Origin of the sequence: Desulfosarcina sp. BuS5 (assembly GCF_028752835.1) — a bacterium.
Classification (GTDB): Bacteria; Desulfobacterota; Desulfobacteria; order Desulfobacterales; family BuS5; genus BuS5.
In genome coordinates this window covers 979,286-1,036,956 of record NZ_CP087952.1, presented here as the reverse complement: position 1 = coordinate 1,036,956, position 57,671 = coordinate 979,286, and the positions used below count along the sequence as shown (strand labels likewise).

Annotated in this window: 54 protein-coding genes and 4 pseudogenes (2 of these 58 running past the window's edge); 28 read left to right on the top strand and 30 right to left on the bottom strand. The window is 42.9% G+C overall.

The genetic code is table 11. The features are described 5' to 3' along the window. Window positions 1–864 carry the 5' portion of a diguanylate cyclase gene (locus BuS5_RS05100; protein WP_051375277.1) on the bottom strand. Its footprint begins 90 nt before the window's first position, so only the first 864 of its 954 coding nucleotides appear in the window; it begins with the start codon at window positions 862–864; its stop codon lies off the left edge, out of view. A 78-nt stretch (window positions 865–942) separates the two neighbouring features. Here BuS5_RS05100 and BuS5_RS05095 point away from each other — a divergent pair, with 78 nt between their 5' ends. Continuing rightward, a complete protein-coding gene (locus BuS5_RS05095) occupies window positions 943–2,097 on the top strand; it encodes an IS4 family transposase (RefSeq protein ID WP_036019371.1) in 1,155 nt (384 codons plus the stop codon). Here the strand turns inward: BuS5_RS05095 and BuS5_RS05090 are convergent. The 4 genes from BuS5_RS05090 to BuS5_RS05075 form a co-directional block, all read right to left on the bottom strand. Then, window positions 2,080–2,445 carry a hypothetical protein gene (locus BuS5_RS05090; RefSeq protein ID WP_274428071.1) on the bottom strand — a complete coding sequence of 122 codons (366 nt, stop codon included), beginning with the start codon at window positions 2,443–2,445 and terminating at the stop codon, window positions 2,080–2,082. The genes BuS5_RS05095 and BuS5_RS05090 overlap by 18 nt on opposite strands. A gap of 414 nt (window positions 2,446–2,859) precedes the next feature. Next, the gene (locus BuS5_RS05085) at window positions 2,860–3,429 is read right to left on the bottom strand and encodes a reverse transcriptase domain-containing protein (RefSeq protein WP_274428070.1); all 570 of its coding nucleotides are present in this window, start codon (window positions 3,427–3,429) and stop codon (window positions 2,860–2,862) included. Between the two features lie 42 nt (window positions 3,430–3,471). After that, window positions 3,472–4,626 (bottom strand): IS4 family transposase, encoded by a 1,155-nt coding sequence (locus BuS5_RS05080; protein WP_036019371.1) that lies wholly within the window; start codon window positions 4,624–4,626, stop codon window positions 3,472–3,474. 124 nt (window positions 4,627–4,750) lie between these two features. Continuing rightward, window positions 4,751–5,551 (bottom strand): reverse transcriptase domain-containing protein, encoded by an 801-nt coding sequence (locus tag BuS5_RS05075; protein WP_274428069.1) that lies wholly within the window; start codon window positions 5,549–5,551, stop codon window positions 4,751–4,753. A gap of 1,073 nt (window positions 5,552–6,624) precedes the next feature. Between BuS5_RS05075 and BuS5_RS05070 the strand changes: the two genes are divergently transcribed. The 7 genes from BuS5_RS05070 (at window position 6,625) to BuS5_RS05040 (ending at window position 15,626) form a co-directional block, all read left to right on the top strand. Continuing rightward, complete coding sequence (locus BuS5_RS05070; protein WP_274428062.1) at window positions 6,625–6,765, top strand: hypothetical protein; 141 nt, start codon at window positions 6,625–6,627, stop codon at window positions 6,763–6,765. A 265-nt stretch (window positions 6,766–7,030) separates the two neighbouring features. Continuing rightward, window positions 7,031–7,291 (top strand): type II toxin-antitoxin system RelB/DinJ family antitoxin, encoded by a 261-nt coding sequence (locus tag BuS5_RS05065; protein ID WP_274428068.1) that lies wholly within the window; start codon window positions 7,031–7,033, stop codon window positions 7,289–7,291. Then, window positions 7,288–7,557, top strand: a complete 270-nt coding sequence (locus BuS5_RS05060) for a type II toxin-antitoxin system YafQ family toxin (protein ID WP_274428067.1) — start codon at window positions 7,288–7,290, stop codon at window positions 7,555–7,557. The genes BuS5_RS05065 and BuS5_RS05060 overlap by 4 nt, the downstream gene beginning before the upstream one ends. A 211-nt stretch (window positions 7,558–7,768) precedes the next feature. After that, window positions 7,769–8,791, top strand: a complete 1,023-nt coding sequence (locus tag BuS5_RS05055) for a transposase (RefSeq protein WP_274428066.1) — start codon at window positions 7,769–7,771, stop codon at window positions 8,789–8,791. A gap of 1,172 nt (window positions 8,792–9,963) precedes the next feature. After that, on the top strand, window positions 9,964–11,049 hold the full coding sequence (locus tag BuS5_RS05050) for an efflux RND transporter periplasmic adaptor subunit (RefSeq protein ID WP_027354909.1): 1,086 nt from the start codon (window positions 9,964–9,966) through the stop codon (window positions 11,047–11,049). Between the two features lie 73 nt (window positions 11,050–11,122). Beyond that, a complete protein-coding gene (locus BuS5_RS05045; RefSeq protein WP_035266414.1) occupies window positions 11,123–14,194 on the top strand; it encodes an efflux RND transporter permease subunit in 3,072 nt (1,023 codons plus the stop codon). Between the two features lie 175 nt (window positions 14,195–14,369). Beyond that, a complete protein-coding gene (locus BuS5_RS05040) occupies window positions 14,370–15,626 on the top strand; it encodes an efflux transporter outer membrane subunit (protein ID WP_051375146.1) in 1,257 nt (418 codons plus the stop codon). Window positions 15,627–15,728: 102 nt separating this feature from the next. Here BuS5_RS05040 and ltrA (BuS5_RS05035) read toward each other — a convergent pair whose 3' ends face one another. After that, on the bottom strand, window positions 15,729–17,102 hold the full coding sequence (gene ltrA / locus BuS5_RS05035; RefSeq protein WP_036019348.1) for a group II intron reverse transcriptase/maturase: 1,374 nt from the start codon (window positions 17,100–17,102) through the stop codon (window positions 15,729–15,731). 640 nt (window positions 17,103–17,742) lie between these two features. On the opposite strand from ltrA (BuS5_RS05035), the gene BuS5_RS05030 reads away from it, so the two are divergent. From BuS5_RS05030 to BuS5_RS04995, 8 genes are all read left to right on the top strand, one after another. Next, entirely contained in the window at window positions 17,743–18,237 is a 495-nt protein-coding gene (locus tag BuS5_RS05030) for a TolC family protein (protein WP_274428065.1), read from the top strand. Between the two features lie 117 nt (window positions 18,238–18,354). Beyond that, on the top strand, window positions 18,355–19,020 hold the full coding sequence (locus tag BuS5_RS05025; RefSeq protein WP_027355096.1) for a potassium channel family protein: 666 nt from the start codon (window positions 18,355–18,357) through the stop codon (window positions 19,018–19,020). Window positions 19,021–19,058: 38 nt separating this feature from the next. Continuing rightward, the gene (locus tag BuS5_RS05020; protein ID WP_084446293.1) at window positions 19,059–20,351 is read left to right on the top strand and encodes an alpha/beta hydrolase; all 1,293 of its coding nucleotides are present in this window, start codon (window positions 19,059–19,061) and stop codon (window positions 20,349–20,351) included. Between the two features lie 392 nt (window positions 20,352–20,743). Continuing rightward, window positions 20,744–21,532: an MlaA family lipoprotein gene (locus BuS5_RS05015; protein WP_084446258.1), complete on the top strand. Its 789-nt coding sequence runs from the start codon at window positions 20,744–20,746 to the stop codon at window positions 21,530–21,532. Window positions 21,533–21,677: 145 nt separating this feature from the next. Continuing rightward, the gene (locus BuS5_RS05010) at window positions 21,678–22,370 is read left to right on the top strand and encodes a DUF3313 domain-containing protein (RefSeq protein ID WP_027354899.1); all 693 of its coding nucleotides are present in this window, start codon (window positions 21,678–21,680) and stop codon (window positions 22,368–22,370) included. Window positions 22,371–22,493: 123 nt separating this feature from the next. Next, entirely contained in the window at window positions 22,494–23,723 is a 1,230-nt protein-coding gene (locus tag BuS5_RS05005) for a paraquat-inducible protein A (RefSeq protein WP_027354898.1), read from the top strand. Continuing rightward, window positions 23,716–25,335, top strand: a complete 1,620-nt coding sequence (locus BuS5_RS05000; RefSeq protein ID WP_027354897.1) for a PqiB family protein — start codon at window positions 23,716–23,718, stop codon at window positions 25,333–25,335. The genes BuS5_RS05005 and BuS5_RS05000 overlap by 8 nt, the downstream gene beginning before the upstream one ends. Continuing rightward, window positions 25,325–25,951: a PqiC family protein gene (locus BuS5_RS04995; RefSeq protein WP_027354896.1), complete on the top strand. Its 627-nt coding sequence runs from the start codon at window positions 25,325–25,327 to the stop codon at window positions 25,949–25,951. The genes BuS5_RS05000 and BuS5_RS04995 overlap by 11 nt, the downstream gene beginning before the upstream one ends. Window positions 25,952–26,466: 515 nt before the next feature. On the opposite strand, the gene vapC is transcribed toward BuS5_RS04995, so the two are convergent. The 5 genes from vapC to ltrA (BuS5_RS04970) form a co-directional block, all read right to left on the bottom strand. Then, on the bottom strand, window positions 26,467–26,901 hold the full coding sequence (gene vapC, locus BuS5_RS04990; RefSeq protein ID WP_274428064.1) for a type II toxin-antitoxin system tRNA(fMet)-specific endonuclease VapC: 435 nt from the start codon (window positions 26,899–26,901) through the stop codon (window positions 26,467–26,469). A gap of 22 nt (window positions 26,902–26,923) precedes the next feature. Next, on the bottom strand, window positions 26,924–27,172 hold the full coding sequence (locus BuS5_RS04985) for an antitoxin (RefSeq protein ID WP_027354895.1): 249 nt from the start codon (window positions 27,170–27,172) through the stop codon (window positions 26,924–26,926). 169 nt (window positions 27,173–27,341) lie between these two features. Continuing rightward, window positions 27,342–27,686, bottom strand: a complete 345-nt coding sequence (locus BuS5_RS04980) for a type II toxin-antitoxin system prevent-host-death family antitoxin (protein WP_027354894.1) — start codon at window positions 27,684–27,686, stop codon at window positions 27,342–27,344. Continuing rightward, a complete protein-coding gene (locus BuS5_RS04975) occupies window positions 27,670–27,930 on the bottom strand; it encodes a type II toxin-antitoxin system RelE family toxin (protein ID WP_084446254.1) in 261 nt (86 codons plus the stop codon). The genes BuS5_RS04980 and BuS5_RS04975 overlap by 17 nt, the downstream gene beginning before the upstream one ends. A gap of 313 nt (window positions 27,931–28,243) precedes the next feature. Further along, on the bottom strand, window positions 28,244–29,617 hold the full coding sequence (ltrA, locus tag BuS5_RS04970) for a group II intron reverse transcriptase/maturase (RefSeq protein WP_274428063.1): 1,374 nt from the start codon (window positions 29,615–29,617) through the stop codon (window positions 28,244–28,246). Window positions 29,618–30,690: 1,073 nt separating this feature from the next. On the opposite strand from ltrA (BuS5_RS04970), the gene BuS5_RS04965 reads away from it, so the two are divergent. Further along, a complete protein-coding gene (locus tag BuS5_RS04965) occupies window positions 30,691–30,831 on the top strand; it encodes a hypothetical protein (RefSeq protein ID WP_274428062.1) in 141 nt (46 codons plus the stop codon). A 94-nt stretch (window positions 30,832–30,925) separates the two neighbouring features. Here the strand turns inward: BuS5_RS04965 and BuS5_RS04960 are convergent, their stop codons facing one another. From BuS5_RS04960 to ltrA (BuS5_RS04945), 4 genes are all read right to left on the bottom strand, one after another. After that, on the bottom strand, window positions 30,926–31,639 hold the full coding sequence (locus tag BuS5_RS04960; RefSeq protein WP_274428061.1) for a Cthe_2314 family HEPN domain-containing protein: 714 nt from the start codon (window positions 31,637–31,639) through the stop codon (window positions 30,926–30,928). 185 nt (window positions 31,640–31,824) lie between these two features. Next, window positions 31,825–32,025, bottom strand: coding sequence for a hypothetical protein (locus BuS5_RS04955; protein WP_027355147.1), 201 nt, complete (start codon window positions 32,023–32,025; stop codon window positions 31,825–31,827). A 3-nt stretch (window positions 32,026–32,028) separates the two neighbouring features. After that, window positions 32,029–32,319, bottom strand: a complete 291-nt coding sequence (locus BuS5_RS04950) for a BrnT family toxin (RefSeq protein ID WP_027355146.1) — start codon at window positions 32,317–32,319, stop codon at window positions 32,029–32,031. A 302-nt stretch (window positions 32,320–32,621) separates the two neighbouring features. Next, on the bottom strand, window positions 32,622–33,995 hold the full coding sequence (gene ltrA / locus BuS5_RS04945) for a group II intron reverse transcriptase/maturase (protein WP_036019348.1): 1,374 nt from the start codon (window positions 33,993–33,995) through the stop codon (window positions 32,622–32,624). Between the two features lie 966 nt (window positions 33,996–34,961). On the opposite strand from ltrA (BuS5_RS04945), the pseudogene BuS5_RS04940 reads away from it, so the two are divergent. From BuS5_RS04940 to BuS5_RS04930, 3 genes and pseudogenes are all read left to right on the top strand, one after another. Continuing rightward, a pseudogene (locus BuS5_RS04940) lies at window positions 34,962–35,105 on the top strand (recombinase); the annotation flags it as partial. A 42-nt stretch (window positions 35,106–35,147) separates the two neighbouring features. Continuing rightward, entirely contained in the window at window positions 35,148–35,798 is a 651-nt protein-coding gene (locus BuS5_RS04935; RefSeq protein ID WP_198012345.1) for a tyrosine-type recombinase/integrase, read from the top strand. Then, the gene (locus BuS5_RS04930) at window positions 35,795–36,877 is read left to right on the top strand and encodes an IS91 family transposase (protein WP_035266684.1); all 1,083 of its coding nucleotides are present in this window, start codon (window positions 35,795–35,797) and stop codon (window positions 36,875–36,877) included. The genes BuS5_RS04935 and BuS5_RS04930 overlap by 4 nt, the downstream gene beginning before the upstream one ends. Before the next feature lie 465 nt (window positions 36,878–37,342). On the opposite strand, the gene BuS5_RS04925 is transcribed toward BuS5_RS04930, so the two are convergent. From BuS5_RS04925 to BuS5_RS04905, 5 genes are all read right to left on the bottom strand, one after another. After that, a complete protein-coding gene (locus tag BuS5_RS04925) occupies window positions 37,343–37,963 on the bottom strand; it encodes an IS66 family transposase (RefSeq protein ID WP_274427861.1) in 621 nt (206 codons plus the stop codon). Between the two features lie 111 nt (window positions 37,964–38,074). After that, a complete protein-coding gene (gene tnpC / locus BuS5_RS04920; RefSeq protein ID WP_274427632.1) occupies window positions 38,075–39,634 on the bottom strand; it encodes an IS66 family transposase in 1,560 nt (519 codons plus the stop codon). Then, window positions 39,631–40,503: a DUF4338 domain-containing protein gene (locus BuS5_RS04915; RefSeq protein ID WP_274427862.1), complete on the bottom strand. Its 873-nt coding sequence runs from the start codon at window positions 40,501–40,503 to the stop codon at window positions 39,631–39,633. Before BuS5_RS04915 ends, tnpC (BuS5_RS04920) begins: the two co-directional genes overlap by 4 nt. 53 nt (window positions 40,504–40,556) lie before the next feature. Beyond that, on the bottom strand, window positions 40,557–40,919 hold the full coding sequence (gene tnpB / locus BuS5_RS04910) for an IS66 family insertion sequence element accessory protein TnpB (protein ID WP_274427634.1): 363 nt from the start codon (window positions 40,917–40,919) through the stop codon (window positions 40,557–40,559). Then, complete coding sequence (locus tag BuS5_RS04905; RefSeq protein ID WP_274427635.1) at window positions 40,916–41,302, bottom strand: hypothetical protein; 387 nt, start codon at window positions 41,300–41,302, stop codon at window positions 40,916–40,918. Before BuS5_RS04905 ends, tnpB (BuS5_RS04910) begins: the two co-directional genes overlap by 4 nt. A gap of 100 nt (window positions 41,303–41,402) precedes the next feature. Here BuS5_RS04905 and BuS5_RS04900 point away from each other — a divergent pair, with 100 nt between their 5' ends. Then, window positions 41,403–42,140, top strand: a complete 738-nt coding sequence (locus BuS5_RS04900) for a hypothetical protein (protein ID WP_027355176.1) — start codon at window positions 41,403–41,405, stop codon at window positions 42,138–42,140. Window positions 42,141–43,409: 1,269 nt separating this feature from the next. Next, entirely contained in the window at window positions 43,410–44,783 is a 1,374-nt protein-coding gene (gene ltrA, locus BuS5_RS04895; RefSeq protein ID WP_036019348.1) for a group II intron reverse transcriptase/maturase, read from the top strand. Here the strand turns inward: ltrA (BuS5_RS04895) and BuS5_RS04890 are convergent. Continuing rightward, on the bottom strand, window positions 44,705–45,403 hold the full coding sequence (locus BuS5_RS04890; protein WP_274428060.1) for a hypothetical protein: 699 nt from the start codon (window positions 45,401–45,403) through the stop codon (window positions 44,705–44,707). The two genes, ltrA (BuS5_RS04895) and BuS5_RS04890, sit on opposite strands and share 79 nt — an antisense overlap. A 757-nt stretch (window positions 45,404–46,160) precedes the next feature. Between BuS5_RS04890 and BuS5_RS04885 the strand changes: the two genes are divergently transcribed. After that, entirely contained in the window at window positions 46,161–47,522 is a 1,362-nt protein-coding gene (locus tag BuS5_RS04885; protein WP_274427698.1) for a transposase, read from the top strand. A gap of 345 nt (window positions 47,523–47,867) precedes the next feature. Here BuS5_RS04885 and BuS5_RS04880 read toward each other — a convergent pair whose 3' ends face one another. The 8 genes and pseudogenes from BuS5_RS04880 to BuS5_RS04840 all read right to left on the bottom strand — a co-directional run bounded on the left by BuS5_RS04880 (window position 47,868) and on the right by BuS5_RS04840 (window position 53,388). After that, window positions 47,868–48,065, bottom strand: coding sequence for a hypothetical protein (locus BuS5_RS04880; protein WP_274427654.1), 198 nt, complete (start codon window positions 48,063–48,065; stop codon window positions 47,868–47,870). A gap of 234 nt (window positions 48,066–48,299) precedes the next feature. Further along, a protein-coding gene (locus BuS5_RS04875) for an IS3 family transposase (protein ID WP_245266731.1) occupies window positions 48,300–49,419 on the bottom strand; the annotation gives its coding sequence in 2 pieces (ribosomal slippage) (window positions 48,300–49,145 and window positions 49,147–49,419; 1,119 coding nt in all). A 94-nt stretch (window positions 49,420–49,513) separates the two neighbouring features. Then, window positions 49,514–49,732: a type II toxin-antitoxin system HicB family antitoxin gene (locus tag BuS5_RS04870; protein WP_274428059.1), complete on the bottom strand. Its 219-nt coding sequence runs from the start codon at window positions 49,730–49,732 to the stop codon at window positions 49,514–49,516. A 174-nt stretch (window positions 49,733–49,906) separates the two neighbouring features. Continuing rightward, window positions 49,907–50,134, bottom strand: coding sequence for a DUF2283 domain-containing protein (locus BuS5_RS04865; RefSeq protein ID WP_274428058.1), 228 nt, complete (start codon window positions 50,132–50,134; stop codon window positions 49,907–49,909). Beyond that, entirely contained in the window at window positions 50,122–50,427 is a 306-nt protein-coding gene (locus tag BuS5_RS04860) for a hypothetical protein (RefSeq protein ID WP_274428057.1), read from the bottom strand. The genes BuS5_RS04865 and BuS5_RS04860 overlap by 13 nt, the downstream gene beginning before the upstream one ends. A 310-nt stretch (window positions 50,428–50,737) precedes the next feature. Next, window positions 50,738–51,634: pseudogene (locus BuS5_RS20220) on the bottom strand (reverse transcriptase domain-containing protein); the annotation flags it as partial. Between the two features lie 33 nt (window positions 51,635–51,667). Further along, window positions 51,668–51,862 (bottom strand): annotated as a pseudogene (locus BuS5_RS04845) (IS4 family transposase); the annotation flags it as partial. A 155-nt stretch (window positions 51,863–52,017) separates the two neighbouring features. Beyond that, on the bottom strand, window positions 52,018–53,388 hold the full coding sequence (locus BuS5_RS04840; protein WP_274427705.1) for a hypothetical protein: 1,371 nt from the start codon (window positions 53,386–53,388) through the stop codon (window positions 52,018–52,020). A 405-nt stretch (window positions 53,389–53,793) separates the two neighbouring features. On the opposite strand from BuS5_RS04840, the gene BuS5_RS04835 reads away from it, so the two are divergent. Next, on the top strand, window positions 53,794–54,099 hold the full coding sequence (locus tag BuS5_RS04835; RefSeq protein WP_274427721.1) for a hypothetical protein: 306 nt from the start codon (window positions 53,794–53,796) through the stop codon (window positions 54,097–54,099). Between the two features lie 63 nt (window positions 54,100–54,162). Here BuS5_RS04835 and BuS5_RS04830 read toward each other — a convergent pair. Beyond that, window positions 54,163–54,765, bottom strand: a pseudogene (locus tag BuS5_RS04830) (IS4 family transposase); the annotation flags it as partial. Window positions 54,766–54,861: 96 nt separating this feature from the next. On the opposite strand from BuS5_RS04830, the gene BuS5_RS04825 reads away from it, so the two are divergent. The 4 genes in view from BuS5_RS04825 to tnpC (BuS5_RS04810) are tightly spaced (at most 53 nt apart) and all read left to right on the top strand, a layout consistent with a single transcriptional unit that may run on beyond the window. After that, window positions 54,862–55,248: a hypothetical protein gene (locus tag BuS5_RS04825; RefSeq protein WP_274427635.1), complete on the top strand. Its 387-nt coding sequence runs from the start codon at window positions 54,862–54,864 to the stop codon at window positions 55,246–55,248. Next, entirely contained in the window at window positions 55,245–55,607 is a 363-nt protein-coding gene (gene tnpB / locus BuS5_RS04820; RefSeq protein WP_274427634.1) for an IS66 family insertion sequence element accessory protein TnpB, read from the top strand. The genes BuS5_RS04825 and tnpB (BuS5_RS04820) overlap by 4 nt, the downstream gene beginning before the upstream one ends. Window positions 55,608–55,660: 53 nt before the next feature. Next, on the top strand, window positions 55,661–56,533 hold the full coding sequence (locus tag BuS5_RS04815; protein WP_274427862.1) for a DUF4338 domain-containing protein: 873 nt from the start codon (window positions 55,661–55,663) through the stop codon (window positions 56,531–56,533). Further along, a protein-coding gene (gene tnpC / locus BuS5_RS04810; RefSeq protein WP_274428007.1) for an IS66 family transposase crosses the window boundary here: on the top strand, window positions 56,530–57,671 show its 5' portion. It continues 418 nt past the right edge of the window; only the first 1,142 of its 1,560 coding nucleotides appear in the window; the start codon lies at window positions 56,530–56,532; its stop codon lies off the right edge, out of view. The genes BuS5_RS04815 and tnpC (BuS5_RS04810) overlap by 4 nt, the downstream gene beginning before the upstream one ends.

The window sequence follows — 57,671 nt, the reverse complement described above, 5'->3', positions numbered from 1 at the left end:
AGGCTCAAACACGGTGTTCCCTTCCGTGCTTGATACACCCAGGCTCAAGGTTACAATTCCTGCCGGCAAGGAATTCTTGCTCAAAATTTTCATTTTTTCAATATCTGACCGTATCATCTCCGCAACAAAAATTGCGTCATCAAGAGGTGTGTTGGGCAGTAAAACAACAAATTCTTCACCGCCATAGCGAGCACAGAAATCACTGGATCTTTTGATACATGCTTTTATCGCTTGAGCTACTTTTTGTAAACACATGTCTCCTTTGATATGACCATAAGTATCATTATAAATTTTAAAATTATCTATATCGCACATTATAACGGATAAGGGGTTCTGATTTCTATGGCTGCGCCCAATTTCTTTTAATAAAGTTTCAGAAAAACTTCTACGATTCGGAATCCCTGTCAAAGCATCAATTACAGCCTGTTTTTGTATTGTTTCATAAGCTTGAGTTATTTTTTTTTCCGCAATGATGATGCCCAGTATACCTATAAAAGCTATGGAAATATGCCCAATCAACAGAGGTAAGAGTGGGATGTTCATAACGAAAGGTACTGTTACACTGATACCACCTCTGATATCCCCTTCCTTGTATCCCTGCCCGGCATGACATTTCAAACAAGCCTTTTTAGTTATTAAAGGACCCATATAAAAATAGTATATTTTCCCTCCTTTTTGGATAAACACTCCTTTTTCTTTTACACCTTGTTCAAATTTTCTTAAAAATTGTTTTTCTCTTGCAATCGGCTTGTTTTGCGGACGAATAGGCTTGAGACTGGTAATATGAAATTGTACGCCATCACAGTAGTGTCCGGTTAGGTTTTTGCATGTTATATGGGATAAAAAAATTAGAAAAATGTTCATTTTTTACTTGACAAACCAAATAAAAATTTTTTATCGTTTTGTTATAAAATATAATTATAACAAGGAGTTAAGACAAAAATGGACATATTCAATATCCCAAAAAAGAATTTTAATCCCCAATCTCATGCTCGATTTCTCAAACCTTTGCAAAAGATTTTTCCTGACACGCCACAGCTTAAATCCCGAGGTCACAGGCCATTGAAAATGACTTTTGAAGATCAGCTTCACGCACTGATATTTTTCCATCTACAAGAACATGAATCAGCTCGTGATCTTATTCAACACCTTAAAGAAGACGATTTTGCCAAAGAATGTGTCGCTCCAGATGGAGGGATCAGTCGTAGCAGTTTTTCCGAAATTATCAATTCTCGAGGGCTTGAACAGCTTGAATATGTTTTTCAAGCTCTTTGCAGCCAGGCACAAAATGCTTTACCATCAAATTATTCAGATCTCGGTGAACTCGTTTCCATTGATGGATCTTTAATTGATGCAGTTCTGTCCATGTACTGGGCTGATTACAGAAAAGGCGCTAAAAAAGCAAAAGGCCATTTCGGCTTTGATGTCAATCGCAAGATTCCTATAAAAATTCATCTGACAAATGGAAATGGCGCTGAACGCCCCTTTGTCAGGTCTATCCTTACAAAAGGCCAAACAGGAATCATGGATCGGGGGTATCAATCACATAAGGATTTTGATCTTCTTCAGGATGAAAAAAAACATTTTGTTTGCCGCATCAAAGCGAAAACAACAAGAACTATTATCAAAGAGCAGCCTGTTGATCCCGACAGCTATATTTTTTATGATGCTGTGGTTCTTCTTGGCACTCCTGGGGTAAACCAGACCAGAAAGCCGGTTCGACTGGTTGGTTATAAAATTGCCGGTGTCAAATATTTTGTGGCAACTGATCGTTATGATCTTACAGCCGAGCAGGTTGCAACCGTTTATAAGCTTAGATGGGATATCGAAACTTTTTTCAAATGGTGGAAGAAACATTTAAAAGTGTACCACTTGATTGCTCACAGTAGATATGGCCTGATGGTTCAAATCCTTGCGGGGTTAATAACCTACCTGCTTATGGCCATATACTGCCATGAACAGTTTAATGAACCTGTATCAATAAAGAGGATTCGTCAGCTTAGAAATACCATCCAGAACGAATTACGTACTGACGAAAAAAACGTATGGTCTAATAATCTGATTATCAAAGAGCAAATGCTATATGCAAAAACTTAACCGGACACTACTGACGCCATCAAGTTCTTTGGCAATTTCAGAAATCTGTCTGGTCATAAACGCAGGATTTATCTTTGTCAGAGTCAAATTGTCATTTACCGGAATATCCCTCATCGGTACATCAAGGTATGGGTTTGGTAATGTTTTTTCGGTAATCGGGGCATACAAACCACCGTGACGCGCATTCCAGAGGCGGGTTATCACAATGTGCTCAAAAAAACTTCTTGCGGTCTGAAAGGCAATGTTTTTTTGCTCATTCCTTGCGCTTGTGTAACTCCACAAAAAGGATGCTGTAATTAATAGCAACCATGACAGAATAATAAAGATAAGGAGCTTTTTAGATTTCATTTTATATTTGTCCAACGACCAAGCTCACATGCCCCAAGCAGGTAGAGCAATCAGATTTCATAATAGAAGGGTGTTGCAAAGTAAAAAAACTTTGATAATAAAATCAATTAGTTAACCCAGAAAAACCCCATTTTTCCATTATGGCGTAACTATTTGTTTTAACTACCGATAATAGCAATCTTTGCAACACCCTTAATAGGTATGAAGCTGGTTTTAATTAATAATTTTTAATAAAACGCCATCGTGCTTGGGGTCAGCGTTCCAGGTAGGAGCATCGGTTACCCGACGCCCCCCCTACAGACCCGTACGTGAAGATTTCCCTCATACGGTTCCTCGGTTCAAATCCTTTTTACCGGATTATCAACCAAACAGGCGACACCCCGTTTGGCGTATAACTTTGCAGCCCTTACGGCATCAAATATTATGGACTATTCTGGGTAATGGCAGTGGGTATGTTGTGCGCAAGTCCTCGAACATTACTTCGCCCTTGTGACTTCTTCGGCTTAACCATCGACGCCATGCTTTCTCAGTATATTCAAACACAACTTCCAGCACTTTGTAGTTACTTATTACTCCAAAGTACTGGTAAAAACCTCGCAGTTTACTGCAAAGAATCTCATACTGCTCGGCCATTGGCTTATGACGGTTATCCTTGCACCATATCCATATTCTCTTCATAAAACGGCTTGAACGCTTTCTTGCCGTCTTTTTCTTTATTACCATGTACCCTTTTAATGATTTTGACCAGTAAAATGTAAACCCTAAAAAATCAAACGTCCCGTTTCCCTTTCCGCTAATGCGTTTGGAAAATCGAATCAGTTTTGTCTTTTCCGGGTGAAGTGACAGCTCGAACTGTTCGAACCGCCTGGGTAATACATCCATGACACGCAATGCGTCTTTTTCATACTCGAACCCGAGGATGAAATCATCCGCCCAGCGTATGATGGAGCATCTCCCTTTCATCCGGGGGATCACTTCTTTCACGTACCAGTCATCTAAAACATAATGAAGAACAGTAGTGTCCGGTTAAGTTTTTGCATATAGCATTTGCTCTTTGATAATCAGATTATTAGACCATACGTTTTTTTCGTCAGTACGTAATTCGTTCTGGATGGTATTTCTAAGCTGACGAATCCTCTTTATTGATACAGGTTCATTAAACTGTTCATGGCAGTATATGGCCATAAGCAGGTAGGTTATTAACCCCGCAAGGATTTGAACCATCAGGCCATATCTACTGTGAGCAATCAAGTGGTACACTTTTAAATGTTTCTTCCACCATTTGAAAAAAGTTTCGATATCCCATCTAAGCTTATAAACGGTTGCAACCTGCTCGGCTGTAAGGTCATAACGATCAGTTGCCACAAAATATTTGACACCGGCAATTTTATAACCAACCAGTCGAACCGGCTTTCTGGTCTGGTTTACCCCAGGAGTGCCAAGAAGAACCACAGCATCATAAAAAATATAGCTGTCGGGATCAACAGGCTGCTCTTTGATAATAGTTCTTGTTGTTTTCGCTTTGATGCGGCAAACAAAATGTTTTTTTTCATCCTGAAGAAGATCAAAATCCTTATGTGATTGATACCCCCGATCCATGATTCCTGTTTGGCCTTTTGTAAGGATAGACCTGACAAAGGGGCGTTCAGCGCCATTTCCATTTGTCAGATGAATTTTTATAGGAATCTTGCGATTGACATCAAAGCCGAAATGGCCTTTTGCTTTTTTAGCGCCTTTTCTGTAATCAGCCCAGTACATGGACAGAACTGCATCAATTAAAGATCCATCAATGGAAACGAGTTCACCGAGATCTGAATAATTTGATGGTAAAGCATTTTGTGCCTGGCTGCAAAGAGCTTGAAAAACATATTCAAGCTGTTCAAGCCCTCGAGAATTGATAATTTCGGAAAAACTGCTACGACTGATCCCTCCATCTGGAGCGACACATTCTTTGGCAAAATCGTCTTCTTTAAGGTGTTGAATAAGATCACGAGCTGATTCATGTTCTTGTAGATGGAAAAATATCAGTGCGTGAAGCTGATCTTCAAAAGTCATTTTCAATGGCCTGTGACCTCGGGATTTAAGCTGTGGCGTGTCAGGAAAAATCTTTTGCAAAGGTTTGAGAAATCGAGCATGAGATTGGGGATTAAAATTCTTTTTTGGGATATTGAATATGTCCATTTTTGTCTTAACTCCTTGTTATAATTATAATTTTATAACAAAACGATAAAAAATTTTTATTTGGTTTGTCAAGTAAAAAATGAACATTTTTCTAATTTTTTTATCCCATATAACATGCAAAAACCTAACCGGACACTACTGAATGAAGAAAGATATTACTGAGCACAGGGGAAATTACTCCTCCCTGTGGAGTGCCCGTTTCAGAGTACGTCAGGTTGCCTTCCTCCATTACGCCTGCATTCAACCACTTCCCTATCAGGCGAATCATTCCGCCGTCACTTACTCTCCGACGTATCATGTCTTTAAGTAACTCGTGATTAATATTGTCAAATAGTCCTGTAATATCTGCGCTTACTATCCAGCTGATATTCTGCTTCAAGCATTGCTCACGTAAATCTTTGATTGCCATGTGTTGGCTCCGACCTTTTCTGAATGCATGGGAAAAATTGTAAAAATTCCTGTCAAATATGACATTCAATATGGCTGCTGCTGCTTTCTGGACAATTTTATCCTCAAGTACAGGTATGCCAATTGGACGCTTTTCCCCTCCTTCCTTGTCTATCCAGATACGCTTTACAGGAGACGCAACGTACTGTCCTCTCCGCAGTCGTTCATACAGATTATAGAGGTTTTGATCAAGATTTTCGGCATACTCCTTTGCCGTAACCTTGTCCACTCCTGCAGATTCGCTTTTCCGAATTTTACGAAAGGATTGTTTCAGTAAATCAAAGTCTATCCGATGGACTACTGATGTAAATACCAGTTCATGATTATTTTGAGCAAGTAGCTCGATTTTGATAAGGGATGACCCACCTGTTAACACCGGTGGTTGTCCCCATTCTATCGGTCTGGAATTGCAAGCGACCGTTCTTGCAATTTCTCGGTTTTTTGTTGATATGGTTTGTAACCTCTGTGTATCTCCCATAATTCCTGCCAAAAAAAACGTTATACCCTGCTTCACCTTCCCTGCAGTGGGTCGCTTGGGCATCACTTCCCCACCTTTCCGATCAAGATAGTTCAATTCTTAATCATCGGTACTATGATCTGCTAAGACTTCCGAATGTTTATCTCAGGTTCGTTCGCTCTTCGCTATCCTCCCCTGATACCTTGTATCGCCCGTCTTTTAATGTTTGTGTTTCTGCCAATGGCAGACTCGTTGCAAGGCGGGACATTCCTATGCAACGCCGGGATTTCGCTTGCGCTGGATTTCCTGTTACCGTTCTTTTTACCCAAGGAAACATCCGGGTCTCCCAAGTTCCCGAGCTACCCCTTTGAGTACATGCCCTGGTCTAAGACCCCGGTGGTGTCCTGAATACTTGCCTTAGCATATTCAGGACTGCTGCCTTCCGCTGTCTCCAAAGCGTCGGCTTTTTCCTGCAAGCAGGATTATCACAATGACCACAACCATACATTTTTCGGGGCTCAATACAGAGCCTGCAATCTTGCTCCGTCCAGCTCCAGACTCCCGTTACCGGGTTTACCTGTGGACTTCGCTACTGACCTGCTGGTTAGTCTTTAGTCAGGTGGGACTATCTTAACATCAATGCCAGAGCAAGCCCTGCAGAAATGAAGGAAACAAACCGTTTCCCGAGCACCCACTTGATAACAATATCGAGTTTCAAAGACCTTGTGTCTTATCCCAACGATTCGGATTTATCTTGGCACGAGAAGTGTTTTGTTGTAAACCCCTACCGGATACGACGACCTGCTTTTTGTAAAGCAGCCGGATTTGAGAAAGCGTAATTAAACGCTTGCAAATAATACAAAGTTGGCGAACTCACCGTTGTTTGCCGGCGCTTGCAGCATAACCAGTTAAAACAATAAGCAACGCCTTGAGAAATAGTCACAGAAAGCGAGACGAGATGCAACCGGATGCTGGAATAATGAAAATAAAAAACAACGGTTGCCAAAGCGTAAACCGCTGTTTGCTGCATTCTGCAACAATGATTGTTGATGCGATGCTGACTTTACCAAAAAAGCCGCAAAAAGCAAGGCGAGATGTCGCCAAGTGCTGAAACAGTGAAACTTATAAAATGCTTGCCGAGGCTGACGTTCAAAAAAGCAACAAAAAATGCCGGCAAAAGCAATAACCGGCAAATGCCGGCAACGGCTGTTAACAAAACAGACAGTGAAAAATAAAACTCAAAATTAAGCCTGCGATAAGGTTTACAACGTCGATATAACCCGCCGGGAACTAAAAAGGCAGCCGCTAAAGGCACGTTTAACTCAAACGTAGCTATTGAAATTGGCCGCACCGAGTTCCCGGTCGGAGTTCATGAAATTGTTCGCTTCAAGCTTTTGATATTACAATGCAATAAAAAAGTTCTTGAAATCTTGAAAATAAGATGTATATTTATTGTAATGATAATGTTAACACATATAGTCTCATAAATAGGAAAAAGCTATGGCAAAAACAGCAATAATTCAAACCCGTGTAGATCCCGAGATAAAACAAAATGCCAAAATGATATTGAAAACATTAAATATATCAATGTCAGAGGCTATCTCAATGTACCTTTCACAAATAACGTTACATAAAGGAATTCCTTTTGAAATAAAGATTCCGAATGAGGTTACAGCTAAAACACTTAGAGACGCTGAAAATGGGAATGAACTTCATAAAGTTGACTCTGTTGATGAATTATTTCAGGAGCTTGATAGTTGAACCTACATTACACAACTCAATTTAAAAAAGACTATAAAAGGATCAAAAAACAAAATAAAAATCTTGCTAAATTAAGGACTGTCATCGAAAAATTGGTTACAGGTCAATTGTTGGAACCAAAGTATAAAGATCACCAATTATCTGGAAACTGGAAAGGCCACCGCGATTGCTACATTGAACCAGACTGGATCTTCATCTATCGAATCACAGCCGATGATTTGCATTTAGAAAGAACTGGTTCCCATTCTGAGCTATTCAAAAAGTAATGAATGACGGTAGCGAACGCGGCTGTTGAGCCGCGAGAATCGCAGGCACTGGCTGAAAAAGGCATTTTTTTTTCAGCCAGTGCTGAGAATCGCAGTCGGCTCCAACGTCCTTGATAGGTGGAGCGTGAGCGGGAACCTATCAAGGGGGAGCATAGGGGACGTCTATGATATTATGCTTTACTTGGAAATCATTATATGATACATCTTAAACATGGCACGAAAAGCGAGAATAGATGCACCTGGAGCACTGCATCATATAATTGTCAGGGGGATAGAACGCAAGAAAATTTTCAGATCAGATTATGATCGGAAAAACTTTTTAAATCGGCTCAATAATTTGATTCCTGAAACACAAACCGAGTGCTTTGCATGGGTCTTGATGCCAAACCACGTCCACTTATTATTAAAAACCGGATTGATTCCGGTTTCTGTGTTAATGAGTCGTTTGCTCACCGGATACGCGGTATGGTTCAATAAGAAATACTCTCGCCACGGTCAACTTTTTCAAAACAGGTACAAGTCGATTTTATGCCAGGAAGATATATATCTAAAGGAATTGGTGCGTTATATCCACTTAAACCCGTTGAGGGCGGGTCTTGTGGAAGATATGAAAAGCCTGGATAAATATAAGTGGTGCGGTCACAGTGTTCTGATGAATAAAGCCAGTGAGGAATGGCAGAATATCGATTATGTTTATAAACTGTTTTCCGGCAAAAAAAGATTGGCAATAAAAGGGTATCGAGCGTTTATTGCAAAAGGTATAAGCGCAGGTAAACGGTCGGATCTTACCGGTGGTGGATTATTAAGGAGTATAGGCGGCTGGTCGGTTCTCAAAGATTTTCGCAAAGCAGGCATACGTGTTAAGGGAGATGAACGCATTTTAGGTGACAGTGATTTTGTTGAAAATGTTTTAAAGGCCGCCGAAGAAGAATTTGAGCAGAAATATGAATTAAGAGCCAAAGGTTATGATTTCAATCGGGTAGTACAGCGGGTTGCCGAAGTGATGGGCATGGAGATTGAGCAGGTAACGGCTTTCGGGAAATCACCGCCAACAGTTAAAGCGCGAAGTCTTTTATGTTTTTGGGCTCATCGAAAGCTCGGCATGACAACCATTGAAATTGGAAAAAAGCTGAATATATGCCAATCAGCGGTAAGTCGTTCATCCATAAGAGGTGAAAAAATTGAAAAAGAAAACAGATTTGAGTTGATAGGGTTAAAACGCATAATATCATAGGCGTCCCTATACCGTCCCTATACCGTCCTCCAGAGGTCTGGTGATATGCTGCTTTCTACACGCCAAGCGTCCATTCTGGCAACCAGGTGGCGCTACTTTGTCCCTACTTTTGCCTTGAATTGGTCCTTGGAAATCTCAAGAACCTCTGAGGACTGCAAAGTGACAGTTTCACTAGTATTGACGTCTTTGAATGTGACGCCCCCCCTTTACGTTCCACTGTTTCCGTATAATAGTCCTTTCCAGTGGCTGGATCGGTGATCCTGTAGTAGCTTGCGCAGCCAATGGTCATCATCATTATTATAATAGAAGTCAAGATTGCAAGTCGCTTCATTACATCACCCCCTTTCAAAACTTTTTTTTTAAAGCAAGCCAACAAATACCTTAAAAATTCCCTACCATAGGACAGAGTCGTGTTGTTATTGCTTCAGCTTAATTCAATGCTTGAGAGAACCAATCAAGACGAATTCCTTATTTGACATCAAGCACGAAAGAAATATCTGAAAGATTAATTTTGACCAAAATAATTTTCAAAGCCATTATTACTTTGTCTTTCGGTGTGCTCAAATAAAAAATATTTTACCATAAATTTCAGAAGGTTGTTTCACAATTGTTGCTTGGGAGATCCTCTATCACGGTTAGATTCCGACCTAATACCAACATAGTTTGCAGCATGATGCATATGCAAAAATTTGTCAATCATTTTCGCAGGGCAATTTCAGAAAAATAATCATTTACAATTTGATTATAAGTCTATAAATACTTTCAGTACAATACCTTTGCCAGTACGCCAGTAGACATATAGACATAAATAACTATGAATAGTTTTTCATGGACCTTAAAATTGATGGTCTCGTAAAAAGCTGGTTTATGCGGCTTCGCCGCATAAACCAGCTTTTTACGAGACCTCAAAATTAAACCTTATTGGATATGGCAGAGTGCCTATGTTATAATACCATACTAATTTTCCCAACTTGGAAACCAATTCTGTAATGCCCATAGCATCTTCTTTTTTTGTTCTTGAAACTGTTTCAGGTCAAACATGTCTGGTGGTTCTGCTTGCATGCTTGTGTTATTTATATCGCTCGATCCTATCCGGCAAATATTTTTTTGGCTTCTTTACAATGCAATTTCATTACGCAACGATACAACATATTGTTCTATGGAGGTACAACATGATGAAACAGGGTTTTAAACTATTATGGCCGTTATTCGGTTTGATTTTAATAGCGGCATGCAATGAAAAGCCTGAAATCGTTGAAGAGATTCGAGCAATTAAGACCATCACCGTTACCGAAACGGCCACCGGCCAGATATCCAAGTTGTCCGGAATTGTCAGGGCAACCGATTCTTCCTCGCTGAGTTTTGAGGTCAGCGGAAAGGTTGAGTCTGTAAATGTTGATATTGGAGATTACGTCAGGAAAGGACAATTGCTGGCAGTGCTTGATAAAGAACCCTACCGGCTGGACGTAAACGCTGCCCAGGCTGAACTTGTAAAGGCTAAGGCCAAGGTTGTTAATACAAAGGAGGAATACGACCGCCAGGAGAGAGTTTACCGACAGGGCGCGGGATCCGAGAGCAAGCTGGAGAGAGCAAAGTATAATTACAGCGCCGCTCTAAGTCAGGTGAATTATCAGATTGCAAAGCTGAAGCTTGCCAAACGGAATCTACGTAAGACCATGCTGATATCGCCGTACGATGGTTATATCGCGTGGCGATCCGTGGAGCCGCACGAGGAAAGAAACGTTGGACAGAAAGTATTCGAGATTGATGCCAAAGGGGCATTGGAAGTGCATCTTGCTGTTCCGGAGACCATGATCCAGCAAATACATCTGGATACGCCGACAACGGTTACCTTTCCCACGCTGCCCGGTCAATCTGTAAAAGGCCGGATTTCCTATATCGGTTCCGCCGCTGTAAAAGCCAACGCTTTTCCGGTCAAGGTGGGACTGATCGATCCAATGAATCAAGTTAGGCCCGGCATGACCGCTGAAGCAAATCTTTTCCTAAAGGAGAGGGAGCAGCAGATCGGCTACCTGGTTCCGCTCCAGGCTATTCTTCCTACCCCGGATGTGAGGCGTGGGAATATCTTTGTGTATGACCCCAGGACATCTACGGTCAAAAAAACTCTAATCAGTGTCCGTGGCACACAGCATGGCAAAGCAATCGTGAGCGAGGGCCTTGCGGCCGGAGAGATTATTGCCGTGGCCGGCGTGAGTTTTTTAGCGGACGGATTGAAAGTCAAACTTATGAAACAGTAATGGGAAATTCCGATCCATTCAGGGTGAAATGTTGACATAATCTTCATCATCCATGTAACAAAAGGAACAGAAAATGAAAGGTATTACCGGATTTGCACTGAATAATTCTCGAACCGTCATAATGACCATATTACTGGTAATTGTCGGGGGCATATATGCGTTTATAAACCTTCCGAAACTTGAAGACCCCCTCATTACGATTCGCGAAGCGGTGGTGGCCGCAAAATATCCAGGTATGCCGGTGGAGCAGGTAGAGCGCCTGATTACCCGTCCCATTGAAGAAAAAATCCGGAGCATGGGAGAAGTGGATGATATCAAAAATGCCACATCCAAAGTCGGCGAATGCCTGATCCATGTAAGCATCAAAGATGAAATACCCTCAGAAGACCTTCCGGCTACATGGAAACTGTTGCGCAACAGAATGCATGATGTTGAGTCCGAACTGCCTGACGGAACCATAGGGCCAATGGTTAACGATACTTTCGGCGATACGTCGGTGGCAACCATCGCGCTTTGGAGCGACGGATTCAGCATGGCGGAAATGTATGAAGTCGCCCGTGAAATAAGAGAGCGCCTAAACCTGATGAAGGGTATCATGAAAGTCGATATGACCGGTGTGCAGGATGAACGTATCTATATCGAAGTGTCAAACGCAAAGATTACACAACTGGGAATCAGGGCAGCAGACATCGGCAAAAGCCTGCGGGAACAAAACATTCTTTTGCCCGGTGGCAAAATGGGCATCAACAATGTGGAATTTGTCATTGAGACCCTGGGCAGATTCATGTCCATAAAGGAGATAGGAGACGTTCTCATCCCGGTTTCCGGAACCCAGGCGACGATTCCGCTGCGCAACATCGCAACAATCAGGAAGGCATACGTAGAGCCGATCTACAACCCCGCCTACTATAATGGCCATCAGGCCATTGTTCTAAGTGTCTTTCTCGTCAGAGGTGTCGATGCCGTAGAATTCGGTGACCGGTTGACAAAAAATGTCAAGGAAATAGAACAGTCACTGCCCTGGGGCTACAAGCTTGATTTTGCCACCTACCAGCCCGAACTTATTAAAAAATCCGTCAGTGGCATGGTCATTAATGTGATAGAAAGTGTGATCATTGTCCTGGTGGTGGTTATGCTGCTGCTGGGGTTTAGAACCGGTTTGATTGTCGGATCATTCATTCCCATTGTAATGCTTTTCGGGCTTTTGGTGATGTACATGCTGGGTATCGATATGGAACGGATGTCCCTGGCCACAATGATTATTGCATTGGGCATGTTTGTGGATAACGCCATTGTGGTATCCGATGATATTAAGGTGAATATGGAAAGCGGAATGGCGCGCAAGGATGCGGTTTTAAAGACCGGCAACTCGCTTGCGGTGCCCCTGCTGACCAGCACGCTCACGACTATTTTCGCCTTTGGTCCGATTCTCCTTCAGGTTGGTTCAACGGGTGACTACACTTCCTCGCTGGGGTCGGTGATGATTATTCTGCTGATGGGGTCATGGTTTTTCTCCATGTTTTCTTCCACGAGCATGTGCTACTGGTTTTTGAAGATAAAACCGGCCGGCGGCGGCGATAAACATCAGGCCAGTGATCCGTACCAGGGCAAATTTTATCAGATCTATCGCAAGATCCTGCAATTCTCCCTGCGCCACCGCCTCCTGGTGCTGGCCGTAACAGCCGCTATATTTGCCGTTGCAGTATATGCGTTTACATTTATACCACAGGCCTTTTTTCCGTCCGGGGACAGAAACCAGTATTTGATTTATCTTGACCTTCCCGCCGGAACTCGCATCGAGGAGACCGACAGGACCGTGAGGGAACTTAGCGCCTGGCTGCAGGATAAAAAGGAAAACCCGGAAATCACCGGAACAATCGGCTATGTAGGAAACGGCGGGCCGCGTTTTTTCCTTTCACTGTCGCCGATGGATCCGGATCCGTTCGCCGCATTTTTAATCGTCAATACCGAGACAGACAAGCAGGTGCCTGAACTTGTCAAGCGTACGAACCTATACCTGGAAAATAATTTCCCCAATGTGCGCGGAAGGGTTAAGTCCATGTGGCTGGGAGGCACCGAAACAGGCCTGATGGAAATACGGCTAAACGGTCCCAACATAGAGGTGTTGCAGGAGCAGGCCGAGCAATTGATGGCCGCGCTTAGAAAGATACCCGGCACCCAGGATATTATGCAGGATTGGAACAACCGGGTGTTTACGGCCATAATTGATGTTGATCAGGCACGCGCCCGCCGCGCCGAAGTGACATCGCAGGGTGTGGCCAATACCCTGAAATTTTTTATCGACGGTTCGACGGCCACCGATTACCATCAGGGAAATGTCCAGATCCCCATCGTAGGACGCGGTGTCAAGGCTGAACGGAATTCCCCTGACAGCCTGCGCACCCTTGGCATCTATTCGTCATCCGGCGGTAACGTGCCGCTCAACCAGATTGCCGATCTGTACTTCAAAGGTGAGCTGGACCGTATCAAGCGCTACAATCAGGAGCGCACCATAACCATCAGCGCCAAGAACCAGGTGCTGAAGGCTTCCGAGCTTTTTGCAGCCCTTAAGCCGACCCTGGACAAGATCAAATTTCCGAAAAACCACTACTGGGAAATGGGCGGTGAACTGGAATCCTCCGGCACGGCCATGCAGAACCTGTCGAAATGGATGCTGCCGTGTTTTGGAGGCATTCTGTTTTTGCTGGTATGGCAGTTTAACTCCATCCGGCGGGCAGCAATCATTATTCTGACGATGCCGCTGGTCCTTATAGGATCAGTCGTCGGTCTGCTGCTGATGCAGGCCGACTTTGGATTTATGGTCATCCTCGGGTTTCTGGCCCTGGCCGGATCTATCGTGAACAACGGTATCGTGATGATCGATAAAATTGAAGAAAACCGGCGTAACGGGCAGACACCCTATGATGCGGTGGTCAATTCAGCAGTCAGCCGCTTCAGACCGATTCTGCTTTCGGTTTCAACAACCATGCTGGGTTTCTCGCCGCTGATCATCAATCATGATCCGCTCTTTTACGGCATGGCATGCATCATGTTCTTCGGTCTGGGCATCGGCAGTATGTTTACACTTAACTATGTTCCGGCGCTTTATTCCCTGCTTTTCCGTGTTGAAGCGCCGGCTAAGTAGTGCCTGTCCGAAAAGTATTTTTTTTAATGCCGGCAATAGTTTCAGCTTATTTATCTATGTAAAGATTTGTGAAAAAGCCATTAGCCATTAGCTCTTAGCTGAATATCTTATCTGTTTGATTTTTTAAGCTAAAGGCTAAAAGCTAACTGCTGTTAAGGAAAGAAGGAACGATAAAATGAAAAAATGCTGTCTCATTTTTGGACCAGTTATAAGTTTTGTGCTGCTGCTTACCGGATGCGCGGTTGGGCCGGATTATATCAGGCCCGAAACACCGGAACATCAGAAATGGATTGATGAAAAGGATCCTGCCATCAAGAGTGAGTCGGCGGATTGTGGGCGATGGTGGACGGTCTTTAATGATCCTGTTCTCAATACTCTTGTTGATATGGCTTTTCAGCAGAACCTTCCCCTTAGAATTGCAGGAATAAGGATCCTGGAAGCCCGTGCCCGCTTAGGTATCGCTACCGGGAATCTCTATCCCCAATCGCAGGGGGTTAAGGGGAACTACACCTACACAGACGTGAGCAAAAATACTGCGAATTCCCAGCCTGGCGCCGACTTTCATTATAGTAATATTGATTTAGGTTTTGACGCTGCCTGGGAACTGGACTTCTGGGGTAAATTCCGCCGTGCCGTTGAATCCGACATGGGTAAACTGGAGGCTTCAATCGCAAGCTATGATGACATCCTGGTTACCCTCACTGCTGAAGTGGCCCGTACTTACATCTTTATTCGTACGCAAGAGGTGCGTCTGGCGATTGCAAGAGCGAACGTAAAAATTCAGGAACAGTCCCTTCACATCGCGGAAACGCGTTTCAAAGAAGGAGAGATCACCGGACTGGACGTACAACAGGCCATAGCTCTGCTGAAAGATACTCAGGCTACGATTCCCCGGATACAAGCCGGCCTGCGCCAGGGCAAGAACGGACTCGCTATTCTGCTTGGGATATTTCCCGGTGAACTAAAGGATGTATTGGAAGCGCCAAAGCTGATTCCCGCAGTACCTTCCAAGGTAAGAGTGGGGGTTCCGTCGGAGTTGCTGCGCCGGCGTCCGGATATACGCCTTGCAGAACGTCAGCTCGCCGCCCAGAGCGCCCTGATCGGAGTTGCAAAGGCAGAGCTTTATCCCCATTTTTCTCTTTTTGGCTCCATTGGGTTACGGTCGAGCGATTCAGACATAACGGCAGCAGGCTTTCCCGGAGGCAGCTCATTCGGTGACCTCTGGGATTCCGACAGCATCGAATTCTTCGGCGGCCCTGCTTTTACCTGGAACATTTTCAACTACGGACGCATCAAGAACCGTGTTCGTGTTCAGGATGCCCGATTCCAACAACTGATTGTCAATTATCAGAATACAGTGCTCAGGGCGGCTCAGGAAGTTCCAGGTAGGAGCATCGGTTACCCGACGCCCCCCCTACAGACCCGTACGTGAAGATTTCCCTCATACGGTTCCTCGGTTCAAATCCTTTTTACCGGATTATCAACCAAACAGGCGACACCCCGTTTGGCGTATAACTTTGCAGCCCTTACGGCATCAAATATTATGGACTATTCTGGGTAATGGCAGTGGGTATGTTGTGCGCAAGTCCTCGAACATTACTTCGCCCTTGTGACTTCTTCGGCTTAACCATCGACGCCATGCTTTCTCAGTATATTCAAACACAACTTCCAGCACTTTGTAGTTACTTATTACTCCAAAGTACTGGTAAAAACCTCGCAGTTTACTGCAAAGAATCTCATACTGCTCGGCCATTGGCTTATGACGGTTATCCTTGCACCATATCCATATTCTCTTCATAAAACGGCTTGAACGCTTTCTTGCCGTCTTTTTCTTTATTACCATGTACCCTTTTAATGATTTTGACCAGTAAAATGTAAACCCTAAAAAATCAAACGTCCCGTTTCCCTTTCCGCTAATGCGTTTGGAAAATCGAATCAGTTTTGTCTTTTCCGGGTGAAGTGACAGCTCGAACTGTTCGAACCGCCTGGGTAATACATCCATGACACGCAATGCGTCTTTTTCATACTCGAACCCGAGGATGAAATCATCCGCCCAGCGTATGATGGAGCATCTCCCTTTCATCCGGGGGATCACTTCTTTCACGTACCAGTCATCTAAAACATAATGAAGAAAGATATTACTGAGCACAGGGGAAATTACTCCTCCCTGTGGAGTGCCCGTTTCAGAGTACGTCAGGTTGCCTTCCTCCATTACGCCTGCATTCAACCACTTCCCTATCAGGCGAATCATTCCGCCGTCACTTACTCTCCGACGTATCATGTCTTTAAGTAACTCGTGATTAATATTGTCAAATAGTCCTGTAATATCTGCGCTTACTATCCAGCTGATATTCTGCTTCAAGCATTGCTCACGTAAATCTTTGATTGCCATGTGTTGGCTCCGACCTTTTCTGAATGCATGGGAAAAATTGTAAAAATTCCTGTCAAATATGACATTCAATATGGCTGCTGCTGCTTTCTGGACAATTTTATCCTCAAGTACAGGTATGCCAATTGGACGCTTTTTCCCTCCTTCCTTGTCTATCCAGATACGCTTTACAGGAGACGCAACGTACTGTCCTCTCCGCAGTCGTTCATACAGATTATAGAGGTTTTGATCAAGATTTTCGGCATACTCCTTTGCCGTAACCTTGTCCACTCCTGCAGATTTGCTTTTCCGAATTTTACGAAAGGATTGTTTCAGTAAATCAAAGTCTATCCGATGGACTACTGATGTAAATACCAGTTCAGGATTACTTTGAGCAAGCAGCTCGATTTTGATAAGGGATGACCCACCTGTTAACACCGGTGGTTGTCCCCATTCTATCGGTCTGGAATTGCAAGCGACCGTTCTTGCAATTTCTCGGCTTTTTGTTGATATGGTTTGTGACATCTGTGTATCTCCCATAATTCCTGCCAAAAAAACGTTATACCCTGCTTCACCTTCCCTGCAGTGGGTCGCTTGGGCATCACTTCCCCACCTTTCCGATCAAGATAGTTCAATTCTTAATCATCGGTACTATGATCTGCTAAGACTTCCGAATGTTTATCTCAGGTTCGTTCGCTCTTCGCTATCCTCCCCTGATACCTTGTATCGCCCATCTTTTAATGTTTGTGTTTCTGCCAATGGCAGACTCGTTGCAAGGCGGGACATTCCTATGCAACGCCGGGATTTCGCTTGCGCTGGATTTCCTGTTACCGTTCTTTTTACCCAAGGAAACATCCGGGTCTCCCAAGTTCCCGAGCTACCCCTTTGAGTACATGCCCTGGTCTAAGACCCCGGTGGTGTCCTGAATACTTGCCTTAGCATATTCAGGACTGCTGCCTTCCGCTGTCTCCAAAGCGTCGGCTTTTTCCTGCAAGCAGGATTATCACAATGACCACAACCATACATTTTTCGGGGCTCAATACAGAGCCTGCAATCTTGCTCCGTCCAGCTCCAGACTCCCGTTACCGGGTTTACCTGTGGACTTCGCTACTGACCTGCTGGTTAGTCTTTAGTCAGGTGGGACTATCTTAACATCAATGCCAGAGCAAGCCCTGCAGAGATGAAGGAAACAAACCGTTTCCCGAGCACCCACTTGGTAACAATATCGAGTTTCAAAGACCTTGTGTCTTATCCCAACGATTCGGATTTATCTTGGCACGAGGAAGACGCCATGGTGGCCTTTTTGCGGTCACAGGATGAGGTAAAATTTTTATCAGAAAGCGTAAAAGCAGCTACACGTTCGGTTGATATTTCCATGATTCAGTACCGGGAAGGGCTGGTAGACTATCAGCGGGTATTGGATAGTCTACGATTTCAGACGCATGAGCAAAACCTCCTGACTGAAACCAGGGGATCTGTTGCACTGAATTTTATTGCCATGTTTAAAGCTCTTGGGGGGGGCTGGCAGATTCGTGAAGGAAGGGATTTTGTTCCTGGGGAAACCCTGGAAAAGATGCAAAATCGAACAAACTGGGGAAATTTGCTGACGCCCACAAAGCTGGAAACACCACCGGCCGATGAAAACAAACTGTGGTGGCGATGGCCGGAATGGTAATAAAGGGCTCGCTCAAAAAAATATGTATGGAAGGATGGATAGCCTGTATCAAATTACTTTAACGAAAAACACCAGGGAAAACTTTCGCCGCTTTTTCGGTTTAACCGGGTTAGTTATATGAAGCAAAATCAGCTGACCAGAAACAATATAATTTTATTAATTTGCCTGCTGATTTTCATCCTTTTCTTTCCCGTATTATCTTTATACAGGGTGCTGATGAAACACCTGCTTTTTACGTCCATAGTGTTATTCGGCACTTTTTCTCTGAATTTTGTTAAAAGAGCTCAAAAAATCCTGATCGCCTCCGGAATAGTTACCATATCTTTAAACTGGCTTGATCTTTTTTTCACGAATCAGGTATTGGATTTAGTCTTTTTCTTCTCATTTTTTTGTTTTAACCTGTTTATTGTCGTATTTATGGTCAGGCATATCGCTAAAAGCAAAAATGTCAATCTAACCATTATAATCAATTCAATCAACGGGTATCTGCTTATAGGAATATTAGGAGCGGTGCTCCTGGCCATGACGGAAATACTGCAAAAATTTCTTTATCATACGGATACAGGGGCGATTAATTTTGCCGGGGGGACTGCCCGGGGGTTTCATGATTTTATATACTTAAGCTTTGTTACCCTGACAACGTTAGGATATGGTGATGTCACACCTGTTTCAGCTTTTGCGAAATCCGTCGCGCTTATTATTGCCATTACAGGCCAGCTTTATTTGACCATTCTGATTGCCATACTGGTAGGAAAGTTTCTTAGCAGAACTGAAACAGATTGATCCGAACAAATAACTTAATCGAAAATGAGGTGAGTAAAATGAAAATGATAAAGAAGTTGCAGTATCTTCTGTTGCTGTGCAGTTTGCTTTTCGCAACTCCTTATACCGGACAAGCAGCATCCTATGATTACCCCATAGCAGATCCGATCGAGGCTTCGATTCTGTCAACACCGAAAAAGGACAGGGCGGTGTTGCCTGAAAAGATCAGGGTCAAACAGTATCAAACCCTTGATATTTTTCCGTATCGGGACGTACCTGTGGTGTTCTGGTACAACGAAAAGCTGCGTTACGCCGTTGCCTACCATAAGAAAAAGGCGCCTGTTATATTTATGATTGCCGGGACCGGCGCCGGGTATGATTCCGCTAAGATGAAAATGATGCAAAGGGCTTTTTTTAAGGCCGGTTTTCATGTTGTAGCTCTGAGTTCTCCCACACACCCGAATTTTATTGTCTCTGCCTCCAGCTCCGGAATGCCCGGGGATATACGCTCCGATGCTGCTGATCTGTACAATGTCATGGAAAAAATGTTGCAGCGAAGCAAGAAGAAGGATCTGATTTCAGATTTTTATCTCACCGGTTACAGCCTAGGCGGCTCCCAGGCAGCCTTTGTGGCGAAATTAGACGAGGAGAGAAAAGTCTTTAACTTCAAAAAAGTATTGATGATCAATCCTGCCCTGAACATTTATGATTCCGCTGTTAAACTTGACAAGATGCTGGTGGACAACATTCCCGGCGGGATGGATCATTTTGATGATTTTTATACGAAGTTGATAAACAATATCACTGACTCCTATGCGCAGGGTGATTTTGTCGATCTTTCCTACGATTTTTTTTATAAAGCCTATGATGAGATTCTGCCCAGCCCTGAGGACGGAAAGGCACTGATCGGCTTTGCATTCCGTATATCCCTGACCAATCTGCTCTTTACCTCCGATGTTATGACAAACAGCGGCTACATCGTGCCGAAGAATCTGAAATTATCCCGTACTGATTCCCTGACGGATTATGCCAAAGTCATTTCCCGGGGAAATGGTTTTGCCGACTATGTGCAAAATATTATCTATCCTGCTTTTAAAGCAGGGGAGCCGGGTTTGACCTTGCGTGAGTTTGTTGACAGAAGCAGTCTGCGCGCCATTGAAGGCTATTTGAAAAAAAGCAACAAGATAGGCCTTGTGACAAATATGGATGATTTTATTCTGGCAGATGGTGATGTTGAGTATTTCAAGCAGGTCTTTGGGTCAAGGGCAAAAATTTATCCCCGTGGAGGCCATTGCGGCAACATGGACTATAAAGACAACGTGGCCTACATGATTGATTTTTTTAAAAACTAATAGGGGATTAAGGCTGGGGTGTCCAAATCGACAGACATAGTTGCTCAAAAATGGACCCAAGAAAATTGCTTGCAAGGCTCATTCTCGTAAGGCTTTTAAGCAAAATTTAAGGGGTCCAAAAAGTGAGGAAAAACTGATATTGGTATGTTTCAAAAGGCCTTTATACTGTTTAAAGTAAAATATCATTTAAGCCAATAAAATCAAATGCATACAACATTTTCAATAGTTGACCGAACGTCTATTTTTTTCAACAATAATATAAATATAACTCGTTGTTTTCATTTAATTTTTTTATAAATAGGTACCATATCCCGTTAATTTTTTTGTGAAATTTGTCTAAAAAATATTATCAAATCAACATGTTACCTTTTTAGACACCCCAGATTAAGGCCATGAAAATACAAAAAATAAATTTAATAAAAAATATCTTGATGCCCGGCCTTCTCCTTGCCCTTTTAAGCGGCTGTGCAGTAAAGCAGGTAGCACGTCATGAAGAGGGGTTGGCAATTATTCCGGCAAAAAAACCGGTGAGCGAATTTGTACGGAGCGATATCGTCTACGCCATCGATGCTTATGACCCATGGGAAGGCTTTAACCGGAATATGTATGTTTTCAACTACTACTTTGATAAATATGTATTCCTGCCTGTTGTCGACGCCTATGAGTGGATCATGCCGGATTATGCAGAGGACCGTATCTCCGGTATTTTTAAAAATATAGGAGAGCTGCGGAATTTTACCAACAACCTGCTGCAACTGAAAGGGAAAAAAACCGCCATTACCACAGGACGTTTCCTGGTCAATTCCACTATCGGTCTTGCCGGGATGTATGATCCTGCCGCCAAATGGGCCATGCCGGTGCAGAAAGAAGACTTCGGCCAGACTCTGGGCTACTACAGCGTTGGAGCAGGACCTTATCTTGTCTTGCCGATTATTGGTCCATCCACCCTGCGTGATACCACAGGTTTTGTTGTTGATACGGCAGTACACCGCGCTGTGCTGGATTGTGCGCTTGATGATGTGAACAACAAGTCCAAGGTGCAGGCAGGTATCAGTCTCCTTATGTCTATAGATGCCAGACATCGCACGGCGTTTCGCTACTATCAGTCAGGTTCACCTTTTGAGTATGATCTTGTTCGTATGCTTTATCTTGAAAAGAGAAAGATGGATATTGCAAAATAAAAGTCCGTTCCTAAGTCAATTTAAATTTTACAGTTTCCGGACAAATAACCCAAGGTTTTGCCTTGAGCTTCTAAATCATTACAAATGATACTAATTATCATGGATTTGCACGTTAATCGATTACAAAAAACAAAGGGAGGAAATTATGAAAAGAGTATTTCGTTTTTTCAAGATTGCAGCAATCTTAACTGCGGCTATCGGCCTGGCCGGCTGTATGGCTGGCGGCATGAAAGATGTGGAGCATAGCGGATTTCTCAAAGACTACGGCCAGTTGGAGCCAGGGGAAGACGACCGTGCTGTTCTCACTTATTTCAAACCGGGTGTCGACTTCAAGTCCTATACCAAACTGATGTTCGAGCGGGTCGTGGTTTTCCTGAACCCCACGGCGGAAAGCCGTGAGACCGACCCTACCATTCTCAAGGAGTTGGCCGACTTCTATCAGAATGCCCTGCTCGAAGCGGTCAAGGATGGGTATGAAGTTGTCGATCAACCCGGTCCGGATGTGCTCTGGGTGCGGGTGGCCATTACCGATGTGGATCCGTCCAACCCAATTGGCAATACCTTGAGTTCCATCATTCCTGTGGGGATAGTCGCTGCCGGAGCGGTCAAAATGGTTTCTGGTGAAAACCTGGGAACCGGTGAAGCCGCCACGGAAATAGAAGTCCTCGACTCCATGACCAAGGAGCGCCTGGTCGCAGCAGTGGACCGTCGTCAGGGCGGAAAATTCCTCTTACGTGGCAAATGGACGGACACCAAACAGTCTCTCGAGTACTGGGCGAAGCGCTTCCGCGAGAGGCTTGACGAGCTTCGTGGATTGCAAGAACAAAAGAAACAATAGAAATAAGGGAATGGCTTTTTCTGTTTGGGACAAAGAGTGTAAGGCCCCCAAGATACCATTGATAAATTTGATGGGATTTGCAAAAAAACGAATCAAAAAATCGCTCAATATAGGTTAAAATTCATGTCGTTAATAGCCTGCCACGAGTGTGATTTAATTCATCGGGTTGGCTCTGTGTCCGAAGGAAGCGCAGCCAAGTGTTCCCGTTGCGGTGCGCTGTTGTATCAGCACAAACGCGACAGTTTGGAGCGTACGCTGGCATTGACGGTGACGGGTCTTCTTTTGTTTATAGTAGCGAACGCCTTTCCTTTTTTAGGCTTCAAACTCAACGCCAAGGTCCACGAGACCATATTGATTACCGGTGTCCAGGAGCTTTATCATCAGGGGATCTGGATCTTGGCAACCGTGGTACTGTTGACGACCATTGTCATTCCTGCGGCACAGATGATGGGGTTGCTGTATGTGCTGGTACCGCTCAGGCTGAACCGCCTCCCCTGGAAGCTGAAGGAAGTGTTTCGGTTCACCCAAACCCTGCAGCCCTGGGCCATGATGGAAGTGTTCATGCTGGGTATTCTGGTTTCCATTGTAAAGCTAGGCAAAATGGCCACGATCGTACCGGGCATAGCCGCGTTTGCGTTCATGGCCTTGATCTTTGTTCTGGCCGCGTCCATGGCGGTATTGGATCCGCATGTGGTGTGGGAAAAAATAAAAATTCAAGAGAGTGCACGCGGCATCTCCGGTGGACAGACCAACCTGATCGGCTGTCATACCTGCCACCTCCTGTGCCGTTCACCTTCCCACGGGGTTCATGCTCTGACCTGTCCGCGATGCGGCACGCACCTGCACCGGCGCAAGCCCAACAGCATTACTCGAACCTGGGCACTGATCCTGGCAGCTGCAATATTCTACGTTCCGGCCAACGTGCTGCCGATTACCATTGTCACCTCTTTGGGGAAAAAGCAGGCCGATACCATCCTTAGCGGAGTCATCTATTTTATTTCTACAGGCATGTGGCCCATTGCGCTGGTCATTTTCACGGCCAGTGTCTTTGTGCCGTTGTTAAAGCTTTTAGCGCTCGGTTATTTGTGTTTTTCGGTCCAGCGCAAATCCGGATGGCGACCCGTTGATCGTACGAGAATCTATCGAATGGCAGAGGTTGTGGGCCGCTGGTCGATGGTGGATGTGTATGTGGTGACCATCCTGGTTGCCATGGTGAATTTAGGCGCCCTGGCAAGCATCGAAGCCGGTCCTGCGGCAGTCTATTTTTGCGGCGTGGTGATCAGCACCATGTTCGCAGCCATGAGCTTCGATCCCAGACTCATCTGGGATAATTGTGAGGAAAACCATGAATGAACAGCAAATCGAAAAAACCTGTGCTTCGGGTGTGGCCCAGGCTGTTGTCCAGACCAAAAAAAGCGTTTCCATTGTCTGGATCGTGCCCTTGGTCGCCCTTTTGATCGGTGGCTGGCTGGCATACAAGGCCATAACGGAAAAAGGCCCCACCATCACGATTACTTTCGAAAGCGCCGAGGGGCTGGAAGCTGGTAAAACCAAGATTAAATTCAAAGACGTGGAAGTGGGTGAAGTTGAGGATATCCGTATCAGCCCGGACCTGTCGCAAGTAATTGTAACGGCTCAGTTGACGCGAGATACCAAAGACCATTTATCGGAAAACACCCGTTTCTGGGTAGTTCGAGCCCGGGTGGGCGGCAGTGGAGTTTCCGGTCTTGGCACACTCTTTTCCGGAGCTTACATCGGTATGGATCCGGGGAAACCAGGCAAAAAAGCCCTCTTCTTCAAGGGGCTGGAGACGCAGCACATCGTAACCACGGATCTGCCGGGTCGCCATTTTATACTTAGGGCGAAAAGACTGGCTTCCCTGGATATCGGCAAACCCGTCTATTTTCGGCAGATCAAGGTGGGCCAGGTTGTAGGTTACAAGATGGAAAAAAACGGACAAGCCGTTGATATCAAAATTTTTATTGATGCTCCACATCATGAGCGTGTTTGTAAAAATACACGTTTCTGGAATGCGGGAGGGCTGGACGTATCCGTTGATGCCAACGGACTTAAAATGAACACGGAAGCCTTTGTGACTATGATGATCGGAGGGATTGCCTTCGAAAACCCGAAGGATTCAGAACCCTGCCAGGCCGCTCAAGAAGGTGAGATCTTCAGGATGTATGATAGACGGGAGGATATCTACAAAAAAACTTCTGCAAACAAGACCCGCTGGTTGTTGCGCTTCCAGGGTTCGGTAGGAGGCCTTTCAGTGGGCGCGCCGGTGAAATTCAAAGGCATCAAAATGGGAGAAGTGGTTGATCTAAAACTGGAGTTTGACCAGGAACTCATGGCCTTTCGCATTCCCGTGGTAATTGAAATAGAACCGGATCGGGTCGCGATGACCGGCAATCAAGCCTTTGACATAAAGCGTGGAAACGAGATTCTTGTGGAAAAAGGTCTCAGGGCGCAACTCAGACAGGGTAATCTTCTAACCGGACAGCTCTACATTGATCTGGACATGTATCCGGATGAACCGCCTCAGAAGATCTTATACAACGGGAAATATCCGGAGTTGCCGACAATTCCGACGAATATAGAAAAAATCACAAAAGGGATCACCCGCTTTGTAGATAAGCTGGAAGAACTTCCCTTGGAGCAGATCGGCAACGACCTTCGTGACACCCTGTCGCACTTGAATAAGTCAACCGAACAGTTGACCAGGCTCATGCAAAATCTGGATAAAACGGTTGCACCTGCGGCTACAGCCACGCTGGAGCAATCTCAAACTACCCTGATTAAGCTGGATAGACTGTTGCGTGCCGAGTCTCCCACGGGTCACGAATTGAAACGCGCGCTGAGCGAGCTGGCCGACGCGGCCAGGAGTATCAGTGTACTGGCGGATTACCTGGAGCGACATCCCGAGTCCATAATTTTTGGAAAGGATAAACGCAATGAAAAATAGAACATGCTTTGGAAACATTGGCCGGATATTTATCCTTATGGTAATTTTACTTGCCGGGTGCAGTACCACACCTGCGGTGAAATATTATACCCTGAACCCCTGTCCCGGGATGCAACCGGATATTTCTCAAGCCGTTTCCGGGGATACCCTTGCCATCGGCGTGGGGCCGGTGAAATTTCCAAAATTTCTTGATCGGCCGCAGATCGTAACCCGGAAAAGCCAACACCGTGTAGAGGTATCCGAGTTCCATCGATGGGCCGGCTCGTTTTCTGAAAATTTCTTACGAGTTTTAACCAGGAACATTTCCATGCTTCTGCCCACAGATCGGGTGGCGGCACATCCCTGGACCGATCAGTTTTCCCCGACCTGCCGTATTCAGTTGACTGTGGAGCAGTTTGACGGCCGGTTTGGGGAGGAGGTTGTGTTGAACGTGATTTGGTCCGTATGGAACCAAAAAAACGCGAATGAACTTGTGACAAAGCATACCCTTATAAAAGAGCCCTTAGCCGACGGAAACTACGAATCACTGGTTGCGGCCCAAAGCCGGGCCATAGCCACCCTTAGTCGTGCCATTGTTAATGAAATTGTGAGGTCAGGGGGTCAAGTCTACGTTTGACCCTTATTAATATTGATCTGCTTTTTAAATGTATGTTTTAGTTTTCCAGTTATATTTTTAAGCCTCGAAACTCTCTTTTGATAAGACAAAATCAATGTTTAACTTTTCTCTTTTATCATCAAGGGTCAAGCATAGACTTGATCCCATTTTTTGCACGAGCTACCCCTTTGAGAACATGCCCTGGTCTAAGACCCAGGTGGTGTCCTGAATACTTGCCATAACGCATTCAGGACTGCTGCCTTCCGCTGCATCCAAAGCGTCGGCTTTTTCCTGCAAACAGGATTATCACAATGGCCACAACTATACATTTTTCAGGGCTCAATACAGAGCCTGCAATCTTGCTCTATCCAGCTTCAGACTCCCGTTACCGGTTTTGCCTGTGGACTTCGCTACTGACCTGCTGGTTAGTCTTTAGTCAGATGGGACTATCTTAACATCAATGCCATAGCAAGCCCTGCAGAGATGAAGGAAAGAATACTGTTCCCCGAGCACCCACTTGGTAACAATATCGAATTTCAAAGACCTTGTGTCTTATCCCAACGATTCGGATTTATCTTGGCACGAGAATGCGATTGTTCTGTGCCTTGTTTTTCTATCCAATTTTCAACTTGCAGGGATTTTATTCGCATAAATTCTTTAACATTATTTGTAATCAAGATTAAATTATTACTCAATGCATGAGCAGCTATTAGCATGTCAAGCGGGCCTATAATATTCCCTTGCTTTTCAAGTTGGGAACGAATTTTTCCGTAATATCTTGAAGCATTCTCATCATATGAAAAAATTTCAAATGGGCTTAAAAATTCATCCAATCGGTTGATATTTTTTTTGATATGATTACTCTTGTAAGCACCGTAATGAAGTTCCGATACGGTTATAGACGATATCCCCACCTTACCCACACCTATACTTTTAAACTTTTGGAGAACTTCAGGTGGATGATTATTCATGATGTAGATGCAAATGTTTGTGTCAATCAAAAATTTCATCCAATCCTTCTCTTTCTTGTTGAGATTGTGGTTGATTTCGCTCTGTCATGAATGGCTTGTCATACTTTTTCAAATTTTTTTCCCAAACATCCCAGATTGTATTGTCTTTAGGTAAAAGCAAAACACCTTCAGATACTTTTTTGACATACACCTCTTTTCCCTCAAAACGATAGGACTTTGGTAAGCGTACAGCTTGACTACGTCCGTTTATAAATAGTTTGGCAGTGTCCATAATGATCTCCAAATTAAAGATTAATCTATATTAATTAGTATAGATTATCAAGGGGGCATTGTCAAGATATATATCGGTGGGAATATATTTGTGGTTTTTTAGCACAGAACAGCAGAACTGTGCCGCCCGGCTTTTTGGGTCGGCACAAGTGACTTGATATGCCTGTTTTTCAATCTATTAATTGCTCGACACTAATTTCCATGGCTTTCGCCAGTTTTATTAGAGTGGCTTTTCTTGGGCTGGCGCTATTGCTTTCCAGCCTGGCCAGAGCCGACTGTTTCATTCCTGCTTTGGTTGCCAATTCTGCTTGGGTAAGCTTGAAATATTCCCTCCAAGCTTTGATAAGGTTATCCCCTCGAACATTTGACTTCACAACCTCATTCGGAAACCAGACGTCAGATTCATCTGGTGCAATTTGTTTATGAATCAGTTCTTGGTATTCGTTCCAAGGGATAACAACAAATAAAGGCTTGCCGTTTTGTGTAATTATTTGAGGATCAGTATGTGCGTTCATCTCTTTTTTTCACCTCTTGTATCTCTATGATTTTAACAATGTTGGCATAGTTAAATAGTACTCGATAGCGCCCCACTCTTAAGCGGTACCCATAGCGGTGCTTTTTTAGCTCAGTAATATCAAGCCGTTCGCAAACCGGGAAAGTTGTTAGCTGGTCCACGCTGTCATGAATGGCATCCCGGTAATGGTGAGGAATCCTCTTCATCTGCTTGCGTGCTCGGTTATGCCAAATGATTTCATTCATAGATAAAATATAACATAATATATCTAATGATCAACATAAATATAACATATTATAACATTACGGCTATGGCTCTGTGTATTATTTTGGGGGCATATCACCCAAAATCACCGGCAAATTAAAGTGGAGGGAGGAACGACCGTAGCTTAAATTTGTCCGCGTTCCAGGTAGGAGCATCGGTTACCCGACGCCCCCCCTACAGACCCGTACGTGAAGATTTCCCTCATACGGTTCCTCGGTTCAAATCCTTTTTACCGGATTATCAACCAAACAGGCGACACCCCGTTTGACGTATAACTTTGCAGCCCTTACGGCATCAAATATTATGGACTATTCTGGGTAATGGCAGTGGGTATGTTGTGCGCAAGTCCTCGAACATTACTTCGCCCTTGTGACTTCTTCGGCTTAACCATCGACGCCATGCTTTCTCAGTATATTCAAACACAACTTCCAGCACTTTGTAGTTACTTATTACTCCAAAGTACTGGTAAAAACCTCGCAGTTTACTGCAAAGAATCTCATACTGCTCGGCCATTGGCTTATGACGGTTATCCTTGCACCATATCCATATTCTCTTCATAAAACGGCTTGAACGCTTTCTTGCCGTCTTTTTCTTTATTACCATGTACCCTTTTAATGATTTTGACCAGTAAAATGTAAACCCTAAAAAATCAAACGTCCCGTTTCCCTTTCCGCTAATGCGTTTGGAAAATCGAATCAGTTTTGTCTTTTCCGGGTGAAGTGACAGCTCGAACTGTTCGAACCGCCTGGGTAATACATCCATGACACGCAATGCGTCTTTTTCATACTCGAACCCGAGGATGAAATCATCCGCCCAGCGTATGATGGAGCATCTCCCTTTCATCCGGGGGATCACTTCTTTCACGTACCAGTCATCTAAAACATAATGAAGAAAGATATTACTGAGCACAGGGGAAATTACTCCTCCCTGTGGAGTGCCCGTTTCAGAGTACGTCAGGTTGCCTTCCTCCATTACGCCTGCATTCAACCACTTCCCTATCAGGCGAATCATTCCGCCGTCACTTACTCTCCGACGTATCATGTCTTTAAGTAACTCGTGATTAATATTGTCAAATAGTCCTGTAATATCTGCGCTTACTATCCAGCTGATATTCTGCTTCAAGCATTGCTCACGTAAATCTTTGATTGCCATGTGTTGGCTCCGACCTTTTCTGAATGCATGGGAAAAATTGTAAAAATTCCTGTCAAATATGACATTCAATATGGCTGCTGCTGCTTTCTGGACAATTTTATCCTCAAGTACAGGTATGCCAATTGGACGCTTTTCCCCTCCTTCCTTGTCTATCCAGATACGCTTTACAGGAGACGCAACGTACTGTCCTCTCCGCAGTCGTTCATACAGATTATAGAGGTTTTGATCAAGATTTTCGGCATACTCCTTTGCCGTAACCTTGTCCACTCCTGCAGATTCGCTTTTCCGAATTTTACGAAAGGATTGTTTCAGTAAATCAAAGTCTATCCGATGGACTACTGATGTAAATACCAGTTCATGATTATTTTGAGCAAGTAGCTCGATTTTGATAAGGGATGACCCACCTGTTAACACCGGTGGTTGTCCCCATTCTATCGGTCTGGAATTGCAAGCGACCGTTCTTGCAATTTCTCGGTTTTTTGTTGATATGGTTTGTAACCTCTGTGTATCTCCCATAATTCCTGCCAAAAAAAACGTTATACCCTGCTTCACCTTCCCTGCAGTGGGTCGCTTGGGCATCACTTCCCCACCTTTCCGATCAAGATAGTTCAATTCTTAATCATCGGTACTATGATCTGCTAAGACTTCCGAATGTTTATCTCAGGTTCGTTCGCTCTTCGCTATCCTCCCCTGATACCTTGTATCGCCCGTCTTTTAATGTTTGTGTTTCTGCCAATGGCAGACTCGTTGCAAGGCGGGACATTCCTATGCAACGCCGGGATTTCGCTTGCGCTGGATTTCCTGTTACCGTTCTTTTTACCCAAGGAAACATCCGGGTCTCCCAAGTTCCCGAGCTACCCCTTTGAGTACATGCCCTGGTCTAAGACCCCGGTGGTGTCCTGAATACTTGCCTTAGCATATTCAGGACTGCTGCCTTCCGCTGTCTCCAAAGCGTCGGCTTTTTCCTGCAAGCAGGATTATCACAATGACCACAACCATACATTTTTCGGGGCTCAATACAGAGCCTGCAATCTTGCTCCGTCCAGCTCCAGACTCCCGTTACCGGGTTTACCTGTGGACTTCGCTACTGACCTGCTGGTTAGTCTTTAGTCAGGTGGGACTATCTTAACATCAATGCCAGAGCAAGCCCTGCAGAAATGAAGGAAACAAACCGTTTCCCGAGCACCCACTTGATAACAATATCGAGTTTCAAAGACCTTGTGTCTTATCCCAACGATTCGGATTTATCTTGGCACGAGAAGTGTTTTGTTGTAAACCCCTACCGGATACGACGACCTGCTTTTTGTAAAGCAGCCGGATTTGAGAAAGCGTAATTAAACGCTTGCAAATAATACAAAGTTGGCGAACTCACCGTTGTTTGCCGGCGCTTGCAGCATAACCAGTTAAAACAATAAGCAACGCCTTGAGAAATAGTCACAGAAAGCGAGACGAGATGCAACCGGATGCTGGAATAATGAAAATAAAAAACAACGGTTGCCAAAGCGTAAACCGCTGTTTGCTGCATTCTGCAACAATGATTGTTGATGCGATGCTGACTTTACCAAAAAAGCCGCAAAAAGCAAGGCGAGATGTCGCCAAGTGCTGAAACAGTGAAACTTATAAAATGCTTGCCGAGGCTGACGTTCAAAAAAGCAACAAAAAATGCCGGCAAAAGCAATAACCGGCAAATGCCGGCAACGGCTGTTAACAAAACAGACAGTGAAAAATAAAACTCAAAATTAAGCCTGCGATAAGGTTTACAACGTTGCTTTTCAGCGGGCGCGCGCTTTTTGCGCTCCGCTGCAAAAGCCTTGTTCGGCTATATCATTTGAGAGCTGAATGGTTCCGCCTAAATGGTGGTAATAATGTTTCGAAAAAACGCTCGACTTCACCAATTAGAGCGCTCACTATTGGTCCGAACTCCTTCCGCCTTGCCTCTATGTAAGTATCCGCCTCACGCTTGTAAAAATGACGTGTTCGTTCAAGAACAGAATCATCTGGTGGACCTTCAGCCTTTTGTAGAACAGAATATACTTCAACCCGAGATAGAGCGGGATCATTATATCGGGCTAAATGCGCTATGGTGTTCCGCATTTTGCGGTATGGCTTCACTATTTTTTCGATAGCCCGCAGGCGAGGCCGAACAGGGGTACCCTTCAAATGTTGATTGTTCGTAACAGTTCGCATTCCACACTCACGCGCAGGAAGTCCGAGACGGAAAACCTCATTGGTGAGTCGCAATGATCGATCAGGAATCATCACAAAGCGCAGGTATAGATTCTCTAACTGATAGGCTATATAATCCGCGCGGGTAATCAATTCGCCATCCGAGGTTTTACGAGTTTGATAACCGGAAAGATATGCAAGTGCATAGTTTAGCTGATCGCACGCAACACTTACCTCCCCAGCTAAGATCAGGCATGCTCTGAGGTATTCCTCTTGATTAGTGAAGGGTCGAGTAAAGTGGCCGATACGAGGGTGTGTCGAGTCCACTGTGTCCTTTAATAATGCCGCGGCCATTTCAGCCAGGGCTTTCATGAATGTAGTCTCGCTTAGATTTTTCATTTTCAGTTTTGGTTGCCGAACGTTTGGCATGAGGGGCTGGGAAAAGCTTGCTACAGCCTTGGAAACAATCAAAAAGATAACTTTTAGACGACCTTTGTAAAAGAGAAAAAAGTCGCCGACTTTCCCAGTCCCTCTCCATGCCTTTGTTCGCCAAATTATTATTTAATTGCTTCAGCCAATTGCATATTACTACGAAGCAATTGATTGGCCACAAATGATAAATCAACGTCTTTTTTGTTCGCTATGTTCTCAATAAAAGTAATAACTTCATCGTCAAGATAGATTGGCAAATTCAATTTGACGTCTGGGCGATAAAACTTTCCTCTTTCCCCTTTAGAAAAATCATATTCTTTTCTCATAAATTATCCTCCATATAGCCTGCTTTCCTTCTTTATAGCCTTGCGACTTGAAAATATCCGAATGATCACCGAATTTTTATTTTCTTCTTGAAATGTATGGCATACAATCAACAATCTTCCTTTCTTTGAAATCCCAATTGTTATCCATCTGTCTTCAATTTTACTATGATCAGGATCAAATATTGTTAATGCTTCTGGATCTCTAAAAATTGTTGCGGCCTCTTCGAAACGGATACCATGCTTTTTATGATTAAGCTGTGCTTTATATGGATCCCATTCAAAATTATAATTCATTTTAACCTGCTCATCAAAAGATAATTAGAGCTTTAACTGGCGAATCGCGGTGCTGACTTCGTCAAGCACCGCGATTCCAGGCGGCGCAGCCGCCTGGAACGACTAAGCTCACTGGCTGGCATGGAGCGTAGCGGAATGCCAGTCCAGTTCCAGGTAGGAGCATCGGTTACCCGACGCCCCCCCTACAGACCCGTACGTGAAGATTTCCCTCATACGGTTCCTCGGTTCAAATCCTTTTTACCGGATTATCAACCAAACAGGCGACACCCCGTTTGGCGTATAACTTTGCAGCCCTTACGGCATCAAATATTATGGACTATTCTGGGTAATGGCAGTGGGTATGTTGTGCGCAAGTCCTCGAACATTACTTCGCCCTTGTGACTTCTTCGGCTTAACCATCGACGCCATGCTTTCTCAGTATATTCAAACACAACTTCCAGCACTTTGTAGTTACTTATTACTCCAAAGTACTGGTAAAAACCTCGCAGTTTACTGCAAAGAATCTCATACTGCTCGGCCATTGGCTTATGACGGTTATCCTTGCACCATATCCATATTCTCTTCATAAAACGGCTTGAACGCTTTCTTGCCGTCTTTTTCTTTATTACCATGTACCCTTTTAATGATTTTGACCAGTAAAATGTAAACCCTAAAAAATCAAACGTCCCGTTTCCCTTTCCGCTAATGCGTTTGGAAAATCGAATCAGTTTTGTCTTTTCCGGGTGAAGTGACAGCTCGAACTGTTCGAACCGCCTGGGTAATACATCCATGACACGCAATGCGTCTTTTTCATACTCGAACCCGAGGATGAAATCATCCGCCCAGCGTATGATGGAGCATCTCCCTTTCATCCGGGGGATCACTTCTTTCACGTACCAGTCATCTAAAACATAATGAAGAAAGATATTACTGAGCACAGGGGAAATTACTCCTCCCTGTGGAGTGCCCGTTTCAGAGTACGTCAGGTTGCCTTCCTCCATTACGCCTGCATTCAACCACTTCCCTATCAGGCGAATCATTCCGCCGTCACTTACTCTCCGACGTATCATGTCTTTAAGTAACTCGTGATTAATATTGTCAAATAGTCCTGTAATATCTGCGCTTACTATCCAGCTGATATTCTGCTTCAAGCATTGCTCACGTAAATCTTTGATTGCCATGTGTTGGCTCCGACCTTTTCTGAATGCATGGGAAAAATTGTAAAAATTCCTGTCAAATATGACATTCAATATGGCTGCTGCTGCTTTCTGGACAATTTTATCCTCAAGTACAGGTATGCCAATTGGACGCTTTTTCCCTCCTTCCTTGTCTATCCAGATACGCTTTACAGGAGACGCAACGTACTGTCCTCTCCGCAGTCGTTCATACAGATTATAGAGGTTTTGATCAAGATTTTCGGCATACTCCTTTGCCGTAACCTTGTCCACTCCTGCAGATTTGCTTTTCCGAATTTTACGAAAGGATTGTTTCAGTAAATCAAAGTCTATCCGATGGACTACTGATGTAAATACCAGTTCAGGATTACTTTGAGCAAGCAGCTCGATTTTGATAAGGGATGACCCACCTGTTAACACCGGTGGTTGTCCCCATTCTATCGGTCTGGAATTGCAAGCGACCGTTCTTGCAATTTCTCGGCTTTTTGTTGATATGGTTTGTGACATCTGTGTATCTCCCATAATTCCTGCCAAAAAAACGTTATACCCTGCTTCACCTTCCCTGCAGTGGGTCGCTTGGGCATCACTTCCCCACCTTTCCGATCAAGATAGTTCAATTCTTAATCATCGGTACTATGATCTGCTAAGACTTCCGAATGTTTATCTCAGGTTCGTTCGCTCTTCGCTATCCTCCCCTGATACCTTGTATCGCCCATCTTTTAATGTTTGTGTTTCTGCCAATGGCAGACTCGTTGCAAGGCGGGACATTCCTATGCAACGCCGGGATTTCGCTTGCGCTGGATTTCCTGTTACCGTTCTTTTTACCCAAGGAAACATCCGGGTCTCCCAAGTTCCCGAGCTACCCCTTTGAGTACATGCCCTGGTCTAAGACCCCGGTGGTGTCCTGAATACTTGCCTTAGCATATTCAGGACTGCTGCCTTCCGCTGTCTCCAAAGCGTCGGCTTTTTCCTGCAAGCAGGATTATCACAATGACCACAACCATACATTTTTCGGGGCTCAATACAGAGCCTGCAATCTTGCTCCGTCCAGCTCCAGACTCCCGTTACCGGGTTTACCTGTGGACTTCGCTACTGACCTGCTGGTTAGTCTTTAGTCAGGTGGGACTATCTTAACATCAATGCCAGAGCAAGCCCTGCAGAGATGAAGGAAACAAACCGTTTCCCGAGCACCCACTTGGTAACAATATCGAGTTTCAAAGACCTTGTGTCTTATCCCAACGATTCGGATTTATCTTGGCACGAGAAGCGCCTTGTTGGACGAAGCCGCTACGCGGCAAGCAAGCATCCGAGTCCATAAACTAAAATGTTGCAACCTCTGTATTTATGAGTGATAAAAGATAAATTATAAAGCAATTCTTATTATCAATCCAAAAAACAGGAGGTTACAATGGACACCATTGATTACCAAAGGATCCACAATTTAACAAGTATTATAGAAAGCATTGTAAATATTTAAAGCTTAAAGGCCTGCAGCCAAAGACCATTGACGCATACGCAAGAGCCATAAGACGTATTGGCAACTATTTTGATGGCCAACTGGACAATCTTGCCCAGGATCAATTACTGAATTATTTCCATGAGCTTTTAGACTCTCATTCATGGAGTGCAGTTAAACTTGATTTATATGGTCTGAAATTCTTCTACACCAATATATTGAAAAAAACATGGGAAGATATCCCCTTGATAAAGCCGCCCAAAACAACCAGAATTCCTGATATTGTCACAATTGAACAGGCGAATCAATTATTCGCAGCAACCAGAAAATTAAGCTATAAAGTCTTTTTCTTCACCATCTACAGCCTGGGATTACGGCTTGGAGAAGGCATCAAACTTAAAGTCGGAGATATTGATGCCGGTCATATGCGGGTGCATATTCGTGACGCCAAAGGCAATAAAGACAGATTTGTGCCACTTCCGGAAAACACCCTGCGTATCCTGAGAAATTTTTGGCTGGTTCATAAACACCCATTATTCATCTTTCCAAACCGGAAAAGAGGACTCAAAAATGCTCATCTGGTAGATTCCCCCCTGGAGATAGGTGGAATCCAAACTGCAATGAAAATGGTCACCCGGCAAATAGGATTTAAAAAACAAATATCCTGTCATTCCTTACGCCACAGTTACGCAACGCATTTATTAGAAGCAGGGGTTGATTTGATTGAGCTGCAAAAAATCTTAGGCCATGTCAGTTTATTAACAACTGCCGGATATACCCATCTCACCGCTGCAACGCAAAACAATTCCTGCCATACAATAAACAAGATAATAAACGGCTTCAATATCGGCTGGGGAGGGATAAAATGATTTTACTTTCCTCAATTATAGAAAAGTTTGAAGCGAAGTTTTTCAACAAATATAAGACCGCCGTCTTGCCCAGTCATAAAAAAGCGCTGTTGGCCATGAAACAATGCCGAAAAGAATCTGGTCCGCACATGCTGGCCAGGTGCACTAATGACAATTGTCGAAGACATAGCTATATACCCCATTCCTGCGGTCATAGAAATTGTCCCCATTGCCAGAATCATGAAAGTCGGCAATGGATTGAAAATCAACTCAACAAACAGCTGCCTGCCCAATACTATCTGCTCACCTTTACACTCCCAAGGCAGTTGCGAAAACTTGCCTGGAAGAATCAGAAACTGATTTATTCCTTGATGTTTCAATGTATACAGGAACTTTTGAAAACATTTACCCGAAATGACAAGAAACTACGAGGAATAGCAGGGTTTACAACAGTTATGCATACTCATTCAAGAGAACTCGGATTTCATCCTCATATTCATATTGTAATGGTTGGCGGCAGCATCAATAAAAATTCCAGGTTATGGCGGGTAAAATCCGGCAAATATTTATTTTGCCACAAGGCTTTAGCAAAAGTTTTTAGAGCCAAATTACTCAAAGCAATTGTTGATCATAATCTACGAGTACCAAAAGATTGCCCTAAAAAATGGGTTGTTGATTGCAAAAACGTCGGCAATGGAGATAAGGCATTAATTTATCTGGGTAAATATCTATATAAAGGCGTTATTCAAGAGAAGGATATTTTGAAATGTGAAAATGGAATGGTCACTTTCAGATATTTACATTCCAAAACCAACAAATATCAGAATAGAACTGTTACTGGAGAATATTTCCTCTGGTTGTTGATGCAGCATGTGCTCCCCAAAGGCTTTCGCAAAGTAAGGTGTTACGGGTTCCTGCATCCATGCAGCAAAAAGCTCATCAAATTATTACAGCTTATCCTGCGATTTAATCCAATCATGATGGTCAAGCAGCTCAAACAAAGAGCGAAAATAACATGTAAGTTTTGTGGAGCAAGAATGGAAATTATTCGCACGATGATACCGGCTGCCCAGATACAACGGGCAACTCATCCCACATAATCAAAGGAGGTTTTTTGTTATGTGATACTTAACCTGAAATAGTGGCAGTAAAAAAAACTGATTTCTTCGGCAATGGCTAATTACGTAAAAAATCAACTGTTTTTTCTTAAAAAAACCTGTTGTGGACTTAAAATCAGCTTTTTTTAAATAAATCCGCTTAATTCATCCGGCATCCGCCAACTTCTTCGCCTGATCCCGGCATATTTCCAAAAAGATATTTTCTATAAGATAATCCGGGCTTGTCCAACAAACGGTTCAGATTGTGGTTCGCTTCGCTCTCACAATCTAACCTTATTCGTTATGCTCAAAATATAACCTAAATCCTGCATAAACTATTTGTGTCCTTTCGGCAAGCGTGCATAGCGCAAAAAAAAATTTAGCGTAGGTAAGCAGTCAGCAGTTAGGTGCCTGTTTTTTTGCAGGCACCCGGCTGATTAATCAGGATGGAAATATTAAAAAGTGATTTTATGCTTCAGGATTGTCCGGTTCAATCAGTGCGGATTTATAATTCCACGGCATCCATTTGTCTGGGGATTCTGACAACTCAGAGGCATGTTCCAGCAGTGCTGTCAGGTAATCAAAAGGATTGGTACCGGATAAATTACAGGTATGAATCAGACTCATGAACAGATCACCTACCATGGCACCATGCTCAGTTTTATAAAACAGAGCATTCTTGCGATGCAGAACGACCTTTTTCAAAGCCTGTTCGCAAATATTGTTGTCCAAAGGTACACCTGGTTCCCTGAGAAAAAGGGTCAACGCCTCCCAATGTTTGAGCATGTAGCCAATAGCCTGGCCCAGCCCGCTGTTGGGCTCCACCAAATGTTGGTCTATTTGTTTGTGAAACCAGGTGTTGAGCTTTTTCATCAGCGGACCGCTGTTGTCCTGATGAAACCGCAGCCGTTCTTCAGCTTCCATGTTCTGTTCTTTGGTAATCTTATCATTTTTATATACCTCTGCGAGGATTTCGAGTACATAACTGCACTCTTCCGGGAAGCTTTGCAGTACGTCAACAAACTGTCTTCGTCCATGTGTAAGACAATTTGCCAGCAGAGTTTCGAATTCTTTGTGTCCTTTCGGCAAGCGTGCATAGCGCAAAAAAAAATTTGGCGTAGGTAAGCAGTCAGCGGTTAGGTGCCTGTTTTTTGCAGGCACCCGGCTGATCAATCAGGATGGAAATATTAAAAAGTGATTTTATGCTTCAGGATTGTCCGGTTCAATCAGTGCGGATTTATAATTCCACGGCATCCATTTATCTGGGGATTCTGACAACTCAGAGGCATGTTCCAGCAGTGCTGTCAGGTAATCAAAAGGATTGGTACCGGATAAATTACAGGTATGAATCAGACTCATGAACAGATCACCTACCATGGCACCATGCTCAGTTTTATAAAACAGAGCATTCTTGCGATGCAGAACGACCTTTTTCAAAGCCTGTTCGCAAATATTGTTGTCCAAAGGTACACCTGGTTCCCTGAGAAAAAGGGTCAACGCCTCCCAATGTTTGAGCATGTAGCCAATAGCCTGGCCCAGCCCGCTGTTGGGCTCCACCAAATGTTGGTCTATTTGTTTGTGAAACCAGGTGTTGAGCTTTTTCATCAGCGGACCGCTGTTGTCCTGATGAAACCGTAGCCGTTCTTCAGCTTCCATGTTCTGTTCTTTGGTAATCTTATCATTTTTATATACCTCTGCGAGGATTTCGAGTACATAACTGCACTCTTCCGGGAAGCTTTGCAGTACGTCAACAAACTGTCTTCGTCCATGTGTAAGACAATTTGCCAGCAGAGTTTCGAATTCTTTGGGAACATTTCTGGACAGAGCATCACACATCTGAATGGGTGGGCTCAGACCAATACGACGCTTAAGTAAATCCATCAAGTTTTCTCCGGCATGCTGACGGCCGGTAAAAAACAGTGCAATTTTATGATCATCGGTTTTTGACAGTATACCCGTGGTAAATATACCTTTACGTTCCGGGTTATTTTCTTTGTTTTCCTTCATCAGGGACAAAACCTTCATAGTGGTGTCATCATTATGAATGATATCGCCCTGAGCGCCCTGACGGATAAATTCCTGATAAATCGGAGTAAGTTCCATTGCCATTTGATCGACAATCTCGAACTGTGTCGATGCAGGCAATGGTATGCCAAGACTTTGCTGAAGATCTTTAAGTCTGTTAAATGGCATACCGGTACCATATTTCAAAAGAGCAATCATGGCCTTGGCTTTTGCATCATATTTGTCTTCACCCACATTTTCAGGTGTCGATGCGGTGAAAATTGCTCCACAGAGATTACAGCGTAAACGCTGCATTTCATAGACAGTTCCACTTAATGGAGCGTTTCCGGTGATGCGTATGATTCGCTGCGGCTCCTTTAATTCATATACCTTGCCCTTTAAACATTCAGGGCAGTTGTCTCCAGGTTTAAGAGTATCATGGAAGACTCTGACTTTTTTTGCCCCGGTATAATTTTTAGCAGGTTTGCGGCCATGACCTTTTTTAGCTTTAACAGAATTCTTCTTTTTTGGGTGAGCCTTTGTTTTTCCAGTTTTTTCGGTAGTTGCACCAAACAGCATGCGCAACAGCCGTCGTATGGAGGCGGCTTTATTGTCCACACACTGACTTAAAAGGTAGATAGTGTCAGCCATAGCCTTGATGAGTTCATAGTCCTCAGGTGGCAACAGTTCTTTAACACGCTTTAAAAGAGCATCTAACTGCTTGACGTCCAGGTCTATACGTTCCGGGGTCTTCACTGTGTGTCCCCCCGTAAAAGGCTGCGAAAATTTTTGGCTAATGGATATCCCCAAACAGCCTTTATAGATCGGTTCGGTTTAAATGTTTGATCATTTTTACCCCTGCCGGTGGTGTCTCCAAGATACTTCCAGTTCGCAGCCTTGTAACAGGTACCGGCAAAACGGGTTTTGTCCACAAAAGTTTCAAGGTACCAGATGGGATGATTGTAGATTTTACGCCAATCCAGGGCCAAGATTTTTATCATGTGACCAAGAAGATGGGAGGCCAGATGTGGTACGCGCACCCATGGTAGAATTAAAAATCGTGTATTATACGCCAAAAGGTGCAGATTTTTTTTACGCGTCTTCGCATCCCAGCCGATAAACCTGTCCCTGCAGCCTATATGCCTCGCTGCAGAAGACCAGGCAAAACATGCTATTGGCCGCCCATCAGTATAAACGATGTATTTCAGCTGTTCGCCCACTGAATGGCAGTAACCCAGATAATGGTAATACTCGATCAGGCTGTTGAACATTTTTTCATGCGGGCTTCTGCGTACCTGGCAAAATTCAAGCGGCCGTATTTTGGCTAATTTTGTTTCCAGTAAAGTTTGATTGATCTGAATTTTTTTAGGTTTTCTACGTTCTACAAATGGATTATGGGGATTACATTTTTTGTCCGGCAGACGTATGAATCCTGCACGGTGCAGTTCTAACATCATACCCCGACAGACCATATCACGCAATGCCCCATTGGCCTGGACCCAATTCCAGGCTATGCACAGTTTTCTGGAAAGCGCCCGGCGGCTGGCATCCGGATTTTGAGCAATAAGCTCCTTGATAAAAATAATATCTTTGTCAGTAACGACTCTGCCTCTATACGTAAACATGGGCATCAAATATCACATTTTTTACTGGAACGCAAGTCATTAAATATTTTTTTCTATTTTTTTACAGGAATTGGCCGCCACAATGGTGCAACATGAGCCTTTACAGGATTACCGTTCCAGATCAGAAGCTGCAGTTCATGAACGGCCAGAGGCCTGACCGCCTCACCGGATTTGTTTGGCCACCAGTTGAAACGTCCCTTAGACAGCCTTTTCTGACACATCCAGAATCCTTGGCCATCATACATAATGATCTTTATGGCAGTTGCCTTTTTATTACGAAAAATAAAAACATACCCTGAAAATGGATCGGAGCGCAGCACCTGCCGACAAACAGCATTTAGACCGTCGATACCTTTTCTGAAATCCACCGGGTCTATGGCCAGCAGGATACGCATTTGCGGAGTTATCTGAATCATGGCTGACTCCAAAACTGTTGGGTTATATTGATCAAGTCAGAACTGTCCGCAATTTGCATTGTCATCCTGGCACCGTTCTGATGTTGCATCTCGATAATGCCCTTGAAAGGCAAAGGGGCTTGGGCTACATCAAGTTCGATGAAAGATGCCGTCGGCACGGACGGATTTGGTGATATATTCTGGACGTAATGCTTTAGCTTGGTATGGTTGAGGCTCAAGGCTTTTGATATACGGTGCAGAGAATAGGCAGGGTATAACGAGGCAGCGGCTTCCCATAATGCTTCCGGAATGGCTTTACCTCTATCCCGGCTGTTACGCCATTGTTTAAATTTTTCCCGTACTTCATCCAGACTGTACTCGCCTGAAGGCTGCATAAGATTCATCGGTCATCCTCCTTATATAATATTACGTGATTTGAATGACCGATACTACCTTATTTGAATTTGTTTTTCATGCACGCTTGCCGAAAGGACACGAAAAATTGTGAGAGTCCAACTACTGATAGATGATTGTGAATTTGATTTAGATCAAAAATCCTTAGAAGCTATAATTAAGGCATTACCTGATACCGAGGAGAACTCAATCATTTTTGAAGAATTAGCTAAATCTCCATCTGCAAGAATAAGAAGAATAATTGCCAGTAAACATAACCTTGATGATGAAACATACTACAATCTCTTGATGGACAATTCAAAAAATGTATTTAATGAATTATTAGAAAATGAATATTTTTTGACATACATATCTCAGGAGAACCTCGAATCTTTGATTGACATTTCTGATGAAAAAACATTAACAAAATTGTCAAATAGTTTAACATTCATGACAGAAGCTGTTGCTAATCATTTGCCTACCGTAATTGAAATGGGGAATAGTCTTATTTTGTCTAAAATAGAGGATTTTGTAACACACGACCTGTTTATCTCCAATTTGAATTTATCTAAGTTGGATTATCTAATTCATTTCGGAGATCCTCAGATTTTATCACAAATTGCAAGAGATATTGACGAATTTGCCTATGAATTTGATATTTGTGAAATGGACTGGCTATGTGAAAATCTTCTCGAAATGGATTGTTTCCAAGCTGATTTGGTTTTAGCTGACAATGAATGGACCCCAGTTTCATTTTTGAAAATACTTTCAGAGCATCAAAATCCATCAATTTCAATTACTGCCAAAGAAACTCTTAGAAAAAGGAATGAATCGGAGAAAGATTCATAACAACAAACAATATTGAAGAAAGGCAGTCAAGAGTAATAGATAGGCCTTAAGGTTGTGAAAAGAAATCTAATAACTGTGGGTTTCTGATAATCGATCCTTAGAAAAATTTTGCAAAGACGTTCCACCCGACTCGGGGGCCTGACGAGGTTTTCAAAAGTTTCAGTTTTTAAAAGATTAACCCTTTTAGTAATCGTGTAGGGAACACACTCAGACGGCAGTCTGCTGCCTAAGTTCCTGACGTTGCTTCTATGCGGCTGATGCGACTCGCCGCCAGACGCCTGATAGTTTCGCTGCTCCGGCAAATTTTTGGGTGTGTTCGTAAGTAACGGGAACCACCAATAAGGAAGTGGACTTTTTTAAAGAGTAGGTGTGCGAAGCCCACTGTAAATAATGGAACTATGGGAAGTTTGGGAACTTGTACATTGCCTACAAAGGAAATAATGTCTTATTTTTGAGGCACGGTACTTATATTTACCAAGTAATTCCGACCAATCAGCCCCCCCCCCAGTGCTGCCAACCAAACGCTTCTCGTGCCAAGATAAATCCGAATCGTTGGGATAAGACACAAGGTCTTTGAAACTCGATATTGTTACCAAGTGGGTGCTCGGGAAACGGTTTGTTTCCTTCATCTCTGCAGGGCTTGCTCTGGCATTGATGTTAAGATAGTCCCACCTGACTAAAGACTAACCAGCAGGTCAGTAGCGAAGTCCACAGGTAAACCCGGTAACGGGAGTCTGGAGCTGGACGGAGCAAGATTGCAGGCTCTGTATTGAGCCCCGAAAAATGTATGGTTGTGGTCATTGTGATAATCCTGCTTGCAGGAAAAAGCCGACGCTTTGGAGACAGCGGAAGGCAGCAGTCCTGAATATGCTAAGGCAAGTATTCAGGACACCACCGGGGTCTTAGACCAGGGCATGTACTCAAAGGGGTAGCTCGGGAACTTGGGAGACCCGGATGTTTCCTTGGGTAAAAAGAACGGTAACAGGAAATCCAGCGCAAGCGAAATCCCGGCGTTGCATAGGAATGTCCCGCCTTGCAACGAGTCTGCCATTGGCAGAAACACAAACATTAAAAGATGGGCGATACAAGGTATCAGGGGAGGATAGCGAAGAGCGAACGAACCTGAGATAAACATTCGGAAGTCTTAGCAGATCATAGTACCGATGATTAAGAATTGAACTATCTTGATCGGAAAGGTGGGGAAGTGATGCCCAAGCGACCCACTGCAGGGAAGGTGAAGCAGGGTATAACGTTTTTTTGGCAGGAATTATGGGAGATACACAGATGTCACAAACCATATCAACAAAAAGCCGAGAAATTGCAAGAACGGTCGCTTGCAATTCCAGACCGATAGAATGGGGACAACCACCGGTGTTAACAGGTGGGTCATCCCTTATCAAAATCGAGCTGCTTGCTCAAAGTAATCCTGAACTGGTATTTACATCAGTAGTCCATCGGATAGACTTTGATTTACTGAAACAATCCTTTCGTAAAATTCGGAAAAGCAAATCTGCAGGAGTGGACAAGGTTACGGCAAAGGAGTATGCCGAAAATCTTGATCAAAACCTCTATAATCTGTATGAACGACTGCGGAGAGGACAGTACGTTGCGTCTCCTGTAAAGCGTATCTGGATAGACAAGGAAGGAGGGAAAAAGCGTCCAATTGGCATACCTGTACTTGAGGATAAAATTGTCCAGAAAGCAGCAGCAGCCATATTGAATGTCATATTTGACAGGAATTTTTACAATTTTTCCCATGCATTCAGAAAAGGTCGGAGCCAACACATGGCAATCAAAGATTTACGTGAGCAATGCTTGAAGCAGAATATCAGCTGGATAGTAAGCGCAGATATTACAGGACTATTTGACAATATTAATCACGAGTTACTTAAAGACATGATACGTCGGAGAGTAAGTGACGGCGGAATGATTCGCCTGATAGGGAAGTGGTTGAATGCAGGCGTAATGGAGGAAGGCAACCTGACGTACTCTGAAACGGGCACTCCACAGGGAGGAGTAATTTCCCCTGTGCTCAGTAATATCTTTCTTCATTATGTTTTAGATGACTGGTACGTGAAAGAAGTGATCCCCCGGATGAAAGGGAGATGCTCCATCATACGCTGGGCGGATGATTTCATCCTCGGGTTCGAGTATGAAAAAGACGCATTGCGTGTCATGGATGTATTACCCAGGCGGTTCGAACAGTTCGAGCTGTCACTTCACCCGGAAAAGACAAAACTGATTCGATTTTCCAAACGCATTAGCGGAAAGGGAAACGGGACGTTTGATTTTTTAGGGTTTACATTTTACTGGTCAAAATCATTAAAAGGGTACATGGTAATAAAGAAAAAGACGGCAAGAAAGCGTTCAAGCCGTTTTATGAAGAGAATATGGATATGGTGCAAGGATAACCGTCATAAGCCAATGGCCGAGCAGTATGAGATTCTTTGCAGTAAACTGCGAGGTTTTTACCAGTACTTTGGAGTAATAAGTAACTACAAAGTGCTGGAAGTTGTGTTTGAATATACTGAGAAAGCATGGCGTCGATGGTTAAGCCGAAGAAGTCACAAGGGCGAAGTAATGTTCGAGGACTTGCGCACAACATACCCACTGCCATTACCCAGAATAGTCCATAATATTTGATGCCGTAAGGGCTGCAAAGTTATACGCCAAACGGGGTGTCGCCTGTTTGGTTGATAATCCGGTAAAAAGGATTTGAACCGAGGAACCGTATGAGGGAAATCTTCACGTACGGGTCTGTAGGGGGGGCGTCGGGTAACCGATGCTCCTACCTGGAAAACTGACAGGCCATAACTGAATAATTTGCCGTTATATTTTGTTGATTTAACGGTCCCCTTAAGAATTAGGGGGGCATCACTTTCCCTAAATGTAAAAAAAGCTTCCTTAAAAATGTGAGAAGCATTTAGTTCTTCTGCCGCTGCTTTTGCAATATCTTCATTTGGTTTCCAAAACCAAATACCGCTGTTCATATGTCGTTGTGCGCCTTCAGGTGTATTATATGTTTGCCATCCAAAAGGCATTAACGGAATTAAATACATTGCAAACATATTATTATTTTCATTTAAACGTTGATCAGAAAATGGTGGTATAGCTACTGATTTGTCAATAATTACTGGTGAAATTGATTCTGGTTCAATTCCATATGTCCATATTTTTTGCGATGCACATCCGGTAGCCAATAAAATGCATATACATACCAAATGGTAATATACCATTCGTTTACTACAGTGTTTTGTAAACATAATTAACTCCTTCATAATTTAATAAAAAAATTCGTAACCGTTCACGGAACGTTGAAATTAGAAATTCGGGCATCCTTCAAACCTGATTTACGCTTTGTAGATGTTGCTTTTCGTCTGGTTCCCATTCTCCAGCGTAAAAACCCGTATGGTATGCATTCCCACGCTGGAGCGCGGGAACGAGAAACGTTCAAACTGTAAACTATTTTTTGAACTTATTGAAGGTTGCCCGGGAATCCATAAGTTATTACCCTGAATATTGAGCTATTAACCTTCAACCTTTAACCTTTAAACCCGTGAACGATTACAAAAATTCGTTAGAGATGAATAAAATTTATTGATATAAAGATTGCCAAGCATAACAATCTGCATCACAAGCTGCCCACTCAAATTTGTCGCGGCAGATCAGCGGGCGCTGCTTTTTGCGCTCCGCTGCATTTACATTGCTATGCCGCTTTAGAACCACCTGTTTTTTATAAATACCAAGACGCTGATTAATGACAGAATAATGGAAATTCCTGTTACAATAAAGAAAGCATGCGGTAAATGCTGAAAAGGCAATTCAATATTCTAAGGTACTCCCCATTGTCAAGACAAAAAACAAGGTTTTTTAAGGTGCGCTTTTGAGCTATAAATAATCCTGAAAATTAAAAAAATAATAGTACTCAAGTTTTCGAAAAATAATAGTAGACAAAATTAACAAAACGTGTCAAAATAGTTTGGTTCATTTTTTTTCTCACATATACATCAAGGAGAACAAATGAAAATTCCATGTGCCAAACGGCTTGGTTTTGTTGTAAGTGGTCTCTCTTTTCTTCAACCCGCACTGACGAATGCCCAGATGTATGACTTTACCTTGGTTGCTACAGCATTAATATTAGGGTCACGTCTACATCTTACTGAAATTAGCTGTATGTTGCTGAAAGAGAAAGCAGTGAGCACACTTTCCTATCTTTTTTCGAATGCAAAAATTTGTACAGATGAATTGCAAATGCTCTATTTGCTTCAGACACTCAACACATACAAAATTTCTCATGGCTATTTCATCATAGATGATACCATGAAACATCATACCAAATTTTGTAAATGGATTCATGGTGTTTTCATATTGTTCGATCATGCACTTGGAACCAATTTAAAAGCAACTTGCATTGTTTTCCTCTATTATAGTGATGGGGCACTTATCAAATTCCCCATTGCTTTTCGAGTATATCACAAGGGAACCGGTACTCTTATGCCTTGGCAACGCGGTAAACGGTGTGACTGCATAACCAAATATGATCTTGCAGTAGAAATGATGGAGTGGGCCATATTAAAAGGGTTTCCAAAGTGTATTGTTCTTGCCGACTCCTGGTTTGGAATATCGCCATTTATCAAGGAGCTTAATCGGCTTAATCTTGACTATGTGCTTGAGATAAAAGCTAATCTCAAGATAAGAGAATCATGCAAAGAACCAAAGTTAACTCCAAAGGGACGATTAGCAAAATATCAATACGATCTTGTTGGATTAGCAAAATATTTTGAAAAAATAACAACCTTTGTTCGTTGTGGATTTCCTGCCGACCCGGAAACAGGTCAAAAGGAAAAAGCACTTTACATAACCAAGGCTTCAACAGTTCGCTTGAATGCCATACCTGGCAAACATCGAATAGTTGAAAGTCACGACCCTGCCACTCAAACCATCAAGTATCTCCTCACCAATTGTCTCACCTGGGAAGCCACCAAAATCATTTCTGTTTATAGCCACCGCTGGGTTATTGAGGAGTTTTTCAAGAATGCAAAGCAGTTGTCCGATATGGAGGGAGCCACTATCAGGAGTGAACAAGGCGCAACACTAGCGTTGTACCTGGTGTCCTGGATTGACTTCCTCCTCCATTTGGAGAATTACAAGCAATGCACTGTTGGAAAACTGCCAAAGGAACCATTAACGATTCCTTCAATAGTTCGCCGAGCGCAAAACGAAAATTTGGAAGCGTTTGTCTTGCGAGTACAATCCGATGAGGATTTCGTTAACAAACTGGTTGAATTCAGCAGGGCTAACATGAACCGCAATCGTAAGAAATACAAAGAGTTAGTTGTTATTAATGGGGATGTTGCTGCTCCTATGAAAAAGGCCGCATAGCAAAAAATATGCCAGATGTCAATTTTTACAGGAACTATTTTTCGAAAACTTGAGATAGTAAATAAAAAAAATATGTTTCTGTTTATCATAAAAATGTTCATAAACAACTTAACTAATTGATTTAATAAATAATAATACCATTCTAAAATGTTCATAACTTATTGATAAAATGTTTATAACTTTTTTGTATCTCATTAACATACTGTTAAAATTCAATATTAATATGTTTATAACTTATGCCGCACGTTGAATAGGGCATTCACCAAAATATATTATTTTTACAACCTCACATTGATCACCATTGCTGATAAATCTTGCCTGTTACTTCCTTTAATTTGTCCGATCTTAACTATCAATTTCGTAATCATCCGGCAAATTCAAAAAATCTTTTTTCGCCAATTGACTCTCAATTAAATAACCAATTTGACCATTCCTCTTGAGCTGTGAAATCATCCACTGTGGTAATCTAATTGTCACAAGCTCTCGTTTCAAATGGTCTGGTTTCTTTTTTCGACCAGCCCCTGCACGTTTTCCTCCTCTCATTTTTTTACCTCCAAAACATATAGTATGTTGAATTAAGTGCAACGCTATTCAAAAAATCATCCTAAAAATACGCTATATATTTGATTAGCGTTATGCAATATTCAAACAAACTCTACTACCAACTGATTATGTGTTGGATAGTACGCTTTTATCTTGTTTGCAGCAGGAAACATTTTTTATAATATCAATACGACTTAATGGTATTCTAATTAATTATACAAAGTGGTTCTGAAATTACCCTGGAAAAGTTTTAAAATATATCTCTGCCGGGGTCTGGTAATCCAAAGATTGATGGAGTCGTTCATTATTGTAAAAGCCAAAATATTCTCCAATGTTTTGAATAGCCTCCCTGACGGTCTCATAATTGTGAAGATAAACACGTTCATATTTCACGGTACGCCAAAGGCGCTCTACGAAAATGTTATCCAGAGCACGGCCCCGGCCGTCCATGCTGATCTTCACATCGGCTTTTTTTAAAACGCCGGTAAAGGCATCACTGGTAAACTGACTGCCTTGATCCGTGTTAAAAATCTTAGGTTTTGCAATTTTTAAGGCACCCTGTAAGGCTTTTATACAAAAATCCTTATCCAATGTGGTTGAAAATTCGTAGCTCAGGACATACCGACTAAACCAGTCTATCACTGCTACAAGATAGATAAAACCTGAATTCAAACGGATATAGGTAATATCCGTTGACCACACCTGGTCAACTTGCTCAATGGAAACGCCTCGCAGCAAGTATGGATAAATTTTATGCTCTTTTGATGCTTTGCTCAAATTTGGTTTTGGATATATAGCTTCAAGTCCCATAAGCCGCATCAAACGTCTTATTCGTTTAGGATTAACAGTGTGCCCTTGTCGCTTTAATACGGCCGTCATTTTTTCAACACCGTAGAACGGATATCGGGTATATTCTTCGTCTATCAATCGCATGAGAGCCAGGTTATAGCTCTCATCTTTGCAGGATTGATAGTAATAGGTTGATCTGTTTATTCCCAAAAGATCACACTGGCGCATTACCGGTATCAAAGAATGATTCGGCTCAATGTATTGACGCTTTATATCAATTGAGAAGGTTAGATTTTTTTTTTAGCCAGTCCAATTCGACCTTTAATTGGCCGATTTGCTGGTAAAGCTCCGCCTGGAATTCTTCAGCGTCTTTTTCTTTTTTTTGACGCTTTTTTGAAAATATATCGGGCAATTCTTCTAATAGACGCTTTCGCCATTGATTTATTTGATTTGAATGAACTCCATATTCACTAGATAGTTGAGAAATCGTCTTTTCCTTTTTAACCGTTTCAAGCGCTACTTTAGCTTTGAATGATGCACTGTAATTTTTTCGAATTTTACCCATTGATGAGCCTCCTTTTTGTTGATCAGGATATACTCATTTTACACCTTAAACAACTGTCCAGTTTTTGGGGAGTATTATACCAGGTCCCGTCGCTTCATCCAATCATCACCGTATCTTGGATAGTGTCATCAGGCAGCCCTCGGAGGATGTCAGCCTTGCGATCCTCCAAGATCAACTCAATAGCCTGTCGCAAATTAGCCTTGGTTTCCTCTATTGTCTCACCCTGTCCATTGGCACCAGGCACCTCCGGGCAGATAGCCCAGAAGCCGCCCTCGGGTGCGGCTTCTATGATTGCTGTGAATTCTGCCTTCATTATGATCTCCTATCGTTTGATGTTGACCGAACGGTTGAGTTCAGGGGCAAGCGGGATTTGCAGCAATCAACTTTGATTAACCTGGGGCTTGGCCAGTAAGACTAAACTCCAAAAAACCGCGCTGCCCGCTTGTCCCTTGAAATGATTTGTTAGCGCATTTAAAATAACCAATTTTTACCGTTTGCTCGCATGTAAAATAGTAATACCCACAATAGTTTCACCTTCATAGCGTATAATTATATCTTCATCTGTGAGTTCACTATCAGTAGCATGACTTGGTTTTTTGAAATTAATATAAAGTACATCTGCCTCGGAATCATATGATGACCATAAATATCCCTTTGGAGATTGTTTTACTGTGGGTATTAAATTTAGATAATTCTGCATAGCTATTTCGGCCATATCTGTTTTCTCCTATTAAGAGATTTTATCCTGCGTGTTAAAAAAGCAGTGATGATAAATCCATCATTGTTTAGTTCACGGTATACCACAACAAGAAACTTACCTTTTTCAATTTCTCGAATACCCAAAAGTTCTTCCTCTCCTCCAGCTAAAATTCTGGATGGGTTTTCTATAGCTTCCAATACTTCCAAACGCATCCCTGCTAATTCACAGTGTTCTTCAGTAATATGTGCCCACCTCTCATCCGTCAAACGAATAGGAATTTTATTTTGGGACAGAATAGTTTCTATCATATCTTTATTATACCCTAATCAGAATTAAATTAAAGATGATTTTGCGCTAACGACAAGCTCACCGGCCGCCAACATGCGGAAAAAAGCCTTACGCAAACGACAACATTTATGCGGAAGAGAGCGTTTCAAAAAAAACACCGCTGTTGGCGGTCGGGTTCCAGGTAGGAGCATCGGTTACCCGACGCCCCCCCTACAGATCCGTACGTGAAGATTTCCCTCATACGGTTCCTCGGTTCAAATCCTTTTTACCGGATTATCAACCAAACAGGAGACACCCCGTTTGGCGTATAACTTTGCAGCCCTTACGGCATCAAATATTATGGACTATTTTGGGTAATGGCAGTGGGTATGTTGTGCGCAAGTCCTCGAACATTACTTCGCCCTTGTGACTTCTTCGGCTTAACCATCGACGCCATGCTTTCTCAGTATATTCAAACACAACTTCCAGCACTTTGTAGTTACTTATTACTCCAAAGTACTGGTAAAAACCTCGCAGTTTACTGCAAAGAATCTCATACTGCTCGGCCATTGGCTTATGACGGTTATCCTTGCACCATATCCATATTCTCTTCATAAAACGGCTTGAACGCTTTCTTGCCGTCTTTTTCTTTATTACCATGTACCCTTTTAATGATTTTGACCAGTAAAATGTAAACCCTAAAAAATCAAACGTCCCGTTTCCCTTTCCGCTAATGCGTTTGGAAAATCGAATCAGTTTTGTCTTTTCCGGGTGAAGTGACAGCTCGAACTGTTCGAACCGCCTGGGTAATACATCCATGACACGCAATGCGTCTTTTTCATACTCGAACCCGAGGATGAAATCATCCGCCCAGCGTATGATGGAGCATCTCCCTTTCATCCGGGGGATCACTTCTTTCACGTACCAGTCATCTAAAACATAATGAAGAAAGATATTACTGAGCACAGGGGAAATTACTCCTCCCTGTGGAGTGCCCGTTTCAGAGTACGTCAGGTTGCCTTCCTCCATTACGCCTGCATTCAACCACTTCCCTATCAGGCGAATCATTCCGCCGTCACTTACTCTCCGACGTATCATGTCTTTAAGTAACTCGTGATTAATATTGTCAAATAGTCCTGTAATATCTGCGCTTACTATCCAGCTGATATTCTGCTTCAAGCATTGCTCACGTAAATCTTTGATTGCCATGTGTTGGCTCCGACCTTTTCTGAATGCATGGGAAAAATTGTAAAAATTCCTGTCAAATACAGTAGTGTCCGGTTAAGTTTTTGCATATAGCATTTGCTCTTTGATAATCAGATTATTAGACCATACGTTTTTTTCGTCAGTACGTAATTCGTTCTGGATGGTATTTCTAAGCTGACGAATCCTCTTTATTGATACAGGTTCATTAAACTGTTCATGGCAGTATATGGCCATAAGCAGGTAGGTTATTAACCCCGCAAGGATTTGAACTGGGGTGTCTAAATCCCCATAATTAGCTTGCTCAGGATTTGGCCCCCCCTTCAGAATATAAGTTATGTATGTCAATTTGCTCCATTTATAAACAAAGCATTAACATGTTGATAATACCCATTATTTATATTTGAATGTGGTCAAACAAATGCTTATTAAGCTGCGGCACGGTTATTATATTCAGCATTATTGGGCGCATAAGGTTGTTTTGTAAACTTATTTACGGGCCCACCTAATTGTTCAAAATTTGCTGTAATATCAGTTACATCTTTTGATTTTTCATCATTTTTTGGCACCGGTAGAAGAGTTAAACCACAGTCAAACTCAGTTGACAAACTATCTGTAAGGCTTCCGGGGGTTGGTAAAATTTTTCGGCGCTGCCGAGTTAAAGACAACAACTTATTTTCAACTTCCTGTTGTTCCTTTACTGTAACGCCCATTGCCATCCGAACGGATTCTCTATTCACAGATCCGCAAAAAGCCGGTAAACGAAGTGCAATTCGGTTTGCATCTTTTACTTCTCCTGTACCATGTGTTTTACCAAGTCCAAACAGGGATTCAATATTATCAGAACAAATAGGCATTCCAGTATTGCCCATGCCCAATGATTCAGCGACTATTAATTGTTTTTCCATCCAGGTAATAAAACCGATACGTACTTGAGAGCTTTGAGGGATATTTTTTAAAAGTTCTTTGCACTCTTTGTAGGTTTTCATATTCAAGCCTTGAGCTTTAAGAATTTCCTGGCTTTTTAAAAGAGGAGATGCATCACGAAGAAATCGCTTGATAAACTGTTTATATTCAGGAAGTTTACCAAGATAATTCCTAAGTTTTGAAACTACAGAGTCCTTTGAAACTCGCCCCCGTGGTGAGTGCTTAAGAACCATTTCAGCCCATTTCACCATTCGATGAATATTCATGAATCGAGCTTTTGTCGAAACCTTTGGGGGTGCAAAAAATGCAAGTACTGTTTGCTTAAATTTTTTTGAGGCTTGTCCGCAAGCAGAGATAAAACAGTCATACGAAGGATGTTTTGTATATTCTTTTTTTAATAGATTGGCAACAACATGAGAAATATCATCAATGGAGAAACTTGAAAATCCTCTTTCATTTAGGAGTCTGACACCTTTCATGAGGTCCATTCCTCCGTCTTTCAAATATGCAGCAGGTTTTCCGGTGATGAGAATCACCTTTTGTAAAAAATTTGCAATGGATTCTCCAGTCCATGATTTCGCCACTGAAATTGCTACACAATTGATGTTTTCAAGAGTTGGAGCACCTTCATGATTTTTAAAATGATCAGTTCTAAGCTCCAAAATAGCAAGAATTTTACCAGCTCCCAATGCTATTGAGGTATCTATCATCCAAATAGCACCATTTACAATCTTATCCATATCAAAAGAAACAGAAGAAAGCCCTTTATAGTTCCAGATTTTTGATAGTGAATATCTGGTGACCCAGTTAATGATCGTTTGAGGGCACGGTATTTTGGTTATCCCAAGGTATGCTTGTAAAATGCCAAACATTCTTGATATTGCTCTGAATCCAACGTGTCCGACCAAAAATAGGCGTAAAGAAATAAAAATCAATTCCTCCTTACTATTAACCGACAATGTGTTCTTTTTACGTTCTTGTTCTAATTCTTGTCTATTTTTCCGGAGTTCAGACTTGTATTTATTTCGTTCATTTTTAGTACGTTTCAGCTCAGCTTTCTGATACTTAATTATACGAGTACGATCAACTGCTTTGTCTTTCCAGGCAGTTCTACTTTTTTTAATTTTGAAACTTTACTCATAGCAATAACCATCTTTTTGGTTAAAATATTTGAATATATAGGGAATAATAATTTTTTTCAATCAGCAATTTTGAATTATTGACGGCATTTTGTTATGGTCTACGCAAATTTTACTGAAAATATTGAAGGTGCCTGAATGACATATGATAGATTGCAAGCAAAAATAATCCCTGGCAAACATTGTAGCTTTTGTGGAAACGATTCTGTTCCTTTAATAAAAACAAAATGTTGTGACCAATGGATTTGCTGTGACACTTCTTTTGCATCTATAAAAGGTGGAGATTATTGCCAATATCATCACGAGCACGAGGGTCTCTGCCATTTTCATTACAATAACAGCCATTCAGGGATATGGCAGGAGTGCAAAGAATGCCGGGATTTGGTTGGGGAAGATAATTTTAATGCTGCATTTCATGACCCCAACAATGTGCCAAGATATTAATCGCACTCATGATAGGGCCAAAAGTTGAGCAAAAAAAGTAGCCACAAAACTGAGTTTTTGGACACCCCAGATTTGAACCATCAGGCCATATCTACTGTGAGCAATCAAGTGGTACACTTTTAAATGTTTCTTCCACCATTTGAAAAAAGTTTCGATATCCCATCTAAGCTTATAAACGGTTGCAACCTGCTCGGCTGTAAGATCATAACGATCAGTTGCCACAAAATATTTGACACCGGCAATTTTATAACCAACCAGTCGAACCGGCTTTCTGGTCTGGTTTACCCCAGGAGTGCCAAGAAGAACCACAGCATCATAAAAAATATAGCTGTCGGGATCAACAGGCTGCTCTTTGATAATAGTTCTTGTTGTTTTCGCTTTGATGCGGCAAACAAAATGTTTTTTTTCATCCTGAAGAAGATCAAAATCCTTATGTGATTGATACCCCCGATCCATGATTCCTGTTTGGCCTTTTGTAAGGATAGACCTGACAAAGGGGCGTTCAGCGCCATTTCCATTTGTCAGATGAATTTTTATAGGAATCTTGCGATTGACATCAAAGCCGAAATGGCCTTTTGCTTTTTTAGCGCCTTTTCTGTAATCAGCCCAGTACATGGACAGAACTGCATCAATTAAAGATCCATCAATGGAAACGAGTTCACCGAGATCTGTGTCCTTTCGGCAAGCGTGCATGAAAAACAAATTCAAATAAGGTAGTATCGGTCATTCAAATCACGTAATATTATATAAGGAGGATGACCGATGAATCTTATGCAGCCTTCAGGCGAGTACAGTCTGGATGAAGTACGGGAAAAATTTAAACAATGGCGTAACAGCCGGGATAGAGGTAAAGCCATTCCGGAAGCATTATGGGAAGCCGCTGCCTCGTTATACCCTGCCTATTCTCTGCACCGTATATCAAAAGCCTTGAGCCTCAACCATACCAAGCTAAAGCATTACGTCCAGAATATATCACCAAATCCGTCCGTGCCGACGGCATCTTTCATCGAACTTGATGTAGCCCAAGCCCCTTTGCCTTTCAAGGGCATTATCGAGATGCAACATCAGAACGGTGCCAGGATGACAATGCAAATTGCGGACAGTTCTGACTTGATCAATATAACCCAACAGTTTTGGAGTCAGCCATGATTCAGATAACTCCGCAAATGCGTATCCTGCTGGCCATAGACCCGGTGGATTTCAGAAAAGGTATCGACGGTCTAAATGCTGTTTGTCGGCAGGTGCTGCGCTCCGATCCATTTTCAGGGTATGTTTTTATTTTTCGTAATAAAAAGGCAACTGCCATAAAGATCATTATGTATGATGGCCAAGGATTCTGGATGTGTCAGAAAAGGCTGTCTAAGGGACGTTTCAACTGGTGGCCAAACAAATCCGGTGAGGCGGTCAGGCCTCTGGCCGTTCATGAACTGCAGCTTCTGATCTGGAACGGTAATCCTGTAAAGGCTCATGTTGCACCATTGTGGCGGCCAATTCCTGTAAAAAAATAGAAAAAAATATTTAATGACTTGCGTTCCAGTAAAAAATGTGATATTTGATGCCCATGTTTACGTATAGAGGCAGAGTCGTTACTGACAAAGATATTATTTTTATCAAGGAGCTTATTGCTCAAAATCCGGATGCCAGCCGCCGGGCGCTTTCCAGAAAACTGTGCATAGCCTGGAATTGGGTCCAGGCCAATGGGGCATTGCGTGATATGGTCTGTCGGGGTATGATGTTAGAACTGCACCGTGCAGGATTCATACGTCTGCCGGACAAAAAATGTAATCCCCATAATCCATTTGTAGAACGTAGAAAACCTAAAAAAATTCAGATCAATCAAACTTTACTGGAAACAAAATTAGCCAAAATACGGCCGCTTGAATTTTGCCAGGTACGCAGAAGCCCGCATGAAAAAATGTTCAACAGCCTGATCGAGTATTACCATTATCTGGGTTACTGCCATTCAGTGGGCGAACAGCTGAAATACATCGTTTATACTGATGGGCGGCCAATAGCATGTTTTGCCTGGTCTTCTGCAGCGAGGCATATAGGCTGCAGGGACAGGTTTATCGGCTGGGATGCGAAGACGCGTAAAAAAAATCTGCACCTTTTGGCGTATAATACACGATTTTTAATTCTACCATGGGTGCGCGTACCACATCTGGCCTCCCATCTTCTTGGTCACATGATAAAAATCTTGGCCCTGGATTGGCGTAAAATCTACAATCATCCCATCTGGTACCTTGAAACTTTTGTGGACAAAACCCGTTTTGCCGGTACCTGTTACAAGGCTGCGAACTGGAAGTATCTTGGAGACACCACCGGCAGGGGTAAAAATGATCAAACATTTAAACCGAACCGATCTATAAAGGCTGTTTGGGGATATCCATTAGCCAAAAATTTTCGCAGCCTTTTACGGGGGGACACACAGTGAAGACCCCGGAACGTATAGACCTGGACGTCAAGCAGTTAGATGCTCTTTTAAAGCGTGTTAAAGAACTGTTGCCACCTGAGGACTATGAACTCATCAAGGCTATGGCTGACACTATCTACCTTTTAAGTCAGTGTGTGGACAATAAAGCCGCCTCCATACGACGGCTGTTGCGCATGCTGTTTGGTGCAACTACCGAAAAAACTGGAAAAACAAAGGCTCACCCAAAAAAGAAGAATTCTGTTAAAGCTAAAAAAGGTCATGGCCGCAAACCTGCTAAAGATTATACCGGGGCAAAAAAAGTCAGAGTCTTCCATGATACTCTTAAACCTGGAGACAACTGCCCTGAATGTTTAAAGGGCAAGGTATATGAATTAAAGGAGCCGCAGCGAATCATACGCATCACCGGAAACGCTCCATTAAGTGGAACTGTCTATGAAATGCAGCGTTTACGCTGTAATCTCTGTGGAGCAATTTTCACCGCATCGACACCTGAAAATGTGGGTGAAGACAAATATGATGCAAAAGCCAAGGCCATGATTGCTCTTTTGAAATATGGTACCGGTATGCCATTTAACAGACTTAAAGATCTTCAGCAAAGTCTTGGCATACCATTGCCTGCATCGACACAGTTCGAGATTGTCGATCAAATGGCAATGGAACTTACTCCGATTTATCAGGAATTTATCCGTCAGGGCGCTCAGGGCGATATCATTCATAATGATGACACCACTATGAAGGTTTTGTCCCTGATGAAGGAAAACAAAGAAAATAACCCGGAACGTAAAGGTATATTTACCACGGGTATACTGTCAAAAACCGATGATCATAAAATTGCACTGTTTTTTACCGGCCGTCAGCATGCCGGAGAAAACTTGATGGATTTACTTAAGCGTCGTATTGGTCTGAGCCCACCCATTCAGATGTGTGATGCTCTGTCCAGAAATGTTCCCAAAGAATTCGAAACTCTGCTGGCAAATTGTCTTACACATGGACGAAGACAGTTTGTTGACGTACTGCAAAGCTTCCCGGAAGAGTGCAGTTATGTACTCGAAATCCTCGCAGAGGTATATAAAAATGATAAGATTACCAAAGAACAGAACATGGAAGCTGAAGAACGGCTACGGTTTCATCAGGACAA

What these genes read in the sequence shown, in the direction of transcription:
- BuS5_RS05095 (WP_036019371.1), top strand. Translation starts at nt 943, where the DNA reads ATGGACATATTCAATATCCCAAAAAAGAATTTTAATCCCCAATCTCAT.
- BuS5_RS05090 (WP_274428071.1), bottom strand. Translation starts at nt 2,445, where the DNA reads ATGAAATCTAAAAAGCTCCTTATCTTTATTATTCTGTCATGGTTGCTA.
- BuS5_RS05080 (WP_036019371.1), bottom strand. Translation starts at nt 4,626, where the DNA reads ATGGACATATTCAATATCCCAAAAAAGAATTTTAATCCCCAATCTCAT.
- BuS5_RS05075 (WP_274428069.1), bottom strand. Translation starts at nt 5,551, where the DNA reads ATGGGAGATACACAGAGGTTACAAACCATATCAACAAAAAACCGAGAA.
- BuS5_RS05070 (WP_274428062.1), top strand. Translation starts at nt 6,625, where the DNA reads ATGTCGCCAAGTGCTGAAACAGTGAAACTTATAAAATGCTTGCCGAGG.
- BuS5_RS05065 (WP_274428068.1), top strand. Translation starts at nt 7,031, where the DNA reads ATGGCAAAAACAGCAATAATTCAAACCCGTGTAGATCCCGAGATAAAA.
- BuS5_RS05055 (WP_274428066.1), top strand. Translation starts at nt 7,769, where the DNA reads ATGGCACGAAAAGCGAGAATAGATGCACCTGGAGCACTGCATCATATA.
- BuS5_RS05050 (WP_027354909.1), top strand. Translation starts at nt 9,964, where the DNA reads ATGATGAAACAGGGTTTTAAACTATTATGGCCGTTATTCGGTTTGATT.
- BuS5_RS05045 (WP_035266414.1), top strand. Translation starts at nt 11,123, where the DNA reads ATGAAAGGTATTACCGGATTTGCACTGAATAATTCTCGAACCGTCATA.
- BuS5_RS05040 (WP_051375146.1), top strand. Translation starts at nt 14,370, where the DNA reads ATGAAAAAATGCTGTCTCATTTTTGGACCAGTTATAAGTTTTGTGCTG.
- ltrA (WP_036019348.1), bottom strand. Translation starts at nt 17,102, where the DNA reads ATGGGAGATACACAGATGTCACAAACCATATCAACAAAAAGCCGAGAA.
- BuS5_RS05030 (WP_274428065.1), top strand. Translation starts at nt 17,743, where the DNA reads ATGAAGGAAACAAACCGTTTCCCGAGCACCCACTTGGTAACAATATCG.
- BuS5_RS05025 (WP_027355096.1), top strand. Translation starts at nt 18,355, where the DNA reads ATGAAGCAAAATCAGCTGACCAGAAACAATATAATTTTATTAATTTGC.
- BuS5_RS05020 (WP_084446293.1), top strand. Translation starts at nt 19,059, where the DNA reads ATGAAAATGATAAAGAAGTTGCAGTATCTTCTGTTGCTGTGCAGTTTG.
- BuS5_RS05015 (WP_084446258.1), top strand. Translation starts at nt 20,744, where the DNA reads ATGAAAATACAAAAAATAAATTTAATAAAAAATATCTTGATGCCCGGC.
- BuS5_RS05010 (WP_027354899.1), top strand. Translation starts at nt 21,678, where the DNA reads ATGAAAAGAGTATTTCGTTTTTTCAAGATTGCAGCAATCTTAACTGCG.
- BuS5_RS05005 (WP_027354898.1), top strand. Translation starts at nt 22,494, where the DNA reads ATGTCGTTAATAGCCTGCCACGAGTGTGATTTAATTCATCGGGTTGGC.
- BuS5_RS05000 (WP_027354897.1), top strand. Translation starts at nt 23,716, where the DNA reads ATGAATGAACAGCAAATCGAAAAAACCTGTGCTTCGGGTGTGGCCCAG.
- BuS5_RS04995 (WP_027354896.1), top strand. Translation starts at nt 25,325, where the DNA reads ATGAAAAATAGAACATGCTTTGGAAACATTGGCCGGATATTTATCCTT.
- vapC (WP_274428064.1), bottom strand. Translation starts at nt 26,901, where the DNA reads ATGAATAATCATCCACCTGAAGTTCTCCAAAAGTTTAAAAGTATAGGT.
- BuS5_RS04985 (WP_027354895.1), bottom strand. Translation starts at nt 27,172, where the DNA reads ATGGACACTGCCAAACTATTTATAAACGGACGTAGTCAAGCTGTACGC.
- BuS5_RS04980 (WP_027354894.1), bottom strand. Translation starts at nt 27,686, where the DNA reads ATGAACGCACATACTGATCCTCAAATAATTACACAAAACGGCAAGCCT.
- BuS5_RS04975 (WP_084446254.1), bottom strand. Translation starts at nt 27,930, where the DNA reads ATGAATGAAATCATTTGGCATAACCGAGCACGCAAGCAGATGAAGAGG.
- ltrA (WP_274428063.1), bottom strand. Translation starts at nt 29,617, where the DNA reads ATGGGAGATACACAGAGGTTACAAACCATATCAACAAAAAACCGAGAA.
- BuS5_RS04965 (WP_274428062.1), top strand. Translation starts at nt 30,691, where the DNA reads ATGTCGCCAAGTGCTGAAACAGTGAAACTTATAAAATGCTTGCCGAGG.
- BuS5_RS04960 (WP_274428061.1), bottom strand. Translation starts at nt 31,639, where the DNA reads ATGAAAGCCCTGGCTGAAATGGCCGCGGCATTATTAAAGGACACAGTG.
- BuS5_RS04955 (WP_027355147.1), bottom strand. Translation starts at nt 32,025, where the DNA reads ATGAGAAAAGAATATGATTTTTCTAAAGGGGAAAGAGGAAAGTTTTAT.
- BuS5_RS04950 (WP_027355146.1), bottom strand. Translation starts at nt 32,319, where the DNA reads ATGAATTATAATTTTGAATGGGATCCATATAAAGCACAGCTTAATCAT.
- ltrA (WP_036019348.1), bottom strand. Translation starts at nt 33,995, where the DNA reads ATGGGAGATACACAGATGTCACAAACCATATCAACAAAAAGCCGAGAA.
- BuS5_RS04930 (WP_035266684.1), top strand. Translation starts at nt 35,795, where the DNA reads ATGATTTTACTTTCCTCAATTATAGAAAAGTTTGAAGCGAAGTTTTTC.
- BuS5_RS04915 (WP_274427862.1), bottom strand. Translation starts at nt 40,503, where the DNA reads ATGTTTACGTATAGAGGCAGAGTCGTTACTGACAAAGATATTATTTTT.
- tnpB (WP_274427634.1), bottom strand. Translation starts at nt 40,919, where the DNA reads ATGATTCAGATAACTCCGCAAATGCGTATCCTGCTGGCCATAGACCCG.
- BuS5_RS04905 (WP_274427635.1), bottom strand. Translation starts at nt 41,302, where the DNA reads ATGAATCTTATGCAGCCTTCAGGCGAGTACAGTCTGGATGAAGTACGG.
- ltrA (WP_036019348.1), top strand. Translation starts at nt 43,410, where the DNA reads ATGGGAGATACACAGATGTCACAAACCATATCAACAAAAAGCCGAGAA.
- BuS5_RS04890 (WP_274428060.1), bottom strand. Translation starts at nt 45,403, where the DNA reads ATGTTTACAAAACACTGTAGTAAACGAATGGTATATTACCATTTGGTA.
- BuS5_RS04885 (WP_274427698.1), top strand. Translation starts at nt 46,161, where the DNA reads ATGAAAATTCCATGTGCCAAACGGCTTGGTTTTGTTGTAAGTGGTCTC.
- BuS5_RS04880 (WP_274427654.1), bottom strand. Translation starts at nt 48,065, where the DNA reads ATGAGAGGAGGAAAACGTGCAGGGGCTGGTCGAAAAAAGAAACCAGAC.
- BuS5_RS04870 (WP_274428059.1), bottom strand. Translation starts at nt 49,732, where the DNA reads ATGAAGGCAGAATTCACAGCAATCATAGAAGCCGCACCCGAGGGCGGC.
- BuS5_RS04865 (WP_274428058.1), bottom strand. Translation starts at nt 50,134, where the DNA reads ATGGCCGAAATAGCTATGCAGAATTATCTAAATTTAATACCCACAGTA.
- BuS5_RS04860 (WP_274428057.1), bottom strand. Translation starts at nt 50,427, where the DNA reads ATGATAGAAACTATTCTGTCCCAAAATAAAATTCCTATTCGTTTGACG.
- BuS5_RS04840 (WP_274427705.1), bottom strand. Translation starts at nt 53,388, where the DNA reads ATGTTTGGCATTTTACAAGCATACCTTGGGATAACCAAAATACCGTGC.
- BuS5_RS04835 (WP_274427721.1), top strand. Translation starts at nt 53,794, where the DNA reads ATGACATATGATAGATTGCAAGCAAAAATAATCCCTGGCAAACATTGT.
- BuS5_RS04825 (WP_274427635.1), top strand. Translation starts at nt 54,862, where the DNA reads ATGAATCTTATGCAGCCTTCAGGCGAGTACAGTCTGGATGAAGTACGG.
- tnpB (WP_274427634.1), top strand. Translation starts at nt 55,245, where the DNA reads ATGATTCAGATAACTCCGCAAATGCGTATCCTGCTGGCCATAGACCCG.
- BuS5_RS04815 (WP_274427862.1), top strand. Translation starts at nt 55,661, where the DNA reads ATGTTTACGTATAGAGGCAGAGTCGTTACTGACAAAGATATTATTTTT.